This is a genomic window from Bradyrhizobium sp. BR13661 (genome assembly GCF_029892425.1).
Classification (GTDB): domain Bacteria; phylum Pseudomonadota; class Alphaproteobacteria; order Rhizobiales; family Xanthobacteraceae; genus Bradyrhizobium.
On record NZ_JARXWB010000002.1, the window covers coordinates 1 to 57,671 of the forward strand.

Consider the following 57,671-nt stretch of genomic DNA (forward strand, 5'->3'; position numbering starts at 1 on the left):
GCCCTGGGTTTGGGTTCGGGCGCCCGGTTTTTTGTTTTTTGCCCCCCCCCCCGGGGGGGGGGGGGGGCGGCGGGGGGGGGGGGGGGGGGGGGGGGCCATCTCTCCACTCGGGCACTGTTTGCGTGGAGAGATCACCCCACCCCGCTGCGCATTTCGCTTCGCTCAATGCCCAGCGACCTACGGGCGAGCTACGCTCGTCCCGGACCCCTCCAGGGGAGGGTAAGAACAAAAATGTCCCTCGACCTGCACTTCATCCTAATCCTCCTCTTGCGCATGGCGATCTCCGCGGCATTCGTCGTGTCGGCGTCGATCATTACCGAACGCTCCGGCCCGGTGATCGGCGCGCTGGTGGCGACGCTGCCGATCTCGGCGGGGCCTTCCTATGTCTTCCTCGCGATCGACCACGACGCGGACTTCATCGCGCAAGGCGCGCTGTCCAGTCTGCCGATCAACGCTGCGACGATCTTGATGGCTCTCACCTACGTCGTGCTGGCACAGCGGCGCAGCTTTGCCGTGAGTGTCGGAAGTGCGGTGGCGGTGTGGATCGTGCTGGCATCCATCATCCGTCTGTCCGACTGGACCCTGATGGCCGGGCTTGCCGTCAATCTGGTCGCCTTCGCTATCTGCATTCCGCTGCTCGCGAAGTATCGCCGTGTGAAGATGCCGCTGGTGACGCGCCGCTGGTACGATATTCCGTTCCGCGCTTCATTGGTGGCGACGCTCGTTGCAATCGTGGTCTCAACCTCCGGCTGGGTCGGCCCGCGCGTCTCCGGCGTGATCGCGCTCTATCCGATCGTCTTCACCAGCATGATGATCATCCTGCATCCGCGCATCGGCGGCCCGCCGACCGCGGCCGTGCTCGCGAACTCCGCCTGGGGCCTGCTCGGATTCGGAATGGCGATTGCGGTGATGCACGTTGCAGTCGTGGAATTTGGATCGGTGGTTGGCCTTTGTCTCGCGCTTGCAACCTGCGTGACGTGGAACTTGACGCTGTGGTGGAATGGACGCCGAAGACAGCGCATTGAAGCGTAAGCATTCCGCTCGGATTTTTTGCGGGCATCGGTCGGTAGTTCTGCGGTGTCCAGCCGCGCAATTCCGATAGCGTCGTTAATTTAATCTTTGCGCCTTGGCCGTAAATGTACTCGTCGGTTGTTGAGGCGGCCCACGTTGAATGCGGGCCCTGCAGTCCACCAAACCCGAGTGACGGGCGAGACGAATTGTTCGAGCGTGAGAGCTGCGCTGCCTGCGTCACCCGAAACCATTTCTCATCGAGGAGACATTAGGATGTTCGGTCGCAAGTCCCAGAGTGATGCACAGGCGCGGCTCGATGCCATTGGTCGCTCGCAGGCGATGATCGAATTCAACCTTGATGGAACCATCATCACGGCCAACAAGAATTTTCTCGATGCCCTCGGCTATCGGCTCGACGAGATCCAGGGCAAGCATCACTCCATGTTCGTGCCGGCCGACCAGCGCGACAGCGCCGAGTACAAGGCGTTCTGGGCCGCGTTGAACCGTGGCGAGTATCAGGCGCGCGAGTTCAAGCGAATCGCGAAGGACGGCCACGAGATCTGGATCGAAGCCTCCTACAATCCGGTGCTCGACGGCAACGGCAAGGCGGTGATGGTCGCCAAGATCGCGACCGACATCACCGAGAAGAAGATCCGGAGCATGGCGGAGGCTTCGAAGATCGCCGCCAGCAGCCGTGCCCAGGCCGTGATCGAGTTCAAGCTCGACGGCACCATCGTCTCCGCCAACGAGAATTTCTGCAAGGCGCTCGGCTATTCGCTCGCCGAGATCCAGGGCAAGCATCACAGCATGTTCGTCGCGCCCGCCGAGCGTGACGGCGCTGCCTATCGCGAGTTCTGGGCGAAGCTCAACCGCGGTGAGTACCAGGCCGGCGAGTTCAAGCGGATCGGCAAGGGCGGCCGCGAGGTCTGGATTCTCGCTTCCTACAATCCGATGCTCGACGAGAACGGCAAGCCGTTCGGCGTCGTCAAATTTGCAACGGACATTACCGCGGAAAAGCTGAAGAACGCCGACCTCGCCGGCCAACTTGCGGCGATCGACAAGGCCCAGGCCGTGATCGAGTTCAACATGGACGGCACGATCATCACCGCCAACGAGAATTTCTGCAAGACGCTCGGCTATTCGCTGGCCGAGATCAAGGGCAAGCATCACAGCATGTTCGTCGAGCCGAGCGAGCGCGACGGCGCGGGCTATCGCGAGTTCTGGGCTGCGCTCAATCGCGGTCAGTACCAGGCTGCGGAATACAAGCGCATCGGCAAGGGCGGCAAGGAAGTCTACATCCAGGCCTCCTACAACCCGATCCTCGATCTCAACGGCAAGCCGTTCAAGGTCGTGAAATACGCCACCGACACCACCAAGCAGGTGCTGGTCCGCATGGGCAACGAGCGTGTCCGCGGCATGATGGAATCGGTTGCCGCCGGCTCGGAGGAGCTCAATGCCTCGGTGCGGGAGATTTCGGAAGCCATGACCAAGTCGCGCGAGACCGCGATGAGCGCGGTGGATCAGGTTTCCTCCGCCGACGCGCAGGCCCAGCGCCTCACCGAAGCCGCGCAGGCCATGAGCGGCATCGTCGAGTTGATCAACAATATCACCGGGCAGATCAACCTGCTGGCGCTCAACGCCACGATCGAATCGGCGCGCGCGGGTGAAGCCGGTCGCGGTTTTGCCGTGGTGGCGTCCGAAGTGAAGAGCCTCGCCAACCAGGCCAAGCAGGCCACCGACAAGATCGGTGCGGAGATCGGCAGCCTCAACGGTATCTCCGGCGACGTCGTCACCGCCCTGGCTTCGATCAAGACGGCCATCAACAACGTCAGCGAATACGTGACGTCGACAGCCGCCGCGATCGAGGAGCAAAGCACGGTGACGAACGAGATGTCGACCAGCATGCAGCGCGCCGCCGCGGAAGCGGCGGCGATCGCAGCGAGGGCGTAAGCGGCGCCGTCACTGCTTCGGCAGCTTGGCCTTCAGCGCATAGAGTACATCGAGCGCTTCGCGCGGCGACATCTCGTCCGGATGGAGCGCCTTCACGGCCTCCATCAGCAGTTCGGCCTCGGTCGGCGGCGCGGCTTCGGCGGCGGCGCGTGAGGGGACGGCGAAAAGCGGGAGATCGTCGGCAAGCGCGCGGGCGGTCTGGCCGCGGTCCTGGGCTTCGAGTTTTGCAAGCACGGACTTCGCTCGGGTGATGACGGCCGGCGGAAGACCTGCGAGCTTGGCGACCTGGATGCCGTAGGAGCGGTCGGCCGAGCCGGGCAGCACCTCGTGCAGGAACACGACGTTGCCCTGCCATTCCTTGACGCGCACCGTCGCGTTGAACATGCGCGGCAGCTTGGCCGAGAGCGCGGTCAGCTCGTGATAATGCGTGGCGAACAGCGTGCGGCAGCGATTACTCTCGTGCAGATGCTCGATCGCGGCCCAGGCGATCGAGAGGCCGTCGAAGGTCGCGGTGCCGCGGCCGATTTCGTCAAGGATGACAAGCGCGCGCTCGCCGGCCTGATTGAGGATCGCCGCCGTCTCGACCATCTCCACCATGAAGGTGGAGCGGCCGCGGGCGAGATCGTCGGCGGCGCCGACGCGCGAGAACAGGCGGTCGATGATGCCGATCCGCGCGCGTGTCGCCGGCACGAAACTTCCGATTTGAGCAAGAAGGGCAATCAGCGCGTTCTGGCGCAGGAAGGTCGATTTACCGGCCATGTTGGGACCGGTGAGCAACCAGAGCTGGCCGGACTTCTGCGCCGGGCTCGGCGAAAGGTCGCAGGCGTTCGCAATGAACGGCTCGCCGTTGCGCTTCAAGGCCTGCTCGACCACGGGATGGCGACCGGCCTCGATCGCAAAGCCGAGCGAGGCGTCGACCTCGGGCCGCACGTAATTCTCGTCGACCGCAAGTTTGGCCAATGACGTTGCAACATCGAGCAGGGCAAAGCCCTGCGCAGCCGCGCGCAGATCGTCGCTGATCTCGAGTGCCTTGGCACAGAGCCGCTCGAAGATTTCGAGCTCGAGCCCAAGCGCGCGGTCGCCGGCATTGGCGATCTTGGCTTCGATCTCCCCCAACTCCGACGTCGTGAAGCGCACCTGGCCCGCCAGCGTCTGGCGATGAATGAAGGTCGCATTCAATGGCGCCGACATCAGCTTGTCGCCGTGCTGCGCGGTGACCTCGACGAAATAGCCGAGCACGTTGTTGTGCCGGATCTTCAGGCCCTTGACGGAGGTCGCGTCGGCGTAGCGCGCCTGCATCGAGGCGACGACGAGACGCGAGGCGTCGCGCAGGTTTCGCGCTTCGTCGAGCGCCGGCTCGTAGCCGGCGCGAACGAAGCCGCCGTCGCGCTTGATCAGCGGCAGCTGCTCGTCGAGCGCGCTGGCGAATTCGGCGGCCAGCTCGCGCGAAGGGCGCTGCAGGGCCGCCATCACCGCCGCGATCTCCTGCGGCGGCTGGTCGAGCTCGGACAACCGCGCCAGCACCTGATCCGCGGCAAGGATGCCGTCGCGCAAGCCGGCGAGGTCGCGCGGGCCGCCGCGCCCGACGGAAAGACGGGCGAGTGCGCGCGACATGTCCGGCGCACCGCGTAGGATGCTGCGGATGTCCTCGCGCGTGGCTGAATCCGCGACAAAGGCGCTGACGGCATCGAGCCGCCGCGCGATCGCGGGCGCATCGGTCAAGGGCGCGGCGAGCCGTTGTGCCAGCAGGCGCGAGCCGGCCGAGGTCACGGTGCAGTCGATGGCATCGAGCAGCGAGCCGCGGCGTTCGCCTGCGAGCGTCCGCGTCAGCTCGAGATTGGCGCGCGTGGCCGGATCGATCGCCATGGTCGCGCCGGAGGCTTCGCGCGCGGGCGGCGACAGCGGCGGATGCTTGCCGACCTGGGTGCGGTCGACATAGGTGACGGCGGCGGCCGCCGCTGTGGCCTCGAGACGCGAGAGCTGCGCCAGCCCGTCCATGGTCGCGACGGCGAAGTAGTCGCAGAGCCGCTTCTCGGCGGTGGCGCCGTCGAAGACGTCGCGGGTCACCGGCGTCACCGCCGGCAGCTCGCGCAAGGTCTGTCCGAGCTCGTTATCGCCATAGAGCGCGTCGGTGACGATCGCCTCGTTCGGGTTGATGCGCGCCAAGGTCGCGGCGAGCTCGCCGCCAGAGCATTCCGTCACGGTGAATTCGGCGGTCGAGATGTCGATCCAGGCAAGCCCGAAGCGATCGCCGCCCGCGGACGAGCGCGCCCGCGCAATCGCCAGCAGATAATTGTTGGCGCGGGCGTCCAACAGCGTGTCTTCGGTCAGTGTCCCCGGCGTCACCAGCCGCACCACGCCGCGGCGCACCACGCTCTTGTTGCCGCGCGCTTTCGCAGCTGCAGGATCCTCGGTCTGCTCGCACACCGCGACCCGGTGGCCGGCCGAGATCAGGCGATGCAGATAATCTTCGGAACGCTCCACCGGCACGCCGCACATCGGGATGTCGTTGCCCTGATGCTTGCCGCGCTTGGTCAGGACGATGCCGAGCGTCTTCGAGGCGATCTCGGCGTCCTCGAAGAACAGCTCGTAGAAATCGCCCATCCGGTAGAACAGCAGCAAGCCCTGATGCGCTGCCTTGATCTCCAGGTACTGTTCCATCATCGGCGTCACGCGCGCGGCGGCTTCCGCTTGCGGCGCGGGTGCTTCGTCGGGGGGCGGGACGGATATCGGCCGTTGCATCGTCATGGGCGGCGCAACCTACAAAATTTCGCCTCCCGCTCCTATCGCTTTGGCCGGTTTTCCACGCCGTCATTCCGGGGCGCCCGAAGGGCGAGCCCGGAATCCATCGGGCCGCAAATCGCGTGGATGAATGGATTCCGGGTTCGCGCCCAGTGGCGCGCCCCGGAATGACAGCCCCCGCGAAACCGTCAATTGACCTGCCGCGGGCGCCCTCCTAAAACTCCGCCGACATTGAAGAATTTTCGCCGGACCGCGGCATTCAGGGAGAACAACGATGCGTGACGTCTTTATCTGCGATGCCGTGCGGACCCCGATCGGGCGTTTCGGCGGCTCGCTCGCCAAGGTGCGCGCCGACGACCTCGCAGCCGCTCCCATCAAGGCGCTGATGGCCAAGCACCCCGGGCTCGACTGGGCGCAGGTGGATGAAGTCTTCTTCGGCTGCGCCAACCAGGCCGGCGAGGACAACCGTAACGTCGCGCGCATGGCACTGCTGCTGGCGGGCCTTCCGGATTCGGTTCCCGGCCAGACCCTGAACCGGCTCTGCGCTTCCGGCCTCGATGCGGTCGGCGCGGCCGGTCGTGCCATCCGCTCCGGCGAGATCGAGCTTGCGATCGCGGGCGGCGTCGAATCCATGACCCGCGCGCCCTTCGTGATGGGCAAGGCGGCGGAAGCCTTCTCTCGCTCGGCTGAAATCTTCGACACCACGATCGGCTGGCGCTTCATCAATCCGCTCTTGAAGGCGCAGTACGGCGTCGACGCGATGCCGGAGACTGGCGAGAACGTCGCCGAGGAATTCCAGGTCTCGCGCGCCGACCAGGACGCCTTCGCCATCCGCTCGCAGCAGCGCGCCGGTGCGGCGATCGTGTCCGGCTATTTCGCCGAGGAAATCACCCCGATCACCATCCCCGGCGGCAAGGCCGGCCCGATCACGATCGACAAGGACGAGCATCCGCGCCCCGAGACCACGCTGGAAGGCTTGGCAAAACTGAAGCCGATCGTGCGCAACCCCGGCACCGTCACTGCGGGCAACGCCTCGGGCGTCAATGACGGCGCCGCCGCGATGATCCTCGCGTCCGAAGCTGCCGTGAAGAAGCACGGCCTGACGCCGCGTGCCCGCATCCTTGGCCTGGCCTCGGCCGGCGTGCCGCCGCGCATCATGGGCATCGGCCCGGTGCCGGCGACCCGCAAGCTGATGGAGCGGCTGGGCAAGAAGATCACTGACTTTGACCTGATCGAGCTGAACGAAGCCTTCGCCTCGCAGGGCATCGCCTGCATGCGTCAGCTCGGCGTCGCCGACGATGCCGATTTCGTCAATCCGCATGGCGGCGCCATCGCGCTCGGCCATCCGCTCGGCATGAGCGGTGCCCGTCTCGCGCTCACCGCCGTCCACGGCATGGAGAAGCGCGGTGGCAAGCTCGCGCTCGCCACCATGTGCGTCGGCGTCGGCCAGGGCGTCGCCGTTGCGATCGAAAAGGTGAATTAAGCTCTCTCCTCTCCCTCTCCCCGCTTGCGGGGAGAGGCGAAGAGTCCGGTGGTTGGGAGACGCGCATGATCATCGAACGCGAGCAGGACGTCACGGCCGCCGCCCTGGCGGTGATGGAGCGGACGTCCGATCCGCGGATGCGGCAGATCATGGTCTCGCTGGTCAAGCACCTGCACGGCTTCGTCCGTGACGTCAGGCTGACCGAGAAGGAATTCCGCGACGCCACTTCTGTCATCGCCGAGCTCGGCAAGCTGACCACCGACACGCACAACGAAGTCGTGCTGATGGCCGGCTCGCTCGGCGTCTCGTCGCTGGTCTGCCTGCTCAACAACGGCGATCAGGGCAATACCGAGACCGATCAGTCGCTGCTCGGGCCGTTCTGGCGGCTGAATTCGCCGCGCGTGGAGAATGGCGGATCGATCGTCCGTTCCGAGACCCCGGGCGCACCGCTGTTCGTGAGCGGTCGCGTCGTCGACAAGGACGGCCGCCCTGTCGCCGGCGCAGAGGTCGATGTCTGGCACGCCTCGCCGGTTGGTCTCTACGAGAACCAGGATCCTGACCAGGCCGACATGAATTTGCGCGGCAAGTTCACGACCGATGCCGACGGGCGCTTCGCCTTCCGCTCGGTGATGATGGTGGGCTATCCCATTCCGACCAACGGCGTGGTCGGCCGCCTGCTGGAGGCGCAAAGCCGCCATCCCTATCGCCCCGCGCATCTGCACGCCCTGATCTTCAAGCCCGGTTTCAAGGTGCTGATCTCGCAGGTCTACGATCCCAACGACCCCCACATCGACAGCGACGTGCAGTTCGGCGTGACGCAGGCGCTGATCGGCAAGTTCGTGCGCCACGAGACGCCGCATCCGTCCGCGCGAGACGTCTCTGCGCCCTGGTATTCGCTCGACCACACCTACCGGCTCGAGGCGGGGGAAGCCGTGCTGCCGCGTGCCCCGATCAAATAGGACTGGCGGCCCAAATGGGGGTGCGGGAAGGGCGCTAAACCCGCTTCCCTAGATTAGTTATATTCTATAATGATTGGCGCAAATGTTGACCGGCCAGCCCGAAAATGGCCGGGGAGGAGTTCGCCAATGACTTTCATCTATCCCACCGGCAGCAACAAGGCGCACCCGCTGCCGTTGTCGCCCGAATACAAGAGCTCGATCAAGCGCGCGCCGAACAAGCCGTTGATCCCGATGCGCCACACGCTGTCGGAACTGACGGGCCCGGTCTATGGCCACGAGACCGTCCGCGACGGCGACAATGACCTCACCACCCAGCATAAGGGCGAGCCGCTCGGCGAACGCATCATCGTGCACGGCCATGTCCGTGACGAGGACGGCCGCGGCGTCGCCAACACGCTGGTCGAGATCTGGCAGGCCAATGCCTGCGGCCGCTACGTCCATGTCCGCGACCAGCATCCGGCGCCGCTCGATCCCAACTTCACCGGCGCGGGCCGCACCGTGAGCGATGCTGCCGGCTACTATCGTTTCGTCAGCATCAAGCCCGGCGCCTATCCGTGGGGCAATCACCACAATGCCTGGCGCCCCGCGCACATTCATCTGTCGGTGTTCGGCCATTCCTTCGTCAGCCGCCTGGTGACGCAGATGTATTTCCCGGGCGATCCGCTGTTCCCGTTCGATCCGATCTTCAACTCGGTGCCGGACGAAAAGGCGCGGATGCGCATGGTCTCGTCGTTCGACCTGGAGAACACCAAGCCCGAATGGGCGCTGTGCTACCGCTTCGACATCGTGCTGCGCGGCCAGAACGCCACCCCCATGGAGAACCACTAACGTGCAGGATTCTGTGAAGCCCGATGGGATCACGCCGTCGCAGACGGTCGGCCCGTTCTTCAAATACGGCCTGACACCGACAGGCGAATATGCCTGGAACGACGCCTTCACCAACTCGACGCTGACGCCAGACGTCTCCGGCGATCGCGTCCGCATCGAGGGCCGGGTGCTCGACGGCGACGGCGCCACCGTGCCCGACGCCATGCTGGAGATCTGGCAGGCCGATGCGCAGGGTCGCTACGCCGATCCGCAGGACAAGCGCGCGCTGCCGAACGCCAGCTTCCGCGGCTTCGCCCGCTGCGGCACCGACAAGGACGGCAATTATTCCTTCGACACCATCAAGCCGGGCGCAGTGCCGGATCCCGATGGCAAGCCGCAGGCGCCGCATATCGTGCTGGCGGTATTCGCGCGCGGCATGTTGCGGCATCTCTATACCCGCATCTATTTCAGCGACGAGGCCGGCAACGCCGCCGATCCCGTGCTGGCGCTGGTGCCCGCCGACCGCCGCGCCACGCTGACCGCGGTGCGCGAGGCCGGCAAGGCCGTCTACAAGCTCGACCTGCGCTTGCAGGGCGACAATGAGACGGTGTTCTTCGACGTGTGAAGCGACACCTCAATTTTTTCCGTTGCAATGCCCGGGGCTGCCCGGGCATTTCCTTTTGAAATGATGCAATGCGCGTGATGCGAATTATCGTTCCTCCTCCGGTCTCTTACGGAGGCTCTTGTTGCAGAATTTCGATAGCTCCATTTAGTGTCCGTTGACTTCATAGGACTATCCATGGGGATCGTACAGATTGCGGGCGTCCTCCATGAAAATGCGTTTGTCGATCTCTTCGGCCATCGTTGCGTTTGGCCTTCTCCTGGTGCTGGGTTTCTCGGCGGTGCTGGCGACCAGCGTCTACGCGTTGCGCGAGCTGAAGGTCGGCGGGCCGCTGTATTCCGACATCAAGCTGGGTAACGATCTCGTCGCCGACATTCTGCCGCCTCCGGCCTACGTGCTCGAAGCCTATCTGGTCGCAACCCTGGCAATGCGGGAGCCGGACCAACTGACCGCTCACGGCGAGCGCCTGGTGCAGCTCCGGAAGGACTATGAAGATCGCAAGGCATTCTGGAGCGCGTCCAGCCTGGCCGCAGATCTGAAGGCCGCGCTGGTTTCCAAATCGGATGTCGAGGTTCAGAAGTTCTGGAAGTTGGTATTCGATCAGCTCATGCCGGCCCTCTCGGGCAAGGACACGGCGTCGGCCGAGCGGGCTTACGCGCAGTTGAAGGACACTTACACGGCCCATCGCGGCATCATCGACGGCATCGTCGAGGGGGCCAACAAGCAGAACGCCGACATGGAAAAGCTCGCCGCCGAGCGCGACGCCTTCATTTCCTATGTCGTGTGGGGCGTTTCCGCCGTCGTGCTTGCCCTGATCGTCGGCGGTATCGGATTCGTCGCTTTCGGGGTGGTGCGCCCGATCGTTCGAATGACCGGCGCGATGCAGAAGCTCGCGACAGGAGATCTCTCTGCGGACGTACCTTATGCGACGCGCCGCGACGAAGTGGGCTCGATGGCCAGCGCGCTGGCCGTGTTCAAGCAGGGCGCGCTCGACAATGCGCGGCTGCGCGAGGAGCAGGTTCGCAACGAGGAACAGGCAAACGGGGCGAAGCGCAAGGCACTGCTGGACATGGCTGCCACCGTGGAGCGCGAAACCGGTGCATCGGTCGAGACGGCCACCGGCGCGACCGAGGGTGTGGAGCGTGCGGCCACCAATCTCTCGGATATCGCGCGTGATTTGTCGATGGAATCGCAAGGCGTCGCCGCGGCCTCCGAGCAGGCCCTTGCGAGCGCAGATACCGTCTCCGCCGCGGCAGAAGAGCTGACGGCATCGATTCGCGAGATTTCAGGACAATTGGCGCGCGCAAGCCAGGTCACTGCGTCGGCGGTTGCCGGTCGCGAGCAGGCGCGGACGACCATTCAGGCCCTGTCGGGGTCCGTGAAGAAGATCGCCGAAGTCTCCGATCTGATCGGAGGCATAGCCGGCCAGACCAATTTGCTTGCCTTGAACGCAACGATCGAGGCCGCCCGCGCGGGCGAGGCCGGTCGTGGCTTCGCGGTGGTGGCGGCCGAGGTCAAATCCTTGTCCAACCAGACGGCCAAATCGACCGAAGAGATTGCCCGGCTGATCGCGGAGATTCAGCAATCGACGCAGGCCGCTGTCGATGCGGTAGAGGAGATGGGCGGCCAAATCGCCGAGATTGACGGCGTCGCGACTTCGGTTGCCGCGGCCATGGAGCAGCAGGATGCTGCGACACGGGAGATCGCGCGGTCGATCCAGGAGTCGGCCTCCGCGGCCAAGCAAGTGTCCACCAAGATCGCCCGCGTCAGCCAGGACGCCGATTCCGTCAACGCGCGCGCGGCCGAGATGCGCGACGCGATCTCCGGCGTGTCCTCGAACCTGTCGTCGTTGCAATCGGTGCTCGTTCGCACCGTGCGCAGTTCGGCGGCGGAGGTCGATCGTCGTCTCGGCAAGCGCTATCCGACCGATCTGGAAGTGACTGTCACGGACAGCCGGCAAGCGATGCACGCGACAGCTTTGGTCGACCTTTCAGAAGGTGGTGCCTGGATCCGCTGCGCGCCCCAGCTCGGCCTCAACGAGACCGGCGTGCTGCGTATCAAGGGATTTGCATCGGCGCTCCCCTTCACCGTGCGGACTCTCGATGGTGAAGCCGCGCACGTCGCCTTTACCCTTGGAGACGCTCAAAGGGCAGAGCTCGGCCGCTACATCGCTCGGAATCTTGAAGAAGAAACGGCGGCGGCCTGAGGACTGCCGCAACAGGCGCATCTGTCGCTGGTGTCCGCGATTGTGATCGTGCAGTATTGTGCGACACGGGGGCATCGTGGTCATGACGAATCCGCAACTTCTGGCGGTCAGTGAGCCCAGCTATCTTACCGCCGCGTTGCGCAAGGCGGGTGCGCTGGACGCCGGCGCCGTGCGTGAGGTGAAGGTGCTGGATGAACGCGACACCTTGGTGTCGCACATCACCCGGCTCGGTCTGCGCTATGTCGGCGAGTCCACCGGTTCGCCGCAGACCCTGATCCTCAAGACGCCGCACGCCGATTTTGCCAAGACGCTCGCGCAGGGCGGTCGGCACGAGGTGACCTTCTATACGAAGCTTGCACCGAAAATGCCTCGGGGACTGGTGCCGCGCTGCTTCGACGGGCGTTCTGAGGACGAGAGCGGGGCGTGGCATCTCCTGCTCGAAGACCTCACCGATAGTCATGAGCTCGCGACCGTGCCGACGCTGCCGCCGTCGCGCGATCAGTCGATGGCTATCGTCACGACCCTGGCGCGCATGCATGCGGCGTGGTGGAATCATCCCGATCTCGGCGAGACCGTCGGCACCTGGGCCAGCCCCGAGGACAGCGCGGCGCGCATGGAGACCTTTGCCGGTCATTACGATCGCTTTGCCGATGAGCTCGGCGACCGCCTGAGTGAGGAGCGGCGTATCCTCTACCGCCGCCTGATCGAGCAGTCGGAGCGGTTATCCCAGCGCTACCATTCGCGCCGCCATGTCACCATCGTTCACGGCGATGCGCATACCTGGAATTTCCTGCTGCCGCGGGCCGGCGTCGCGGACACCGTGCGCATCTTCGATTTCGAGCTGTGGGGCATCAATGTCCCCACCAACGACCTCGCCTATATGATGGCGATCCAATGGTATCCCGAGCGCCGGCAGGCGCTCGAGCGGGCATTGCTCAACCGCTATTATGAAACGCTGCTTGCACACGGTGTCGCCGGCTACACACGCGGCGCGCTTGACCAGGATTATCGCTGGTCGGTGCTCTGGCACATCACCAAGCCGGTCTGGCAATGGGCCATCAACCTCCCGCCGGGGATTTGGTGGAACAATCTGGAGCGCGTGATGATGGCGGTCGAGGATCTCGGCTGCGAGGAGTTGTTGTAGCGGGTCTGGTGTCCCGGGCGCGGTGCAGCGTGTAACGCTGCGCCGCAGAACCGGGACCCAGTATGCCGCGGCATGGGCCCCGGCTCTGCAGCGCATCACTTGCGTGCTGCGCCGCGTCCGGGGCACGAGATCGCGCGGCTACTCCATCACCGCATGTTCCGGCCCGGCCGCCTGCTTGCGCAGCGTGGCCTTGGTCGAGCCGATCATCAGCGCCAGCGGAATGGTGCAGAGAATGAAGAACATCACCAGCTGGTAGTCGTGCGCGAAGGCGATGATCTGCGACTGCACGCTGACCATGCGGTCGGCCATGGCGCGGCCGGCATCGGTGGAGAGATTGATCATGCCGCGCACATCAGGCATCTGGAGCGCCTGATTGAACGGGTTGATGTGCTCCGAGAGGATCGCATAGGTCTTGCGCGTGCCCTGGGTCAGCTGGGCGATCACGATGGAGATGCCGACCGAGCTTGCGACGTTGCGCAGGAGCGTCAGCATCGAAGTGCCGTCGGTGCGCAGATGGTTCGGCAGCGTCAGGAACGACACCGTCGACAGCGGCACGAAGACGAGACCGAAGCCAAAACCCTGGATCACGCTGACGATGACGATCTCCGGCACCTGGGTCTGGTCGGTCCAGCCGGTCATCTGGAACAGCGAGGCCGCCGTCAGCGTCAGGCCGCAGATGATCAGCGTGCGCGCCTCGATGTACTTCATGATGCGGCCGACCATCATCATGGCGAAGAAGGTGCCAAAGCCTCGGCTGGCGAGCAGGCCGCCGGCGGTCATGATGGGATAGCCGATCACGTTCTGAAGGTAGGGCGAGGCCAGCGCCATGGTCGAATACAGCACGAGGCCCATCACCGTCATGAAGATGCAGCCGGTGAGGAAGTTGCGGTCGCGGAACAGCGCGAACTGGATGAACGGTTTTGAGGTCGTGAACGAGTGCGCAAAGAAGTAGTAGAACGCGATCCCTGAGATGATGAACTCGGTCACGATCTCGACCGATTCGAACCAGTCGAGCTGCTCGCCGCGGTCGAGCGCGAGCTGAAGCGCGCCGATCGCGATGGCCAGCGCGGCAAAGCCGAACCAGTCGAATTTGAGGCTGAGATTCTTGTCGGTCTCGTCCATGAAGACGGCGAGCCCGAGCACGGTGATCGCGCCGAACGGCAGGTTGACGAAGAACACCCAGTGCCAGGAATAGCTCTCGGTCAGCCAGGCGCCGAGCGAGGGGCCCATGATCGGGCCCATCATCACGCCCATGCCCCAGATCGACATCGCGGTGGCGCGTTCCTGCAGCGTGTAATAGTCGAGCATGACGGACTGCGACAGCGGCACCAGCGCCGCTCCGAACACGCCCTGCAGCAGGCGGAACAGCACCATCTGGTTGATGTCCTGCGCGAGGCCGCAGAGCACGGACGAGAAAGTGAAGCCGGCCGCGCAGATGATGAAGATGCGCTTGCGGCCGAAGCGATTCGATATCCAGCCCACCGGTGCCGTCATGATCGCGGCGGCGACGATGTAGGAGGTCAAGACCCAGTTGATCTGGTCCTGCGACGCCGACAGCGTGCCCTGCATGTAGGGCAGCGCGACGTTGGCGATGGTCGTGTCGAGCGCCTGCATGATGGTCGCCGTCATGGCGCAGATCGTCACCATGTTCCGGCGCAGGCCGGGGACCATCAGGGCGGGATTGGACTCCGCCATCGGATCAGTCCTTGTCCTGATCTTTGTCCTGGCTCGCGGTCGCCGACAGGCCGAGCAGGCCGGCGAGCGAGCGCTGGTGGCCGGTGTCGATGGTGGCATAAACGCTCATGCCGGCCTTCAGCTTCTTCACGTATTTGTCGCTCTCGTCGAAGTAGATCCTGACGGGCACGCGCTGCACGACCTTGACGAAGTTGCCGGTGGCGTTCTGCGGCGGCAGGATCGCGAATTGCGCGCCGGTGCCGGGCGAGAGCGAACCGATCTTGCCCTTGAAGACGTGGTTCGGGAACGCGTCGACCTCGAGGGTCACAGGTTGTCCTTCGGTGACGTAGGTGAGGTCGCTCTCCTTTGGATTGGCGTCGACCCAGGGATGGGTGACGTCGATGATGGAGAACACCGGCGTGCCGGCGGTGACGTAGCGGCCGAGCTGGATCTGCTCGACCTGGGTCGCGATGCCGCCCATTGAGGCCCGCACCACGGCGTGGTCGAGATTGCGTTCGGCGTTGTCGAGCTTGGACTTGGCAGAAACGTAAGGCGGGAATTTCTCCAGCGGCAGCTCGGTGTCGCCGAGCAGCTGCGTCTTGGCGGCGGAGATCTGCTGCTTGACGTATTGCGCAATCGAGCCCGACGTGACCAGCGCGTTCGAGGCGTTGTCGAGGTCGAGCTGCGAGCCAAAGCTGTTCTTGACCAGCGCCTGCTTGCGCTCGACGTCACGCTGCTTCAGGTCGACGCCCTTCTGGGCGAGATCGAGCATGTCGCCATAGATCTTGATGTTGGCGCGAAGGTTGTCATAGGTCGTCTGCGCCTGCATCAGCTGCGCCTTGGCCTCGTCCACCGCGAGGCGGAACGGCACGGGGTCGATCTCGAACAGTTCGTCGCCCTGCTTGACCAGCTGGCCTTCCCTTACCACGACCTTCTGGATCTTGCCGGAGATGTCGGGCGTCACCAGCACCTTCTGTGCGCCGACATAGGCATCGTCGGTGCCGACATAGCGGCCGCCATTGAGATAGAAGGTGACGCCGGCGATGACGGCAACGATCGGCAGCACCACCATCAGCAGGAAGCGGCGATAGCGGCGCAGGCCGGCGATGAAGCGGCGGCGCGGATCGGTGCCGGCCTTCTTGGTCGGCTTGCCGCCGTCGATCTTCTGCTCGGGCTGGAATTTGAGGACTTGTTCAGCCATAGCGCTGCTCCTTACGTGCTTGTTCCGCTCCGCTGTTCTGGATCGCGGTTCGCACGTTTTCCTTGATGGTTTCGAGTTGAGTGAGGAGACGGTGGGCGTCCGCCGGGCTGATGCCGTCGAGCGCGTTCGCCGTGAGTTCCGATTTCAGGCCGCTCATCTTGCCGAGCAGCGCGCGGCCGGCCTTCTTGAGATAGAGGCGCTTGACCCGGCGGTCGGTGGCATCGCTGCGGCGCTCGATCCAGTCGCTGTCGCAGAGCTTGTCGATCAGCCGCGTCAGCGTGATCGGCTGCATCTCCAGGAGTTCCGCGAGTTCCGACTGCTTCATGCCTTCGCTGCGCTCGACCTTGGCCAGCACCGCCCACTGCGCGCGGGTGATGCCGAAGCGCGAGGCCTCCTTGTCGGCATAGACGCGCAACAGGCGGTAGAGCTCGCCGAGCGTGAACAGGAAGTTCTGGTCGACAGACCCGCGGGTCATAAGCTTGGTCTCCAATGAGCTTGAATATAATAAGCAAGCTTATGATTATTTCACGGCGGGTTAACGCGACGCTGTCCCGCAGCAAAAGCATGGCTGACCGCCGCGGCGTCGGTCGTGCTTTGGGTTCCCCGGCCGAAATGCTAGAAGGCGGGCCGAATGACCCTCGCAACGCCGGCCTTTCCGACGCCCGACCATGATCACGGCCGCTGCACCGCGGACGCGCTGGCGCATGCGGAAGCGGTTTGCGAGGCTCGCGCGCAGAAATTCACGCCGATCCGGCGCCAGGTGCTCGGGGCCTTGCTCTCCAGCCATCGGCCGCTCGGCGCCTATGAGGTGATTGACGAACTCGCCAAATCGATGCCGCGGCCGGCACCGATCACAGTCTACCGTGCTCTCGATTTCTTGATGGCGAACGGCCTCGTGCACCGCATCGAAAGCCGCAACGCCTATCTCGCTTGCGCAGCCCATGACCACGATGCGACCTCGGCGGTCGCGTTCCTGATCTGCGAGCGCTGTGGTCTTGTCGGCGAGATCCCATCAGGATCGTTTGCCGGGGAACTCAACGCTGCGGCGCGCGCCTCAGGCTTCGCGCCAAAGCTGTCCGTGGTCGAGATCACGGGCATCTGCACCCATTGTCAGAAAACGTCTTGAAGCAACAACGGCGCAAAGCCGGGTCTCGGGAAGAAATGTCCTCACCTCAAGCCATTCCGTCCGCCGGTCGCCCCCTCAGTGCCGGCGCCATCGCACTGATGCTCATGCTGTGCCTGACCTGGGCCTTCAACCAGATCGCGGTGAAGCTGGTGCTGCCGGACATTCCGCCAATGCTGCAGGCGATGATCCGTTCAATGGGCGCGCTGCCGGTGTTGTTCCTGATCGGCACGTTTCGTGGTGTTAAGTTCTTCGAGAATGACGACACGTGGAAGCCGGGCCTGATCGCCGGGCTCATGTTCGGCATCGAATTCGTGCTGATCTTCCAGGGCCTGCGACTGACCTCGGCGTCCCGCGCCGTCGTGTTCCTCTACACGGCGCCGTTCTTCGTCGCGCTCGGCTCCTATCAGGTGCTCGGCGAGCGTCTTGGCAGCACGCAATGGCTGGGCCTCGCTGTGAGCTTTGCCGGCGTCGCTCTCGCGATCGGCGTGCCGCAGGCCAATGTCGATTCGCACGTTCTGCTCGGCGATCTCATGATCGTGCTCGGTGCATCGCTGTGGGCCGCGACCACGCTGGTGGCCAAGGGCACGCGACTGCGCTTTGCTGCGCCGGAGAAGGCACTCGGCTATCAGGTCGCGACCTCGATCCCTATCCTGGGCTGCGCCGCCTGGCTGTTCGGCGAATCCATCACCCACACCCCGTCGCCGCTGTCATTCGCCTTGATGGCCTTCCAGGCGATCTGGGTGGTCGGAACCACGTTCACGCTTTGGTTCGCGCTGGTGAAGGCCTATTCGGCCAGCAAATTGTCGGCTTTTACCTTCATCACCCCTTTGTTCGGCGTGGTGGGTAGCTATTTCATCATGCACGACACCCTAAGTCTGGCCTTCGGGGCGGCAGCCGTCCTTGTAATTGCTGGGCTTTTTCTGGTTAACCGTCCGAGCCGAGAGGCCGCGACGCCGGCGGATGCATTGCTGAACGTCACCAAAACCTGATATTTGGAGCCCATGAACAAGCTCGAAAACACCATCTATTCCGACATCGCAGGCCCGGCGCCGCGTCATCACACCACCCAGGTCAAGGTCGGCGACGTCGCCGTCGGCGGCGGTGCGCCGATCGTCGTGCAGTCGATGACCAACACCGACACTGCCGATATCGACGGCACCATCGCCCAGGTCGCAGCGCTCGCGCGCGCCGGCTCCGAGATGGTCCGCATCACCGTGGACCGCGAGGAAGCTGCTGCCGCCGTTCCGCACATTCGCGATGGCCTCGCCAAGCGTGGCATCACCACGCCGCTGATCGGCGATTTCCACTATATCGGTCACAAGCTGCTCGCGGCCTATCCGGCCTGCGCCGAGGCGCTTGCGAAGTACCGCATCAATCCCGGCAATGTCGGCTTCAAGGACAAGCGCGACACCCAGTTCGCCGACATCATCGAGATCGCGAACAAGAACAACAAGCCGGTCCGCATCGGCGCCAATTGGGGTTCGCTCGACCAGGAGCTGCTGACCAAGCTGATGGACGAGAACGCCGCGTCCGCCAATCCGCGTGACGTCCGCGCGGTGACGCGCGAGGCGATGGTGCAGTCGGCGCTGCTCTCGGCCGCGCGCGCCGAAGAGCTCGGCATGCCCAAGGATCGCATCATCCTCTCCGCAAAGGTTTCTGCGGTGCAGGATCTCATCGCGGTCTATCAGGATCTCGCCTCGCGCTCCGACTACGCCATCCATCTCGGCCTCACCGAGGCCGGCATGGGCACCAAGGGCATCGTCGCGTCCTCGGCCGCGCTCGGCATTCTCTTGCAGCAGGGCATCGGCGATACCATCCGCATCTCGCTGACGCCGGAGCCCGGCGGCGACCGCACCCGTGAAGTGCAGGTCGGCCAGGAACTGCTGCAGACCATGGGCTTCCGCACCTTCGTGCCGCTGGTCGCGGCGTGCCCCGGCTGCGGCCGCACCACCTCGACCACGTTCCAGGAGCTGGCAAGCTCGATCCAGGAATTCATCCGCGACGAGATGCCGAACTGGAAGAGCAAGTATCCCGGCGTCGAGGAGCTCAACGTCGCGGTGATGGGCTGCATCGTCAACGGCCCCGGCGAATCCAAGCACGCCAATATCGGCATCTCCTTGCCCGGCACCGGCGAAGCGCCGGCCGCGCCCGTCTTCGTCGACGGCAAGAAGTTCCGCACGCTGCGTGGTCCCACCATCTCCGCCGACTTCAAGGCGCTGGTGATCGACTACATCGACCAGCGCTACGGCCAGGGCGCCAAGGTGCCGGTGACGGCGGCGGAGTAGGTTTACTCCGCCAGCGCCCCACACTCTGCTGTCGTCCCGGCTGCGCTTACGCTTGTCCGGGACGACGATTGTGCTTGCGGTGCAGATTGCACATCCATCACCGCGCGCTACGATGCCTCCCAATCAGAACCATCGGGAGACATCGCCCATGAGCTCACTCGCCGGCAAGCAGGGCCCGCGCTATCGCCACACGGCTGAGGACGGCGCGCCGTACGAAACCATCGCTGTCGAGAAGCTCACGCCGATCATCGGTGCCGAAATCACCGGCGTCGACATCGGCCAACTCGTCTCCGACGCTGCGCGATCCAACCAGCAGATGGACGAGATCCACCGCGCGCTGGCCGAAAACCTCGTCATCTTCTTCCGTAACCAGACGATCACGCCAAAACAGCACCTCGCCTTCGGCCACAAGTTCGGCGAGCTGCATTTCCATCCCGCCGCGCCGCACGAGGATGAAGATCCGGCGCTGATGAAAATCTACGCCGACAAGAATTCGCCGCGCGCCAACGGCGAGGGCTGGCACTCCGACGTCTCCTGCGACCTCGAGCCGCCGATGGGGTCGATCCTCTACATCAAGCAATGCCCGCCGCGCGGCGGCGACACGCTGTTCGCCAACATGTACGCGGCCTACGAGGCGCTATCCGATCGCATGAAGGCCTATCTCGATGGCCTGACCGCCCTGCACGACGGCGAACCGATCTATCGCGGGCTCTATGCGAACTATGGTGTCGCCGACCGCCCGTCCTATCCGAGCGCGGAGCATCCGGTGGTGCGCACCCATCCCGTGACGGGCAAGAAGGCGCTCTACGTCAACAGGGGCTTCGTCAGGCACATCAACGGCATCCCGCGCGACGAGAGCGACGCGATGCTCGCCTATCTCTACCAGCACGCCGAGAACCCGCTGTTCCAGTGCCGGTTCCGCTGGACCGAGAACGCTATCGCCTTCTGGGACAACCGCTGCACCCAGCATCGCGCGATGTGGGATTACTGGCCGCACACGCGCTCCGGCACGCGCGTGACGGTGAAGGGGGAACGGCCGGTTTGAACACATCGTGGCGCATCACAGCCGCTATCGTTGCCGCGCTGATCCCGCTCCTGGTGTCGTCAGTTGGCGACGGCCAGGCGGCTACGGCCCGCAAGCCCGTGCGGGCCATCAAGTCACCTGCGCCGGCGCCGTGCGATCCGCGCAAGTTCAAGATCATCCTCGATGTCGGCCACACCTCCGAATCGCAAGGCGCGACCAGCGCGCGCAACGACGTGGAGTTCGGCTTCAACCTGCAACTGACGCGGCTGATCGGAGCGCGCCTGAAGTCGGCGGGCTTTGCCGCGACCCGCGTGCTGGTGACCGATGGCAAGGCGCGAGCAAGCCTGCTCAAGCGCGTCGGCACCGCCAACGACGCGCATGCGGATTTTTTCCTGTCGGTCCACCACGATTCCGTGCCCGACAAGATGCTCGAAGTGTGGGAATTCGACGGCGCCAAGAGCTATTTCAGCGATCGCTTCAGCGGCCATTCGCTGTTCGTGTCCGAGCGCAATCCGCACTTCACTGCCAGCCTCGGCTTCGCCAAACTGCTGGGCCGGGAGCTGAAGGACAAGGGCTTGCAATACGCCACCCAATACAGCCTGCCGGTCATGGGCCGCTACCGGCATGACCTGCTCGACAAGGATGTCGGCGTCTACCGCTATGACGGGCTCGTCGTGCTCTCGCAGACCCGAAGCGCCGCAGTGCTGCTGGAAGCCGGCTCCATCATCAACCGCGACGAGGAGATGGCGATGAACTCGCCGGAGCGGCGTGAGCTGATTGCAACGGCCGTGGTCACTGCGATGCGGACGTATTGCGAGAAGCGCTCGCCATGACGAGACGCTACAGCGGCGCCCCCTGATACTCGCGGTTCGCCAGGCTCGCCTCTTCCAGATCCAGATCGCGTTCGATCCTGCGCCGCGTCTCGTCGGTGATCTGGCCGTCGCGCAGCAGGTCGTGGATGAATTTGCGCTCGGCGGCGATCAGTTCGCGGGTCAGCGCGGTGCCGGCGGCGGAGACGTCGTGGTGGGCGGGATCGAGCGAGTCCGGAAGCTGGTTGACGCGGATCTCGTGGCGGGCGCGCAAGAGCCGCATCACTTCGTCCGAGACCTCTTTCTCCTCGGTCAACGCATCCAGCGATTTCAGCGCGGCGTCGAGCGCCTGGCGCCGTGCGGCGATCTCGGCCTCGTGTTCGGCGACATGCTCGCTGCGGCCGGCCTCGGCGATGCCGAGCCAGCGCACCACCGGCGGCAGCGTCAGGCCGACGCCGATCAGCGTGATGAAGATGACGCCGAAGGCAACGAACAGGATCAGGTCGCGATAGGGGAAGGCATCGCCATCAGGCAGCGTGAACGGCAGCGCCAGCGCGGCCGCCAGCGACACCGCGCCGCGAACGCCGGTGAAGGCGAGCGCGAACGGCCACTGCCAGGGCGGCGACGGATCGCGTGCGCGCAGCGACTTGCTCAGCATCCGCGGCAGATAGGTCGCAGGGTAGAGCCAGGTGAAGCGCGCGAGAACGATGATGACCACGACCACGGCGGTCGCGAGCATGATGTCGTCGAGCGGGAACGCCTTCGACTTCTCGTAGAGCGCCCGCATCTGGAAGCCGGTGAGCAGGAACAGCACGCCCTCGATCAAATAGATGATCAGGTCCCAGAAGAAGATGCCTTGAAGACGCGTCGACGCCGAGATCAGCAGCGGACCGTTCCAGCTCACATAGAGGCCGCAGGCGACGGTGGCGATCACGCCGGAGCCGCCGACATGCTCGGGCAGCCAGTAGGAGACGTAAGGTGTGATCAATGACAGCGTCAGCTCGACCCGCGGCTCACGGGACCATTTGCGGAAACGCAACGAGAGCCAGCCGACGCCGATACCGAAAGCGATCTCGCCGGCGACGATGAGGGCAAATTCGCCTGCCGCTAGCGGCATGGAGAAATGCCCGACCATGATCGCGGCCAGCGCGAAGCGGTAGAGGATCAGCGCGGTGGCGTCGTTGGCGAGCCCTTCACCCTCGAGAATGACCAGCAGCCGGCGCGGCATGTTCAGCCGGCGTGCGATCGCGAGCGGCGCCACGACGTCGGGCGGCGCGACGATCGCGCCCAGCAGAAAGCCGATGCTCCAGGGCAGGCCGATCACATAGTGGGTGGCCGTTGCGACCATCGCCGCGGTGAAGATCACCGCGCCGACCGCGAGCAGCACGATCGGGCGCAGATTGGTCCTGAACTCGCGCCAGCTCATGGCGACGCTCGCCGAGTAGATCAGCGGCGGCAGCACCATCAGCAGCACCAGTTCCGGCGGCAGCTCCACCGGCGGCATGCCCGGCACGAAAGCGAGGCCGACGCCGGAGAGCATCAGCAGAATGGCAGGCGCCATGTTGAAGCGCCGTGCGACCAGCGCGGTGCCGGCCAGCACCGCGAGCAGGATGAGAAAGGTCTGGAATTTCGCTGCGATCATGACCTGTCTTGGCCCGGAAGCGGCCGAGAGGTCAATGCAAGGCGGCTTACGCCAGCCGGTCGGCCACCATCCGCCCGACGCGGGCGAACACCGCCTCGAGTTGGGCCGCATTCGGCGTGCCGCCCTGAGTGTAAGTAGCGATCAGGATTGGCGCATCGGGTTTGGGCCAGGCGACTGCGATATCGCCCGATGCGTCCTTGCCGTTGTTGCCGGTCTTGTCGCCGATTGTCCAGGCTGCCGGCAGGCCGCCGCGCAGCCGGTTCGCGCCGGTCTTGCAGCCGACCATCCATTCGGTGAGCTGGGCGCGCGAGGCCGGCGACAGCGCTTCGCCCGTCACCAGCCGCTTGAGATTGCCGGCCATCGCTGCGGGCGTCGTGGTGTCATGAGGATCGCCGGGCGGCGAGCGGTTGAGCTCGGGCTCAATATGGTCGAGCCGCGAGGTCGAGTCGCCAAGCGATCGCCAGAACGCCGTGAGGGCGGCAGGGCCGCCGATCCGCGCGAGCAGCAGATTGGCGAAGGTGTTGTCGCTGAGCTCGACGATCGCCTTGCACATGTCGGAGACCGACATCGCGCCGGCCGCGAGATTCTGTTTCGCGACCGGCGCGTATTCCAGAAGATCGGCCTTGCCGTAGGGGATCATGGCGGTCAGCTTCTCCTCGCCGCGATCGACCCGCGCCAGCACGCAGGCCGCCAGCGAAGCCTTGAATGTCGAGCACATCACGAAGCGTTCGTCCGCCCGCCATGAGAGTTTTGCGCCGGTGGTGAGGTTCTCCGCATAGACCCCGATCTTTCCGCCGCTCTCGCGCTCATAGGATTCGAGCTCAGGTGGCGCCTCCGCAGCAAGGACGGGAGCAGCGGCCATCCAGCACAGCGAGGCGAGCAGGGAACGACGGTCGAGCAGCATGAGGACCTTTGGCTGAGACAGAGGTGGGAGATGCAACGAGCGGGCTGTCCCCGCCGTCATTGCGAGCGTAGCGAAGCAATCCAGTCTGTCCCCGCGGTGGGATTCTGGATTGCTTCGCTGCGCTCGCAATGACGGAGAATGGAGGACGAGTGTGCCCGATTTCAGGCAGTGGAGCCTTAATCCTTCAGATCATACCGATACGATTTCGACACGATCTGCCAGCCGTCGGCGAGCTTCATCGCCACCAGATAGTCCGTGAAAAAGCGCGGTGGCAGCTGGCACTTGACCTTGATGAAGGCGGTCTTCTCGTCCGAGCGGTCGATGGTGATGATGAAATCCTCGCGCGGCTTGCCTTCGGCCTTGGCCGAGGGACGCTTGCGGACCCAGGCGAGCCAGTCCGGCACGGTCAGGATCTTCAGCTCGCCCTTTTCAACCCAGCGCAGATCGGCTGAGGGGTGGAACACCTCGCCGAGCTTGTCGGCATCGCCCTCGTAAAGCGCGTCGAAATAGGACTGCACGACGGCTTCGACGCTCGACCGGTTTGGGCTCATGGGTCATCCCTTTGAATGATGGCTTGGCGGAAGCTTAGTCGTACAGATCAAATTGCGCTATCTCCGTCTTCTGCCATTTGCGCGAGGGCGTCATCGTGACGGTTTCACAACATCAGAACGGTCGTATTCTTGCCGGCGAATGCTATTGCCGCGCGGTCCGCTACGAGGTGGCAGATGCGTTCTCCTATGCGCTGAATTGTCACTGCTCAAACTGCCGCCGCACCACCGGTTCCGCCTTCAAGCCATTCGCCGGCATCGAATACGGCAAGCTCCGCCTCGTCAGGGGCGAGGACATCAGGATGATTTACGGGGACGACATCACCCATGATGCGCACTGTGCCCGCTGCGGCTCGCTGCTTTATTCCCGTGTCCGGGAAGGAAAATGGGTCCATGTCGCCATGGGAACCCTGGTCGATGCCCCCTCGATCCGCCCGACCGCCCATATTTTCGTGGGCTCCAAGGCGCCTTGGCACGAGATTACGGACAATCTGCCGCAGTATCGGGGGCACATTGGGGAACCCTAGGGCAAATCCGCCCGGTTGCATTTGGTGGCGAACCGCCAACGCGCTGGCGCGACTAACTAAAGGGATTCCTCGGCCTGTCGCTGGCGTAGTCTTCGTGACGTCCATCACAGGTGCGGGTGGCGGATCTTGCTAAGGTCGTCCCGAGGGTGCGAACTGCCCCGAATTTTTGGAAAGCGTGTCATGCGCAATTTGTTCAAGATTTACCCGCTTCTTCTTGCTGTCGCGCTGATATTTGGCGCCCAGCCTGCCTTCGCTGCAAAGCGCGTCGCGCTCGTGCTGGCCAACTCGGCCTATCAGAACGCGCCCTCGCTCGCCAACCCCGTCAACGACGGTGCGGTGATGGCAAAGACGCTGAGGGATGCCGGGTTCGACGTCGTCGATTCCCGCCACGATCTGACCGCGCTCGAGACGCGGCGCGTGCTGCGCGAGTTCGCCGATGCGACCCGCGATGCCGATATCGCCGTGGTCTATTATGCCGGCCACGGCATCGAGGTCGAAGGCTCCAACTATCTGGTCCCTGTTGACGCCAAGCTCGAGCGCGACACCGACGTCTATGACGAGGCGCTCTCGCTCGATCGCGTTCTGGTCGCGGTCGAGCCGGCCAAGCAGCTGCGCCTGGTGATCCTCGACGCCTGCCGCGACAATCCGTTTGGCAGGACAATGAAGCGAACGCTTGCGTCGCGTGGCATCGGCCGCGGTTTGGCCCAGGTCGAGCCGACCAGCACCAACACGCTGATCGCCTATTCGGCCAAGGCCGGCTTCACCGCTCAGGATGGCGACGGTGCCAACAGCCCCTTCACCGTCGCCTTGTCGAAGCATCTGACGACGCCTGGTCTCGATGTCCGCCGCGCCTTCGGCTTCGTGCGCGACGAGGTGCTCAAATCCACCGGCAACAAGCAGGAGCCGTTCGTCTACGGTTCGCTCGGCGGCGAAGACGTGCCGCTGGTGCCTGTGAAGGCCGTGGCCGCGGCGACGTCCGCGCCCGCGCCCGCAATCAATCCGCAGGCCGACATCCGCCGCGACTATGAGCTCGCGCTCCAGGTCGGCAACAAGCCGGCATGGGAAGCCTTCCTGGCCCAGCATTCAGACGGCTTCTATGCGAACCTTGCCAAGCTCCAGCTCGACAAGATCCTGGCCGAGCAGGTTCATGCGGCCGCGACCGAGAAGGCCAAGCAGGCGGAGGCCGAGCGCGATCGTCTCGCCGCGCTTGGCGCGCAGAAGGACGCGCAAGCCAAGGCTGCGGCCGATGCCAAGGCGGCCGAGCAGGCCCAGCTTGCCGCGCAGAAGGCCAAGGAGCAGGCGCAGCAGCAGGCTGCCGCCGGCGAGCAGCAGCGTGTCAATCTCGCGGCCGCGGTGCCGGGCGCTGCGCCGGCCAGCACGGCGAACCCTGCCGGGACCAATGTCGCTTCGCTGAGCCCGGCCACCACGCCGGCCGATCTCAGCCGCTCGATGCAGACCGAGCTCGGCCGCGTCGGCTGCTACTCCGGTCAGGCCGATGGCAACTGGAATACGTCTTCGCAACGGTCGCTGTCGCAGTTCAATCGCTACGCCGGCACCAAGCTCGACGTGAAGGTGGCGAGCACGGATGCGCTCGACACGGTCAAGTCAAAGCAGTCGCGCGTCTGCCCGCTGGTCTGCGATCACGGTTTCAAGGCCGACGGCAACACATGCACTAAGATCGTCTGCGGCGACGGCTATGTGCTGAACGATGACAATGAATGCGAGAAGCAGCGCGCCGCCAAGCCGACCAAGCCTGCAACTGACAAGCCTGCAACTGCCAAGCGCGACGACAGCGATGACCGTCCCGCACGGCAGCCTCGCCAGTCCGGTGGCGCTGGCGCCGGAGCGGCGGGCGGCGCTGCCGTTGCTGCTCGCGCTGGTCGCGCTACGGGCGGCGGCCAGATCTTTTGTAACGATCTGCTCTGCCGTCCCGTCAGGCCCGGTTGTCATCTCGAGTATCGTGGCGGCGGCGGCCCACACAATGATGCCAATTACGAAGTCTGCAACTGAGGGTGTTGCTTGCAATATTGTCCCGGCGAAGCCGGGACAATATTGCGGGGGATCATGTCGCGATCGCGCTCGCCGCGATGTTCACCGTCAGCGCCAGCAGGGCCGTGTTGTAGATGAACGACACGATGCCGTGCGCGGTGGCGGTACGGCGGATGGTCTTGTCGGTGATACCGACGTCCGAGACCTGGGCGGTCATGCCGATCACGAACGAGAAATAGACGAAGTCCCAATAGTCGGCGTGATCGTCCTTGTCGCCGCTCGGGAACTGCAAGCCGCCGGGCGGATAACGGTAATAATCATGGGCGTAATGCAGCGCGAATGTGGTGTGCACAGCCGCCCAGGAGAGTGCGATGGTGCTGATGGCGATCGTCAACTCCATGGCGCCGCGGTGCGGCGTGCCCAGCTCGTAGACGATCGCGGCAATGCTGGCGAATGCGCCGATCGCCGTCACCAGCAGGATCACGAAGCGGCCATCGTCCTGCATCGCGGCCGCGCGGCGGATGTGCTGATGGTCGTTGCACAGCATCATCGTGTAAACCAGCACGAGATAGGCCGCGATCAGCGCGTCCCAGCCCAACAGCAGCCGCGTCACCAGACGGTACGAACCGGGGATGAGCAGGCAGACGAGGATGCCGACGGCGAGCGAGATGAAGGTCCGCGGTCGTGCGTAGATCAGCCGCATCGGCCGCGACATCTGGTGGAAGCGGGCGAGGACGGGGTCTTCTTTGTCGATTGCCATAATCCCTACGACCTCTCGGTCAACTCGCGTTGTCGCCGCATCGTGGGTGCGCTCCCTCCCCCGCTTGCGGGGGAGGGGTGGGGAGAGGGTTTCTCCGCTCGCGAGAACCCCGAGAGGAGAGAACCCTCACCCGCGCCTTCGGCGCGACCTCTCCCGCAAGCGGGAGAGGTGATGACCCCGTGTCAATTCTTCCGCTCGGCCACGAAATGCGCGGCGGCCTGCAGCACGGCGGCGCGGTCGCCGAAGATCGAGATGGCGCCGTCGGCGCGCGCCAGCAGGTCGCGGACGCGCTGCTTGGCGCCGTCGATGCCGAGCTGGGTGACGAAAGTGGTCTTGCCGAGCGCGGCATCGGCGCCGGCGGGCTTGCCGAGGGCTGCCGCATCGCCTTCGACGTCGAGCAGATCGTCGGCGATCTGGAAGGCTTCGCCGAGCGCGCGGCCGTAATCGTCGAGCGCCTGATATTCTTGTCGAGAGGCCTGGCCGAGGATGGCGCCGGCGATGCAGCCGTAGCGCAGCAGCGCGCCGGTCTTCATCTGCTGAATGCGGGCGACGTCGATCGGCTCGTTGCCGCCAAAGCGGCCTTCGCCGGCGAGATCGAGGATCTGGCCGCCGACCATGCCGCCGATGCCGGCGCAGCGCGCCAATGCGCGCGTGAGCAGCAGCCGCACATTGGCGTCGCGATGGACCTCGTCGCGGGTGATGATGTCGAAAGCGATCGTCAGCAGGCCATCGCCGGCGAGGATCGCTGTGGCGTCATCGGTCTGCTTGTGCAGGGTCGGGCGGCCGCGGCGCAGATCCGAATTGTCCATCGCCGGCAGATCGTCATGGATCAGCGAGTAGCAATGAATGCACTCGAGTGCAGCACCCACGAGCAGGGCGGCTTCGCGGGGAACGCCAAACACGGCTGCGCTCTCGACCACCAGGAACGGCCGCAGGCGCTTGCCGCCATTGAGGCTCGAATAGCGCATGGCGTCCATCAGCCGCTTGGGGCGGGCGATCTCATCGTGCAGGATGTCGTCCGACAGCAGACGCCCGAGCAAGGCCTCGGTGTCATCAGCGGTCTTGTCCAGACGCTTGGCGAAATCGGACGGGGACGTGCCGGTCATCAAGAAGGGCTCCAGAACTAAAATTCGGCGGGACAATCCTTTATGCGCCCGCCCCAGTCAATCGTTTGGAAGGCCTAAAAAGTGCTGGAAAAGGCCCGAATTATCACAGACTTAATGCCGGGATCCGTGGCCGCGTTTCGTTTCGCGCCGGAAAGGTCGATTTGCGCATCGTCAAAATCCTGCTGGTAGCGCTCGCGATCGTGGCGCTCGCGCCCTATGTGATCGCGCCGTTCTACCGCACCGGCCATCCGGTTTCGACGCTGATGGCCTGGCGCTCGCTGACGGGCGCGCCGATGCATCGGGAATGGATTGATCTGGCCGAGATGTCGCCTTATCTGCCGCGCGCGGTGGTGGCCGCCGAGGACGCCCATTTCTGCAAGCATCACGGTATCGATTGGGGCGCGCTGCGCGAGGCAATCAACGACGCGCAGGAGGACGGCGGCGCCTTCCGCGGTGCCTCCACCATCACCCAGCAGGTGGCGAAAAACCTGTTCCTCTGGCAGGGGCGGGATTTCGTCCGCAAGGCGCTGGAATTCCCGCTGGCGCTGTGGATCGATCTCGTCCTGCCCAAGCAGAGGATCCTGGAAATTTACCTCAACATCGCCGAGCTCGGCCCCCAGGGGCAGTTCGGGGCGGAGGCGGGCAGCGCCTATGCGTTCGGCAAGTCGGCCGCAAACCTCTCCCCCCGCGAGGCGGCCCTGCTGGCCTCGATCCTGCCGAATCCGGTCAAACGCAGCGCCAGGGCCCCGGGGCCGGGCGTCAGGCGGCTGGCCGGGACCTATGTGGCCAGAGGGCAGGCCTCCACGCTCTTGACCTGCTGGCGGGAAAATCGCTGATTTCGGGCCCTTTTCCGGGCGTATTTTCCGCTCCAGAACCCTAGCTTTACGGCCAGCCTTCCTCTATAAGCCCGGCCTTGATCGGCATTCAGCTCGCCTCGTATTGCGGGTGCAGAGCCGTCCCCTCGCGGACGATGCCCGGATGAACACCAATCCCTAGAGGATATTGAAATGGCCGTTCCGAGACGTAAAACTTCGCCGTCGCGCCGTGGCATGCGCCGTTCGGCAGACGCCATCAAGAAGCCGACCTATGTGGAAGACAAGGACTCCGGCGAGCTCCGTCGTCCGCACCATCTCGACCTCAAGACCGGCATGTACAAGGGCCGTCAGGTCCTGAAGAAGAAAGAGTCCTAAAGACTCTTCTCAGGCAGGGTGATCCTCAATCAGGATCACGTGACCTGCCTGATTTCGGCCAATCCATGAGATATGACGGTGACGGCGGCGGAGCGGATGCTTCGCCGTCGCGTTGTCTTGCCCGGACATCTTGATCGAGAAGGCGCCTTGCCGATGGTCGGTTTCCCGCTGCTCCTGATTCCGCTCGCGGTCTACAACATCATCGCCTTCCTGATGCCCGGCGTGTCCTTCTCGGACGTGCTGTTCAAGGTGCCGATGATCACGGGCGAAGCCTGGCCGGTCACGCTCGCCGATCTGCTGCTCGCGCTCGGCGTGCTGCTGCTGCTGCTCGAAGTGGTCAAGGGCGCGCGGCCCGGTGCGAAATTCCTGATGGACCATCTGCTGTCGCTGATCATCTTCGGCGCTGCCGCGGCCGAATTTGTGATGTGGCCCAAATTCGGCAACTCCACTTATTTCCTGCTGGTGCTGCTTTCGATGGCCGATTTCCTCGGCGGCATCGCCCAGCGTACGCGCCGGCGCATCGCCTATGTCGCCGCAGAGACCGTCACAGTGCCGCGCAAGGCCAAGCGTCAGGCCGAGCCACGGGCGGATGAAATGGCACCCGAACCCAAGTTCGAACCGGCGCCCGTACCGCAGCCCGCGCCCGTCCCGCCCGCGCCCTCAGCGCAGTCGGTTGCGGAATCCATTTTGATGGACCACCCCGCGCCGAAGCCTGTTATCGCGCCGTCGCCGGAAATTGCCTCGCCGCATTTGCAGCCGGGCAATGGCACGCCGTCCTCGCCCGAAGAGCCGGGACAAGCCCGGGCATGACGATCTCTTGATCCACCGACCGTGGGCGACAATCGTTTTCTAAGCTGGCTACGCCACCTGCCGCGTGCGCGAGGTGACGCTGGGAAGCGGGCGCTTGCTGCCATAGGCCATCAGTGCGTCCTCGGAGGAGCCGCGGCGCAGTCGGCTTGCCTGGGGCAGATGCTCGGCATTGGCGATCAGCTGGGTGACGAAGCTCGGATCGGGACGGGTCACAGGCACCTTGCGGACCAGCTGTAAAACCGGCGTGAGCGGCACCAGCGCGGTACTCGCTTCCCGCGTTGTGTCTTCGAACTGATCCACATTCACCATCGCAACACCGCTGATCCGGTTGTACTGGCGCGTTTTGGGACGCTGGCGCCGGTGCATGTGATGGTCTCGCAAGGCCTATGCCGGCCGAGCCTATTCCGTTCCGAGGGGCCCGGGAACGTGGTTTCCAAATTGTTTATGAACTTTGCCTAGGGTCGGGGACGAATCTGGCCGTATCCTGTGCCGGCTCAGGACTCCCCGCTGTCCCGAAACGAGGCGCTTTTGACCCCAGCATTGCCGCAAGCCTCCGAGATCCTGGCCGCCCTCGGCCAGGCCGTTTTCGTCTGGGATATCGCCAGCGACGCCATCGTCTGGGGCGAGCAGGCCAGCGCCATCTTCCCCGGCATTCCCGCCGAGCGGCTCGCGACCGGTGCCGAGTTCGCCAAGCTGATCGAGCCCGCGCAGGGCTTGCGGACCGCAGCGCTGGCGCAGACGTCCGCGGTGCACGGTGCCGACGGCACGCCCTACCGGGTCGAATATGGCGTGCGCATGAGCGCGTCCGATCCGGTGGTCTGGATCGAGGAGACCGGCCGCTGGTTCGCCGGTGCCGACGGCCGCCCGGTCCGCGCGATCGGCTCCGTCCGCATCAACAACGAGCGGCACGCGCGCGACGAGGAGCTGACCAAGCTTGCCCGGCTCGATCCGCTCACCGGCGAGCTCAATCGCTCACACCTGATCGCGGCGCTGGCCGAGGCGATCGAGGAGACCACCCGTTTCCGCTCGACCGCCGCCTTCATGCTGGTCGGCATTGATCATCTTGCCCGCGTCAACGATGCCTTCGGCTTCGACGTTGCCGACGCCGTGATCCTCGACGTCGCCATGCGCATTCGCGCGCGCCTGCGCGGCGGTGATGTGCTCGGTCGTTTCTCCGGCAACAAGTTCGGCCTGATTCTGAAGAACTGCACCGTCGACGACATGAATGTCGCAGCCGAACGCTTCCTCGCCGGCATCCGTGACGAGGTGGTGCCGACCAAGTCCGGCCCGGTCTCGGTGACCGTCTCGATCGGCGCGGTCAGCCTGCCGCGCTATGCCCGCAATGCCGACGAGGCGATCAACCGCGCCCAGGAGACGCTGGATGCCGCCAAGCGCCGCCGTGTCGGCTCGTTCGCCGCATGGCGTCCGGATCCTGCGCGCGACGCCCAGCGCCGCGTCAATATTCGCGTCACCGACGAGATCGTCACCGCGCTGAACGAGCGTCGTATCAGGCTCGCCTACGAGCCGGTGGTGTCGGCGGCCTCGCGCGAACGCGCATTCCACGAATGCCTGGTGCGGATGGACCAGGGCGACGGCCAGGTGCTGCTCGCACCCGACATCGTGCCGGTCGCCGAGCGGCTTGGCCTGATCAGGCTGGTCGATCATCGCGTGCTCGAGCTCGTCGTCGCCGAGCTCGCGGCCGCGCCGGACGTCAGCCTCAGCCTCAATATCTCGCCTGACACAACGATGGATCCCGACTGGTGGGCGGGCATCGAATCGCTGATGCGTGCTCACCCCGGCGTCGCCGAGCGGCTGATCGTGGAGATCACCGAGACCGTTGCGATCCAGGACATCGACGACGTCCGCGCCTTCGTCGGCCGGCTCAAGAATTTCGGCAGCCGCATCGCCATCGACGATTTCGGCGCCGGCTACACGTCGTTCCGCAATTTGCGCAAGCTCGGCGTTGATATCGTCAAGATCGATGGCGCCTTCGTGCAGAACATCACCCATTCCGCCGACGACCGCGCCTTCGTGCAGACCCTGATCGACCTCGCCCGCCGCCTCGACATCAAGACGGTCGCCGAATGGGTGCAGGACGAGGACGCCGCCACCATGCTGCGCGATTGGGGTTGCGACTACATCCAGGGCCGGTTGATCGGATTGGCGTCAGCCGAGCGCCCGTGGGGCGCGCCGCCGGACAGCGTGCTGCCCGCCGCAAGCTGAGATATCGTGCGGAGTGACCTACTATGATACCTTAATGGCGTAGAGCTTCGCCGTCACGGGTCAACCGCAACTCCAAGAAATTCTCCTTTGAAATCAATGCCATTTCTACTGTGCATGGGGTTGTTTTCGTGACAGCTCGCGAAGGCGAGGGCTTACGCCACGCGGCGGACCGCGTTCAGCGTCTCGATGGTGCGGCCGACCTCGGCCGCCGGACACGGCTTGCCGAAGTAATATCCCTGCACGGCGGTGCAGCCGCACTCGCGGACGAAGTCGAGCTGCTCCACCGTCTCGACGCCTTCCGCCGTGGTCTCGACGCCGAGCACGGAGCCGAGGCTCGCGATGGTGCGGACGATGGCGACGCTTTCAGGGCTTTCACCGAGCGTGCCGACGAAGGAGCGGTCGATCTTGATGCGGTCGAACGGGAATTTGCGCAAGTAACTGAGCGATGAATAGCCGACGCCGAAATCGTCGAGGCTGACGCGCACGCCGAGTGCGCGAAGCTGATGCAGGGTCTCGATCGTGGCTTCGCTGTCGTCGAGCAGCGCCGTTTCGGTCACCTCGAGCTCGAGCCGCTGCGGCGGCAGCCTGGCTTCCGCAAGCGCGCTCGTGACCATGGCCACGAGTCCGCGCGAGTGGAATTGCACGGGCGACAGGTTCACCGCGACCGTGAGGCCGGGCCATGAGGCCGCTGTCGCGCAGGCCGTGCGCAGCACCCATTCGCCGATCGGAACGATCAGCCCGTTCTCTTCGGCAATCGGAATGAACTCGGCCGGCGAAACTAAACCACGCGTCGGATGTTTCCAGCGCAGCAGGGCCTCGAAGCCGGTGAGCTCTGTGGTGTCGAGCCGCACCTGCGGCTGGAACACCAGATGGAATTGGCTCGCTTCCAGCGCGCCGCGCAGATCGTGCTCGAGCGCGTGCCGGCTGCGCGCCTGCTCTTCCATCGCGGGCTCGAACAGCTGATAGGCGCCGCGCCCCTTCGCCTTGGCCTGATACAGCGCAAGGTCGGCGCATTTCATCAGCTCGTCGGCGTCAAGGCCGTGATCGGGCGCGATCGCGATACCGACGGAGACGCCGACATGGATCGACTGGCTTTCCAGCGGCGGCGGATGGCCGATGATCTCGACCAGGCGACGCGCGAGTTGTTCGGCCGATTGCGGCTGCGGTCCGCGCTGCAGCACGGCGAATTCGTCGCCGCCGAGGCGGGCGACGGTATCGTCCTCGCCGACATTCTCCCTCAGCCGCGCCGCGACCCAGCGCAGCAGCCGGTCGCCGGCGGCGTGGCCGAGACGGTCGTTGACGGTCTTGAAATTGTCGAGGTCGAAGCACAGCACGGCCATGGCGCCGCCGGCGATCGCGACCTGGTTCAACCCCTCGCCCATCTTCTCGCGGAACAGCGTGCGATTGGGCAGGTCAGTCAGAGAGTCGTGCCGCGCCATGTGCGCGACCCGGGCCTGGGCCTTGTGACGCTCGGTGACGTCCTCATAGGTGACGACCCAGCCGCCATGCTCCATCCGCTTGTGGTTGAGCTTGATGATGCGGCCGTCGCTCAAATGGCGGTGCAGCGTGTGCTCGCCCTCGCGCAGCCGTTCGACATAGTCGGCATAGAGTTTTGCGGCGGTCGTGTTCGGATGGATGCCGAGATCGCAGCTGTGCTCCATGATCTCGCGCATCGAGACGCCGGGCTTCACGACGTCTGGCGACAGGCCGTACATCTCGATGTAGCGGCGGTTGCAGACGATCACGTGCAGGCTAGGGTCGAGCATGCACAGGCCCTGGCTCATATTGTTCAGCGCCGCGTCGAAGCGACGATATTGCTCGCTGAGCTCCTCGACCGCGCGCTCGCGTTCGGTAATGTCCTCATAGGTGGCGACGAAGCCGCCCTCGGGCAGGGCGCAATAGCGCACCGAGATCACCGTATTGTTGATCATGCGGCGGCGCATCGGCGAGGAATCGTTGTTCTCGATCCGGGCGCGGGCGGTTTCCGTAATCTGCTGCGGGCTGTACTCGGACGCGAAGGCGCCGTTGGCCATCGACCGTTCGATCAGCTCGGAGAGATGCGTGCCCGGTTTGCTCTCCTCTGGCGACAGCCGGTAGATCTTCTGGTAGGTGGAATTGCAGACGCGCAGGCGCATGTCGCTGTCGTAGAAGGCGAGCCCGTGCGCCATGTTCTCCAGCGCGGCATCCAACATGAAATTCTTTTGCTTCAGCGTTTCTTCGTGCTGGAGCTGCTCGGTGACGTCCTCGTGCACCGTGACCCAGCCGCCGTCAGGCATGAAGCGGGAGACCGCCTGGATCTTCCGACCGTCGAAGCGAGTCACCAGGATTGGTCGCGGGTTCCTCGTGTTGACGTCGTTGACCCGGAGAGTCCGAAATTCGCCGCCGGACATACCGGCGAGGTTGCCGCGTGAGAGCCAGTGCGCGATCGCCTCGTCGTGCGTCGCACCGGGTTTCACGATTGCCGGGTCGAGATCGTAGAGATCCAGGAACCGCTCGTTGCAGACGACGACGCGGCTGTCGGCGTCATACATGATGAGGCCGTGGGACATGTGCGCCAGCGCATGCTGGCTGCGTTCGGTCTGAAGCTGCAGCTCGGTCTCAAGGCGCGCGAGCCGGCTGACGTCGTCGCAGATCGTCATCCAGCCGCCGTCGGGAAGCGGCTTCAGTTCGAGCGTGATGACAAGGCCGCTGGCAAGCGTCTGCCGGGTTCGAAACGGCCTGCCGGCTCTGATCAATGCGATCCGCGCCGCGTAGAGTTCGTCGAGCTCGCTCTCAGGGATGTTGCCGCGCGCCACGCTGTGGGCGAGCACATCGCGGTAGCTCGTCCCGAGCCGGACGATATCGGCCGACATGTCGAACAGCTCGATATACCGGCGGTTGACCAGCACGATCCGATTGTCGGCGTCGTAAACGCATACGCCTTGTTCCATACCGTCAAGCGCGAGCTGGCTCAGCGAAAGCAGCGCCTGCCGGCCTTGCTCGCGGTGTGCATCGAACTCGTTCTCGCGGGTCGACGTCATTGGGTCAGCAGGATCCCGGCGGCAATAGACTCAACGCAACGTAAGTCAGCCGCCGAGGGTAGCGAAGAGGCGGGAAAATTCCCTTAAGCGCCGTAGTTTACGGAGGGTGACTGGCGGTGAAGAGATTGTGCGCGCACCGCTTCTACGGCCCGTACAGCACGAGCTCCGTATCGGTGAGATCGCCAAGCCGCGGCCGATGCGGGCCCTTGAAATACTTTCGCCCGCGCCGCTCGGTATAAATACCGACAAGGCCGGCGATGGGCTCGTTGGAATCGACGATCACCGAGATCTTGCCGAGGCGCAGCAGCAGGCGGCCGATGCGACCGGCGCAGGCGGCATATTCGGCGGCGCTGCGGCAGTAGATCAGCTGCATCGCCGGCGGCGCGATGAAACCGCGGCGGATGCGTACCGGTTGCAGGATGAAAGGGAAGACGCCCTTCGGCGTGCGGCAGACGAGGCTGAGGCAATTGTAGCGCGCATGCCGCGTCAGCAACTCGGTCTCGGCCTCGGACAGGCCCTCGATCTGCCTGGTGTGCTGGGAGATGACCTCGATCTTGCTCCAGCGCGGCGCGCGCGACAGCGCCGGCACCGAGAAGAACAGGCCACGGCAATAGGCACGAAAGCCCTGCGTCTCGATGATCGGCCAGGTCCACACTGCCGGGCTGATGTTGAGATAGGTCACATGCTTGTGGCGCTGCGCGATCTTGGTCAGCAGCGGTGCGTAATTGCGGTAGGCCGGTTCGACATACCAGCTCGAGAGGTTGCACTGGACGGCGATCTCCTCGCCATCCTTGCGCGTGGTGTAGATCAGCAGCAGTACACCGACCGGTTCGCCGTCATTGTCGAGCATGTAGCCGAAGCGCGGATAGCCGTCCGGCACCGGCCGGAAGGCCTGCCGGCGCAGGCCCTGGATCCAATAGTTGCGCGAGCGGCCGACGAAGCCGCGCGTCAGCAAGTCCGCGATGGCTTCAACATCGGACTCGGTGATCTCGCGACATCGGACCTTGGTGTGAATCACGCTCGTCTTACCCGTGGAAATGGTCGGCCCCTTCGCTTAACGCCAGCCTTCGCCGTGGGCGTCAGCCGCGATTGGCTGCATGCCCAGGAGGTCCCTCACCTTGGCGGGCCAGGCGGAAACATCCGTGCCGTGAGTGTGGAACATCGCGACGGCCAGACGATCCATGCCGAAGGCGACGCAGCCGGTGTGGGCGGGCTCGCCATTGGCGTCCTGGATGCCCCAGGTCGTGCCGAAATGTTCGCGGTGATAGTTGAAGCTCATGCAGGCGGTCGGCTGCTCTTCCGAGCGCAGCGGAATCAGGAGCTCGAACTTGAGCTGCTGCTGCTTCTGGCTCACCGCCTTCATCTGACCGACGCGGCCGAAGAAGGGATCGCTGGCATAGTCGACGCGGAAAGTCAGGCCGAGATCGGTCGCGATCGCCTGGGCGCGCACCATCCAGCGCTCGCGGAAATCGGCGACGTCGTCGGGCGTGCCGATGCAGACATACTCGCGCATCCGGAACGATTGCAGTCGGTCGAGATGCTTCGAGGGCTCGCGGCGGAAGCAGTCGGCTGCAACGTCGAAGCGCAGGCCGCCTTTCGGCAATTGACCGCGGCTCGCGGCGATCGGATAGACCGGGTAGCAAGCGGCGGGTGACAGCACGAGGTCGGCCGGCGAGAGTGACGTCGTCCAGTCGCCGCCGGCATCGAAGCGGCTCACCGCGGCGTTGATCTCGCGTTCGGTGCCGTGCAAGCCGCAGACGCAGCCGAGTAGGTTCGGAAAGCTCTTGAGGTAGCCGGACTTTTCCAGCTGGGCGCGGCTCATCACCGGCGGGAAACGCATCGCCTCGGTGCCGGCTTCGCGGTGGCTCGTGATCAGCGCGGCAAGCTTGTCGACGACGCCCTCGTAGAGCGCGGTGCGCGCATAGACGCCGTCGGCGCCCATGCGATGGAACAACTTGTCGGCGAGATGATCGAGCGGATCCGCGATCTGCGGCGCGGTCTCGGGTGAATCCGGGAGGACGGCAATGTTCATGGTTCGATGTCCTGCTATTCCAAAATTGTTCTTGTTGGTTTAGTCACGAAGGCTCAATGGCACGCCGCTCATCAGCGTCGAGGTGGCGGCGTTGGCGAGGATGCGGTCGTTGTTGATCATGATGGGCGACGACAACACGTCGCGCAGGTGGCGACCCATGGTGAACTCACCGTCGTTGCGGTAGCCCGCCAGGCCGTTGGTGCGCATCGCATGCATCACGGTCTCGACGGCGAGCTCGGAGGCCTGCACCTTCAGCAGCGTGATCGAGGACTGGAAGTCGAGCGAACCGAGCGCGCGCTCGTCATGCTCGGCTCGGGCAAAAGCGTCGAGATTGGCTGATATCAACGCACGCAGCTTTGCCAGCGACATCTTTGCGGCGGTGAAGTGAGCGGCGGCCGGCGGCATCTGGCCGCCAGAGTTGCGGGCCGCCTTGCGGACGAAAGCCTGTGCACGCGTGACTGAGGCCGCGGCGATGCCGGCCCATACCGACGACCAGCACAGATGTGCGAAAGGCGTCATGGTTTGAGCGTGGATCTTGTCGTAGGCTTCCGGGAAGACGCGGTCGGCAGCGCAATCGACCTTCAGCTCGAAACCGGTCGAGCAGGTGCCGCGCATGCCGAGCGTTTCCCAGCCCTGCGTCTGCTTCAGCGAATAATCGTCCTTGGCGAGTGCCAGCAGCACCTGGTCGGAGGCGGCAGCCTCCGTGGCGCGGCGAGCGATGGTGACGAGACCATCAGCCTCGGCGCCGTAGGAGATCACGGTGGCGTCGCGCACCAGCGAGACGGTGTCACCGGCGTGGTCGACAGCGGCCGCGCTGGCGCGAATGTTGCCGCCGTTCTGGCCTTCGGTGGTGGAGGAGGCGAGCAGCCACTGGTCGCGGGCGACCCGGCGCATCATGGTTTCCATCCAGGGAATGCCATGGCCATGCCTGACGATGCAGGCGACCTTGGTCTGGTGCATCGCGTAGATCATCGCGGTTGAAGCGCAGGCGCGCCCGAGCGTGTAGCAGATGTCGGCGACGTCGTGGATGGAGGCACCAAAGCCGCCGAACTCGACCGGGATCATGACACCGAGCAGCTTCTGCTCACGCGCTATGTCGAAAGCCTTGTGGGGAAAGCGGGCGTCGCGATCGACGCCATCGGCGTCGGCCGCGGCCACGGCGGCCGTGCGAGCCGCACGCTCGATGAGGGAGGGGCCCTGCTCGAGGAGGCTCGTCTGCGTTTCGTCGACAGTGATGACTGCTTCACGCACGTTCATGCTCGTCCGCCTCCGCTTTGTCGTTTGGGATCGCCGGCATCATTCGCGATGCCGTGCAAGCGATCCTCCGACCATCTTTGCTTGTGAGATGAGGCTAGGGATTTAATTCAAATTCGTCGATGAAATAGAGGGTAAACAGACTCCAATTCCGAACGAACAGTTAAGGTCGGGTTGTTTGCATGGCGCGTATTTCGATCATCACGTTAGGGTTTTGGAGAAAACCGGAATTCCAGACAATCTGAGTCATCGTTTACTAAGAAACGGGAAGTAATGGTGACGCCCATTGCAGGATCGGCCCGCGGTGCCCATCGTACCCGGCAACTGGTCGTACCTTTTGTAGACAGATGGGAAGTTAACCATGCAGGGCTTCGACACCGATGTGCGCGTACGCATCATCAAGCTGGTGAAGGGCATTCTCGAGCAGAACTCGCTCACCGCTGATGTCACGCCGCAGACCAAACTCGTCGATGCAGGCCTGACCTCGATGGACATGGTCAATTTGATGCTGGGTGTCGAAGCGGAGTTCGACTTCACGATTCCGCAAGCCGAAATCACGCCCGAGAATTTCCAGTCGGTCGAGACACTGGAACGCATGGTCGCGACCCAGTTGAATCTGGCGACTGCGGCTTAGTCCCAACTGCTTCCCCGGAGTCGTCCTGGCGAAAGCCAGGACCCATTATCCCAGGGCGGCGTTTGGCGAAGGTTAGACGTTCGGGACCAGCAGCTCCTCCCATCGAAAGATTGCGCGGTATGGGTCCTGGCCTTCGCCAGGACGACACCCAATCTGTGGTGAGCGCATGCGCTCCTCACGATAGAATCACAGGCTCCATCCACCCCCGTTTCAAAACCGCCGCAAAACTGGCATAGCTTAACCATGTCGCACGTGGCGGACAGGGGTAAGCAGGCATGACACAGGCGGTACTCGGCATCATCGGCGGCTCCGGCATCTACGATCTGCCGGGCCTCGAGGGCGCGCACGAAGAGGTGATCAAGAGCCCCTGGGGTGAGCCCTCGGCACCCGTGCGGCGCGGCACCATTGCAGGCCTGCCGATCGTATTCCTGCCGCGACACGACAAGGGTCACCGGCTGTCGCCGTCCGACATCAACTATCGCGCCAATATCGACGTGCTCAAGCGCGCCGGCGTCACCGATCTGATCTCGCTCTCGGCCTGCGGTTCCTTCAAGGAGGAGATGCCGCCCGGCACTTTCGTCCTGGTCGATCAGTTCGTCGACCGTACCCATAAGCGCGAGAGCTCGTTCTTCGGCAAGGGTTGCGTTGCGCATGTCTCGATGGCGCATCCGGTCTCGCCACGACTGCGCGTCAATCTGGCTGCGGCGGCCGAAGCCGAGGGGATCGCGATCGCGCGCGGCGGCACCTATGTTTGCATGGAGGGACCGCAATTCTCCACCTATGCCGAAAGCATGACTTACAAGACGCAGGGATACTCCGTGATCGGCATGACCAATATGCCGGAGGCAAAGCTCGCCCGCGAGGCCGAGATCTGCTACGCGACAGTCGCAATGGTGACGGATTTCGATTGCTGGCACCCCGATCACGACGCAGTCACCGTGCAGGATATCATCCGCGTGCTGACCTCCAACGCCGACAAGGCAAAGTCACTGGTGGCGCGGCTCGCCAGGGATTTTCCGCGCGAGCATGAGCCGTGCCCGATCGGCTCGGACCGTGCGCTCGACACCGCGCTGATCACAGCGCCCGAGGCGCGCGATCCCGAGCTTCTGAAGAAGCTGGATGCGGTGGCCGGGCGCATCCTGCGCGGTTGAGACGCAAGAAGAACGAAAAGGCATGAGGCCATGAAGGTCGACGGCAGGCATTTCCGCAGCATCTGGCGCGAGCGCGACGGCTGGTCGGTCGGCGCGATCGACCAGCGCCGGCTCCCGCATGAGTTCATCATTGCGAAGCTGACCACGTGCGAGGGCGCGGCAGTCGCAATCCGCGACATGCTGGTGCGCGGCGCGCCTCTGATTGGCGCCACGGCCGCCTATGGCATGGCGCTTGCGATGCGCGAGGACCCGTCTGATGCCGGCCTGAAGCGCGCCTATGACGTGCTGGTCGTGACGCGGCCGACTGCGATCAATCTGAAGTGGGCGCTCGATGAGATGCGCGCGGCACTCGTGCCGATCGATCCGGTCGAACGTGCTGAGGCGGCCTATGCCCGCGCCGATGAGATCGTCGAGCAGGATGTCGAGATCAACCGCGGCATCGCCGCCAACGGCCTTGCTTTGATCGAGGCGATCGTCGCGGCAAAGAAGCCGGGCGAGACGGTCAATGTGCTGACCCATTGCAACGCCGGTTGGCTCGCCACCGTCGACTGGGGCACAGCGACCGCGCCGATCTATCTCGCGCATGAGCGCGGCATCAAAATCCATGTCTGGGTCGACGAGACCCGTCCGCGCAATCAGGGCGCTTCGCTCACAGCCTGGGAGCTCGGCCATCACGGCGTGCCGCACACCGTGATTCCCGACAACACCGGCGGGCATCTGATGCAGCACGGCATGGTTGATCTCGCCATCGTCGGGACTGACCGCGTCGCCGCCAATGGCGATGTCTGCAACAAGATCGGCACCTATCTGAAGGCGCTGGCCGCGCATGATAATAACGTGCCGTTCTATGTCGCGCTGCCGTCGCCGACGATCGATTTCGCGGTGAATGACGGTATCCGCGATATCCCGATCGAGCAGCGCAGCGGCACGGAAGTTACCGATATGACCGGCCGTACCGCCGATGGCCGGCTGGAAACAGTGCGCATCGTGCCCGAAGGCTCGCCGGTCGCGAATTACGCCTTCGACGTGACACCGGCACGCCTCGTCACCGGTTTCATCACCGAGCGCGGTGTGCTGAAGCCGGATCGTGCTTCGTTGGCGGCTGCCTTCCCCGAGCGGATCGCGACTGCAGCGGAGTAGTTCCGGCTAATAGAGCTTCAACCCTGTCGCCGCCTCGAGCTCGGCGATGGCCTGCGCGCCGCTCGCGACCTTGATCGTGGTCATACCCATCTCGCGCGCGGGCTTCAAATTGACGCCGAGGTCATCGAGATAAACGCATTTGCCGGGGTCGACCTTCAGCGTCTCGACCATCAGCTGGTAAATGCGCGGGTCCGGCTTGCGCAAGCCGATCTTGGCGGATTCGATGACGTGATCGAACAGCACCATCACCTCGGCGACGTAGAGCGAGCGGCCGGTCATGCTGCCGATCGCGTTGGCCGGGAGATTGTTGGTGATGCAGCCGGTCTTGAACTTGGCTTTGATGCGCTTCAGCGCATCGACCATCTCGGGGCGCAAATCTCCCTGGAGCAGCGGCAGCACGTCGCGTCCGCGCACCTCGGCGCCGAGCGCGAGTGATTCCGCCGCGAACAGCTTATCGAATGTGTCGATATCGACTTCGGCGCGCTCGAACTTCGCCCAGGCATTTTCGAGGTGATTGGCGGCATTGGTGCGCCGGATGATGTCCGTGGGCAGGCCGCGCTCGGTCTCGTATCGCGCGAATGCCTCGAACGGCGAACTCGTCAACACGCCGCCAAAATCAAAGATCACAGCCTCGATCGTCACTCGCCTGCCCTCGTCAATTGCTTTCCAAGACGGCTAGCATGCGCTATCGGCGAGGGCCAGTCCCGCCGACGCAAGAGCGTGTTCCCATGAAGAAGCTCGCAACTCTCATCACCGCCGCGCTGCTGCTCACCGCGCCCGCTCGCGCCATCGTCGGCGGCGGCACGCCGCAGACGGAAGGCGTTGCGCGTGCGGTTGTCACCATCGTCGGCTCGCGCGGCAATTTCTGCACCGGCAGCCTGATTGCGCCGAAGCTGGTGCTGACGGTCGCGCACTGCGTGCAGCCCGGCGTCGACTACAAGATCGTCGATCGTGGCGCTGACGGCGCGCCGCAATTGCTGAACGTGCGCACCGTCGCGATTCATCCGGGTTTCAACATGCAGGCGATGGAAGCGCATCGCGCCACCGCCGACGTGGCATTGCTGCAACTGGAAATTCCACTCAAGGGAAAATCGACGGTGCCGGTGGGCGCGCCCAATATTCCCATTCGGGTCGGCAGTCGTTTCACCATCGCCGGTATCGGCGTCACCGTGCGTGGCGATGGCAAGAGCGGCGGTGCAATTCGCGTTGCCGGTCTCGTTGCGACAGGTCAGCCCGGCACGTTCCAGATTCGCCTGGTCGATCCCGTAACCAACGGTGTTCGTGACGGAATCGGCGCCTGCACCGGCGATTCCGGCGGTCCGGTGTTCGAGGACAAGCCTGATGGTGCCGTTCTCGTCGGCGTCATCAGCTGGTCGACGGGGCCAAACGGCGCTGTCGGCTGTGGCGGATTGACCGGGGTCACGCCGCTGACGCTCTATCGCGACTGGATCCTGCAGACGGCGCGGAGCTGGGGCGCGGCGCTTTGACTTGATCGCGACTTGATCTATGTCATTTTGCAAGGGAAGCGCGATGGGCGACTATGTCCGTCGCGGAGGAAACGCGCTGCCAGTGAAAGGCGGCCTGAAAAAGACAAGGCAAAGAAACAACAATGAATGTCGCTGTTCGCAGTCAAGCCACCACCAAACAGGCCTCAGAACATTTCGACGTGCTCATCGTCGGCGCCGGCATCTCCGGCATTGGCAGCGCTTATCACCTCGAAAAGCAACTGCCGGGTACGAGCTACGTCATTCTGGAAACGCAGGCGACGTTCGGCGGTACCTGGAGCACGCATCGTTATCCGGGCATCCGCTCCGACAGCGATCTTCACACCTTCGGCTACAGCTTCAAGCCCTGGGTCGGGCCGCCCATCGCGACCGCCGAGGAAATCCTCGCCTATATGAACGAGGTGATCGACGACAACGATATCGCCCGCCACATCCGCTACAAGCACAAGATCGTCTCGGCGAGCTGGTCGAGCGAGCAGAATCTCTGGACCATCGAGGCGGTGACGACGGACACCGGTGAGGCCAAGACCTTCTCCGCAAACTTCCTCTGGATGTGCCAGGGCTATTACCGCCATTCGGAAGGCTACACGCCGGAATGGAAGGGCATGGATCGTTTCAAGGGCCGCATCGTCCATCCGCAGACCTGGCCTGACGATATCGACCTCAAGGACAAGAAGGTCGTGGTGATCGGTTCAGGCGCGACGGCGGCGACGCTGGTGCCGAACATCGCCGACGACTGCGCGCATGTGACCATGCTGCAGCGCTCGCCGACCTACTTCCGGCTGGGCCGCAACGCCATCGAGATCGCGGAGGAATTGCGCCGGCTTCAGATCGATGAGACCTGGATCCACGAGATCGTTCGCCGCAAGATCCTGTTCGAGCAGGATGCGTTCACAAAGCTCTGCCTCGCCAAGCCGGAACAGGTGAAGAAGGAGCTGATCGGCCAGATCAGCGCCGTGCTCGGTCCGGACTACGACGTCGAGACGCATTTCACGCCGAGCTATCGTCCGTGGCGGCAGCGCATCGCCTTCGTGCCCGATGCCGATTTGTTCAAGGGGATCGCCAGCGGCAAGGCCTCGGTCGTCACCGACGAGATCGAAAGCTTCGTCGAGAACGGCATCCAGCTCAAATCCGGCAAGCTGCTGGAGGCCGATGTCATCGTCACCGCGACCGGCTTCAATCTCTCGGCGCTGGGCGACATCGCCTTCGCGATCGACGGCAAGCCGCTCGCCTTCGGCGACACCGTCACCTATCGCGGCATGATGTTCACGGGGGTGCCGAACATGGTCTGGGTGTTCGGCTATTTCCGAGCGAGCTGGACGCTCCGGGTCGATCTGGTCGCCGACTTCGTCTGCCGCCTGCTCGGCCATATGAAGGCAAAGGGCAAGAAGAAGGTCGAGGTGGCCCTGCGCCCCGAAGATCACAACATGCCGATCCTGCCCTGGATCGATCCGGAGAACTTCAATCCCGGCTACATCATGCGCAACATGAACCTGCTGCCCAAGCGCGGCGACAAGCCGGAATGGCAGCACAGCCAGGACTACTGGACCGAGAAGGACGAGATCCCGAAGACGGATCTGGATGATAAGGCGTTTGTGTACGGGTGAGGGGGCTCGACGCTAACACCATATTTCAGTGTCGTCCTGGCGAAAGCCAGGACCCATTACCCCAGCGAGTAGTTGTGTTGCGAGCTGGTCACCACGGGTCTTCGGCAAACTACTCCCTGTGGTAATGGGTCCTGGATCTGCGCTTCGCTTGTCCAGGACGACGCCGGTTTGTTGGGTAAGCGGCGTGCCGACTCGTCCGCAGTGCGCTTACGAATTCCGCCTCGTCGCGTTCGTCGCAATCGCAGCCGCCGCCGTCCGATTCTCCACGCCAAGCTTCGCGTAGATCTGCTCCAGATGCTTGTCGACGGTGCGCGGGCTGAGGCCCAAGATCTGCGCGATGTCGCGGTTGGTCTTGCCCTTGCTCAGCCAGGCCAGCACTTCGCCCTCGCGCGTGGTGAGGCCGAGCTCGCTGGTGAATTCGGGCGGCAGGGCGGTGCCGGACTCCTTTGACAGCCGCAGCAAAAATTCGTTCGGCGCGGTCTCGCCCATGTAGTAGAACCGCAGCTGCGGATTGTCGGGCAAGGACGCAGCTTGGGACTTCGCACTGCCTTTGGCCTTTGCCTGCTCCAGCCATTGCAGCAATGACGGCGGCAGGACGAAGTCGTCGGCCTGAGCGCTGTGATGATCGGCCAGCAGCTTCTGCGCCTGCGGCGTTGCCCAGAGGATGTGGCCCTGGCGGTTGACCGAAAACAGGAAGCGGCCTGAAACGTCGAGCGCAGCGCGCGCGCTCTGGGTCAACCGCGCATTACCAAGATGGACCCGAATGCGCGCGAGCATTTCCTCGATGACGATCGGCTTCGTCACATAGTCGACGCCGCCGGCTTCCAGTCCGCGCACGATGTGCTCGGTCTCTGCCAGGCCCGTCATGAAGATCACGGGGACATTCGCAAGGCCCGCGTCGCGCTTGAGCCGTCGGCAGGTCTCGAAGCCGTCAAGACCGGGCATCACGGCATCGAGCAGCACGATGTCGGGGGTGATCTGGTCGACGATGCGCATCGCGCTGGCGCCGTCGAGCGCCACCATCACGGTCATCCCGGCACCGTCAAGCGCGTCGGTCAGCAGCCTCAGCGTCTCCGGCGAGTCGTCGACAACGAGCGCGACGTCGCGCTTTTTCGGCTCAATGCTCATAAGCATGCAGTGTTTTCAATGTTGTCATGTATTGGTCGAGGTCGAAGCGATCGACCAGCGATCGCATTTCGGCGACGAAATCGGCATGCTCCGGGTGCTCGCTGTCGATCTCGTCCAGCTTCAGCCGGATGGCTTTGACGTAACCGATCTGACCGAGCCCGATCAGCGCCTCGATGTGCCTGACCGGCGGCCGCGAACCGCTCTCCGGGTCCCACAGCGGTCCGACGATCTCGTCGGAGCTGTACTGCCACTCGATCTTAAGCAATTGGCGAATGGATTCCAGCAGCCGCGGTATATCGATCGGCTTCATCAGATAGCCGTCGTGGAAAGGCTGTGCGAGGGGGGCGCCATGCGCTTCCAGCGCACTGGCCGACACCATCAGGATGCGGGCCTGATGATGGCCGTTTGCACGCAGCTGTTCCGCCACGGTCCAGCCGTCCATGCCCGGCATCGAGATGTCGAGCAAGAATAGATCAGGCCGGCAATGCTGCGCCAGCGCGAGACAACCGGGGCCGTCCGCGGCGCTCAGCAGGATGAAGCCGAGCGGCGTCAGCACCTCGCGCAGGAGGTCGCGATGCACGGGATCGTCGTCGGTGATCAGAATGGTCTTGCGCGCGCCTTGATAGCCGGAGACCGGCGCCTCTACAGGCGCGGTACGCCTCGGATTCGTGACTTCCGACAACAGCATCTTGACCTTGAACGTGCTGCCGTGGCCGACCGTGCTGGCGACCTTGATATCGCCGCCCATGACGCCGGCGAGCAGCCGGCTGATGGTCAGCCCCAGTCCCGTGCCGGTCTGCGGCTGCGAGACCCCGAGCGCGCCGCGTTCGAACGGCGCAAAGATGCGTTCGAGGTCGTCGCCCTGGATGCCAGGCCCGGTGTCGATGATCTCGAACTCCGCGACCGGGCTACGGTAATGGACCACGAACTGGACGCTGCCGGTCTGGGTGAACTTGATGGCGTTGGAGAGCAGGTTGATCAGCACTTGGCGCAGCCGTTTTTCGTCGGCATAGACCACCGTCGGCAGTGTGGCCGGCCGCCTGAACACGAAGTCGATCCCCTTGGCGCCGGCCTGGAGGCGGAACATGCCGACCAGCTGATCGAGAAATTCGCTCAATCGGACTTCGTCGCGGGACAGATAAAGCCTGCCGGCCTCGATCTTGGAAATGTCCAGAATGCCGTCGATCAGGCCGGAGAGGTGATCGGCGCTACGACGGACGACGCGAACCTGATCGCGCGGCTTGGTGTTGAGTGTCGCGTCCTGCTCCAGCAATTGGGCGTAGCCGCTGATCGCGTTCAGCGGCGAGCGCAGCTCGTGGCTCAGACCCACCACATAGCGGCTCTTGGCGAGGTTGGCGGACTCGGCAACCTCCTTGGCGCGCTGCAGCTCGGCGTCAGTACGCTTGTGCGCGTCGATTTCCTGGATCAGGAGCGTGGTCTGCCGCCGTGTCTCGGCTTCCGCCGCGCGGCGGCTCTGCTGCGCCAGCACGAACAGCCACGCGACCACGCCGATGATAATGCTGAGCGAGAAGAACACCTTCCACAGCACGTTGGAGACGAGCGAGGTCTCGCCATGCACGCTCGCCGAGGTCTGCAGATAGATCAGCCCGAGCACCAGCGCGACGAGCCCGGCTGACACAACGAACACGCCGATGTAGTGGCCGAATTGCGAGTTGATGCGCTGATAGATCGGCTGCGGCAGGATCTTGCCGAGTGCTTCGGAGAATTGCACCTGCGCGCGCCCGTGCGGCTTGCAGAGATCGTGGCAGCGCGCGTCGAGCGAGCAGCACAGCGAGCAGATCGGGCCGGCATAGGCAGGGCAGGAGGTGGTGTCCTCCGGCTCGAAACTGTGCTCGCAGATACAGCACTGGATCGACTCGATATTGGCCCAGCTCCGCTTCGGCTTGCGTGCGATGTAGAATTTTCCATCCGTGAGCCAGGCGATCACAGGCGCGGTGACGAAAGCCACCGTCAGCGCAACGAACGCCGCCAGTGCCTTCATGGTCGGGCCGAACAGGCCATAGAAAGCTGCGATCGAGATGATAATCGCAAGCGTCATCGCGCCGACGCCGACCGGGTTGATGTCGTAGAGATGCGCCCGCTTGAACTCCATCTGCGGTGGACGCAAGCCGAGTGGCTTGTTGATCACGAGATCGGACACCAGCGCGCCGACCCAGGCAATCGCGACGTTGGAGTAGAGTGCGAGCGTCTGCTCCAGCGCCTTGTAGACGCCAATCTCCATCAAGAGCAGCGCGACCATCACGTTGAAAACCAGCCAGACCACGCGTCCGGGGTGGCTGTGCGTCAGGCGCGAGAAGAAGTTCGACCAGGCGATCGAGCCGGCATAGGCGTTGGTGACGTTGATCTTGATCTGCGACAGCACCACGAAGAAACCGGTCAGCGCCAGCGCGAGGTCCGGATCCGACAGCACGTAGCGAAACGCCACGAGATACATATGCGCGGGCTCGGCCGCTTCCTCCGGCGGCACGCCATGGCTCAGCGCGAAGAAGGCGAGGAACGAGCCGGCCAGAAGCTTCAGCGCGCCGAGCACGATCCAGCCCGGACCCGCACTCATCAGCGCGATCCACCATGAGGCCTTGGAGGTGCGACGGTCGCGCGGCAGAAATCGCAGGAAGTCGACTTGCTCTCCGATCTGCGCGATCAGCGAGAACACGACGGAGGAGGCGACACCGAACAGCAGCAGATCGAAATGCCCGCCGAGGTCGCCATGCTCGCCGGCGAATTTGTGCCACTCCGTGAAGGAGTGCGGATTGGCCCACGCGATCGCGCCGAAGGGCAGGATGTGCAGAATGACCCAGAGCGGCTGCGTCCAGAGCTGGAAGCGGCTGATCAGCGTGATGCCGTATGTCACCAGCGGGATGATTGCGACCGCGCTGATGAGATACCCGATCGGGCGCGGGATGCCCAAGCACATCTCGAGCGCGGTCGCCAGGATCACGGCCTCGATCGCAAAAAAGATGAACGTGAAGGAGGCGTAGATCAGCGATGTAACGGTCGAGCCGATATAGCCGAAGCCGGCACCTCGGGTGAGCAGGTCAATGTCGATGCCGCATTTGGCTGCATAATAGGCAATCGGAACGCCGCAGAAAAAGATGATGGTGGAGACGACGAGGATGGCGGCCGCAGCGTTGGTGACGCCGTAATTGAGGGTGATGGTGCCCCCGATCGCCTCCAGCACCAGGAACGAAATTGCGCCGATGGCGGTGTTGGCGACGCGAGCGGCGGACCAGCGCCGCGCGCTTTTGGCGGTGAAGCGCAGCGCGTAGTCTTCCAGCGTCTGGTTGGCGACCCATTGATTATACTGGCGCCTGACGCGGTCTATCCGCTGCCGCCCTGCCACTTAAACCCCACTCCCGAACTCGTCTGAACCTCTCGCGACCTCGCAAATCCCGTACCAAAAGCCTACGTCGGTATTTTGCGGTGCAGTATACGCGATCTTGCGTATGCTTGCGGTGCACAAATTCGAGCCATCCTCACGACACCAATCGCGTGTCCTCGAACAAACAGTGGGGTGCTCATGTCAGACGAAACCAACAAAGGCCTGTTGTCGCCGCTTCGGCGCAAACTATTGATGGGAATGGCGGCCATCCCGGCCGTCACGATGCTGCCGCGGACGTCTTTTGCGCAGGCCCCCGCGACCTCGGCGGTCAACACCACTGGTCTCGCGGTCACCGATACCGAGGTGACGGTCGGCATCCTGCACTCGGCGACCGGCACCATGGCGATCTCCGAAACCGGCTCGATCGAGGCCGAAAAGCTCGCCATCGAGCAGATCAACGCCGCCGGCGGCGTACTCGGGCGCAAGATCAAGTTCATCCAGGAAGACGGCGCCAGCGATTGGCCGACTTTCGCGGAGAAGGCGAAGAAGCTGCTCGTGAACGACAAGGTTGCAGCGATCATGGGCTGCTGGACCTCGGCCTCACGCAAGGCGGTGCTGCCTGTGGTCGAGCAGTACAACGGCATGCTCTACTACCCGACCTTCTATGAAGGCCTCGAGCAGTCCAAGAACGTGATCTACACCGGCCAGGAGGCGACCCAGCAGATCCTCGCCGGCCTGAACTGGATCGCCAAGGAGAAGGGCGCGAAGACCTTCTTCTTCATCGGCTCCGACTACATCTGGCCGCGCACCTCCAACAAGATCGCGCGCAAGCACGTCGAGAACGTGCTGAAGGGCAAGGTCGTCGGCGAGGAATACTATCCGCTCGGCAATACCCAGTTCAACTCGGTCATCAACAAGATCAAGCTGACCAAGCCCGACGTGATCTTCACCGACGTCGTCGGCGGCTCCAACGTCGCCTTCTACAAGCAGCTCAAGGCTGCCGGCATCGACCTTTCCAAGCAGGCGCTGCTCACCATCTCGGTGACCGAAGACGAGATCGACGGCATCGGCGGCGAGAACATTGCGGGTGCCTATGCCTGCATGAAGTACTTCCAGTCGCTCGACAATCCGAACAACAAGGCCTTCGTGCCCGCGTTCAAGAAGATGTGGGGCGAAAAGACTGTGATCGGAGACGTCACCCAGGCTGCCTATCTCGGCCCGTGGCTGTGGAAGTTGACGGTCGAGAAGGCCGGCTCCTTCGACGTCGACAAGATCGCGGCGGCGTCGCCCGGTGTCGAGTTCAAGGGCGCACCCGAAGGCTACGTGCGTATCCACGAGAACCATCACCTCTGGTCGAAGACCCGCGTGGGTCGCGCCAAGCTCGATGGCCAGTTCGAGCTGATCTACGAGACCGCCGATCTCGTCGAGCCGGATCCGTTCCCCAAGGGTTACCAGTAAGGGACGCGGCGTCCGCCGCGGTTTCTTCCAAGCTCAAGCAGCTCCCTGGCGTGGATTGCAACTCCACGCCCAAGACCCCCGCGTCGCGAATTTGCTCGCGACGCGGGACCCTATTCCCCGACGGAGGACATCGATGTTCGGCGACTATTCGCTTGGTGATCTTGGCTCCATCTTCGTCATGCAGGGCTTTGCGGGTCTGATCCTGTTCTCGGTCTACGTGCTGATGGCACTCGGTCTTGCGATCATCTTCGGTCAGATGGGCGTCATCAACATGGCCCATGGCGAGTTCATGATCCTCGGGGCCTACGTCACCTGGATGACCTCGAATTTCTTCCAGTCCTATTTGCCGAGCCTGTTCAGCGGCTACTTCTTCCTCGCGATGATCCTGGCCTTCATCGCATCAGGTGCGCTGGGAATGCTGGTCGAATGGGCGTTGATACGTCATCTCTACAAGCGCCCGCTCGACACGCTGCTCGCCACCTGGGGCCTCAGCCTGATGCTGCAGCAGGCCTACCGCTCCGTGTTCGGCGCGCGTGAGGTCGGCGTCGAGCTGCCGCAATGGATGCTCGGCTCGCTGCAGGTGACCAGCAGCATCGAAGTGCCGATCAACGGCGTCTTCGTGATGTGCCTGACGGTGCTGATCACCGTCGGCGTCGCCTATGTCATGTACAAATCGCGCTGGGGCCGCCAGGTCCGGGCCGTCGTGCAGAACCGCATCATGGCCGGCGCGGTTGGCATCAACACCGAGAAAGTCGACCGCTACACGTTTGGCCTCGGCTGCGGCATTGCCGGTGTCGCCGGCAGCGCCTTTACGATGATCGGCTCGACCGGGCCGACCTCCGGACAGCTCTATATCGTCGACACATTCCTCGTGGTCGTGTTCGGCGGCGCCGCGAGCCTCGTCGGCACCATCGCCTCGGCCTTCTCGATCTCGCAGACGCAATCCACCCTCGAGTTCTTCATGTCGGGCTCGATGGCCAAGGTGCTGACGCTGCTCGCCGTTGTCGGAATCCTGATGCTGCGGCCGCAGGGGCTGTTCGCCCTCAAAGTCCGCAAGTGAGAATGTGAGGCTGATGCAATGACCGATAACAGGTTCTTCAATCGATCGGAGCTCATCGGAATTCTGGTGCTCGCGGTCTTCCTGGTGGTGGTGCTGCCGCTCACGCTCGACGTCTTCAGGCTCAATCTGGTCGCCAAATATCTGACCTACGCCTTCGTCGCGCTGGGGCTGGTGATCTGCTGGGGCTATGGCGGCATTCTCAGCCTCGGCCAGGGCGTGTTCTTCGGGCTCGGTGGCTACTGCATGGCGATGTTCCTCAAGCTCGAAGCGTCGAGCGTGGAGAACACCAAGATCCAGTCGACCCCTGGCATCCCTGATTTCATGGACTGGAATCAGATCACGGCGTTGCCGCTGTTCTGGAAGCCGTTTCACAGCCTCACCTTGACCATCGCGGCCATCATCCTGGTGCCCGGTATCTTCGCGCTGATCATCGGCACGGCGATGTTCAAGCGCCGCGTCGGCGGCACTTACTTCGCGATCATCACACAGGCGGTCGCGGCGATCCTCACCATCCTGATCGTGGGCCAACAGGGTTACACCGGCGGTATCAACGGCATGACCGACCTGCGGACCCTGAAGGGTTGGGACATCAGGCCCGACCACGCCAAGATCGTGCTGTACTTCTTCGAGGTCGGCTGCCTGTTCGTCTGCATCATGATCGCGCAGTTCGTCCGGCACTCCAAGCTCGGGCGCATCCTGGTTGCGATGCGCGAGAAGGAGGACCGGGTCCGCTTCTCCGGCTACAGCGTCGCCAACTTCAAGATCTTCGCCTTCTGCATCGCCGCCGTGTTCGCCGCGATCGGCGGCGCCATGTTCGCGCTCAATGTCGGCTTCATGTCGCCGTCCTTCGTCGGCATCGTGCCGTCGATCGAAATGGTGATCTACACCGCGGTCGGCGGCCGGCTGTCGATCCTGGGGGCGATCTACGGCACGCTGCTGGTGAACTTCGCCAAGACCAGCCTGTCGGAGACTTTCCCCGAATTGTGGCTGTTTGGCCTCGGCGGTCTCTTCATCGCCGTGGTGCTCGCATTCCCGAACGGTCTTGCGGGGATCTGGGGCGACTATGTGCAGCCGCGCATCGATCGCCTGATCGCGTCGCGCAAACCCAAGCCTGAAGGCTGGACCGACAGCTCGGTCGCCGACGGCGCCCCGGCGGAGTGAGGAGATCATCATGCTAATAGGACACCAGCCCAAGGAATTCCTGCTCGCAGTCGAAGCTCTCACCGTGTCGTTCGACGGCTTCAAGGCGGTCAACGATCTCTCCTTCTACGTCGATGAAAACGAGATCCGCGTGATCATCGGCCCGAACGGTGCCGGCAAGACCACCGTGCTTGACCTGATCTGCGGCAAGACCAAAGCGACCTCGGGCTCGATCCAGTTCCGCGGCAAGGAGCTGACACGGATGAAGGAGAACGAGATCGTCAAGACCGGTGTCGGTCGCAAATTCCAGAACCCGTCGATCTACGACGACCTCACGGTGTTCGAGAATCTCGAGATCTCCTATCCGCGCGGACGCTCGGTGTTCGGCGCGCTGACCTTCACCCGCGACGCCGCCGTGCGCGACCGGGTGCATGAGGTCGCGGAAATGATTTTCCTGAAGGACAAGCTGAACATGAGCGCCGATCTGCTCAGCCATGGCCAGAAGCAATGGCTCGAGATCGGCATGCTGCTGATCCAGGACCCGGACCTTCTGATGCTGGACGAGCCCGTCGCCGGGATGAGTGTGTCCGAGCGCGCCAAGACCGCCGAGCTGCTCAATCGCATCATCAAGAACCGGTCGGTGCTGGTGATCGAGCACGACATGAAGTTCGTCGAGGACATCGCGCACAAGGTCACCGTGCTGCATCAGGGCCAGATCCTCTCCGAGGGGACCATGGAGAAGGTGCAGAACGATCCCAAGGTCATCGAAGTGTATTTGGGGCATTAAGGAGGCGTGACGATGCTGGCAATTTCCGATCTTCACGTCGCCTACGGCCAGAGCGAGGTGCTTCACGGGCTCAACGTCAAGGTCGCGCCCAACGAGATCGTCGCGATCATGGGCCGCAACGGCATGGGCAAGACCACGCTGATGAAATCGCTGATGGGCATCCTGCCGACGAAGAGCGGCTCGGTGAACATGGACGGTGCGGAACTGGTCGGCCTGCCGAGCTATGAGCGCGTCGCCAAGGGCCTCGCCTACGTTCCACAGGGCCGCATGATCTTCTCCACCATGACGGTGAAGGAGAACATCGAGACCGGTCTCGTGGTCTCCGGCGGTTCCGAGGTGCCCAGCGACATCTATGAGCTGTTTCCGGTGCTGCTGGAGATGAAGGGCCGTCGTGGCGGCAATCTTTCCGGCGGGCAACAACAGCAGCTGGCGATCGCCCGCGCGCTCGCGACCAAACCGAAAGTGCTGCTGCTCGACGAGCCGACCGAAGGCATCCAGCCGTCGATCATCAAGGACATGGCGCGGACGCTCAAGCGCATCCGCGACGAGAAGGGCCTGTCGATCGTCGTGTCCGAGCAGGTCCTGAGCTTCGCGCTCGATATCGCCGACCGCGTGCTGGTCATCGAGAACGGCGCAATCGTGCGCGATGACCCGCGCGACAGCGTCGATGCCGCGCAGGTCTCGAAATATCTGTCCGTCTAACCAACCGCAGTAAAAGGGGAGCATCTCGATGCCAGAGACACTGATCAAGGTCGATCTCACCAAGTCGGCTTACGAAAATGACATGGTGCACAATCGCTGGCACCCCGACATTCCGATCGTGGCCTGGGTCAATCCCGGCGACGATTTCATCATTGAGACTTATGACTGGACCGGCGGCTTCATCAAGAACAACGATTCCGCCGACGACGTGCGCGACATCGATCTCTCGATCGTGCACTTCCTCTCTGGTCCGATCGGCGTCAAGGGCGCCGAACCCGGCGACCTTCTGGTGGTTGACCTGCTCGACGTCGGCCCGATGAAGGAGAGCCTCTGGGGCTTCAACGGCTTCTTCTCCAAGCAGAATGGCGGCGGCTTCCTCACCGACCATTTCCCGCTGGCGCAGAAGTCGATCTGGGACATCAAGGGCCTTTACACCTCGTCGCGTCACGTGCCCGGCGTGAATTTCGCAGGGCTCATCCACCCCGGCCTGATCGGCTGTCTGCCCGATCCGAAGATGCTGGAGACCTGGAACAAGCGCGAGGCCGAACTGATCTCGACCAACCCGACTCGCGTGCCTGGTCTGGCCAATCCGCCATTCGCGGCGACCGCCCATGGCGGCCGTGCCAAGGGCGACGTCAAGGCCAAGATCGGCGCGGAAGGCGCCCGCACCGTGCCGCCGCGCGAGCATGGCGGCAATTGCGACATCAAGGATCTTTCGCGCGGCTCGAAGATCTACTTCCCGGTCTACGTGCCCGGTGCCGGTCTTTCGATGGGCGACCTGCATTTCAGCCAGGGCGATGGCGAGATCACCTTCTGCGGCGCGATCGAAATGGCCGGCTGGCTGCATCTGAAGGTCGAGGTGATCAAGGACGGCATGTCGAAATACGGGATCAAGAACCCGATCTTCAAGCCGTCGCCGATCACGCCGAACTACAAGGACTATCTGATCTTCGAGGGCATCTCGGTCGACGAGGCCGGCAAGCAGCACTATCTCGACGTCCACATCGCCTATCGTCAGGCGTGCTTGAACGCGATCGAGTACCTGAAGAAGTTCGGCTATTCCGGTGCCCAGGCCTATTCGATCCTCGGCACCGCGCCGTGTCAGGGCCACATCTCAGGCGTTGTCGACGTGCCCAATGCCTGCGCTACGCTGTGGCTGCCGACGGAGATCTTCGACTTCGACGTGATGCCGTCGGCGGCGGGGCCGATCAAGCACATCACCGGCGACATCCAGATGCCGATCTCACCGGACAAATAGTCCCTGCGCGACGGGATGCGGGACGGCGCCTCTTGCCGCCCCGCATCCGCCGCGAGGCGTGTTGAACAGGCAATAGCGTAGGGATGATGCGATGCCGGTCTATGAATATCTCTGTGACGACTGCGGACCCTTCAAGGATCTGCGCCCGATGGCGGAGTGCGACGATCCGCAAAACTGCCCGCATTGCGAGGCATCGGCGCCGCGCGTGATCCTGACCGCACCGAATTTCTTCTGCATGCCGGCGGACAAGCGCAAGGCGCACGCCGTCAACGAGCGCAGCTCGCATGCGCCGCAGACATCAGCGCAATACAAGGCCTCGCATGGCCCCGGTTGCGGCTGCTGCTCGTCGGGAAAGACAGTGAAGGACAAGAGCTCCACGGACAAGAAGAAGCCCGCGCGGCTGGTGACCAAGACCAAGAGCGGCGCCAAGGGCTTTCCGACCGCGCGGCCCTGGATGATCAGCCACTAACGCACGCCTGATCGGCGGCAACCTCGAACAAAGAAAAGACAGGAGCGTCCAACATGCTTCACGGCGATATTTCCTCGAGCAACGACACCGTCGGCGTTGCAGTCGTCAATTACAAGATGCCCCGCCTGCACACCAAGGCGGAGGTGCTCGACAACGCCCGCAAGATCGCCGACATGCTGGTGGGCATGAAGGCCGGCCTGCCCGGCATGGACCTGGTGATTTTCCCGGAATATTCCACGCAAGGCATCATGTACGACTCCAAGGAGATGTACGAGACGGCCTCTGCCGTGCCCGGAGAAGAGACCGCGATCTTTGCGGAAGCCTGCCGCAAGGCCAAAGTTTGGGGCGTGTTCTCGCTCACCGGCGAGCGCCACGAGGAGCATCCGCACAAGGCGCCCTACAACACGCTGATCCTGATGAACGACAAGGGCGAGATCGTTCAGAAATATCGCAAGATCATGCCCTGGGTACCGATCGAGGGCTGGTATCCCGGCAATTGCACCTACGTCTCCGAAGGCCCGAAGGGGATGAAGGTCAGCCTGATCATCTGCGACGACGGCAATTTCCCCGAGATCTGGCGCGACTGCGCCATGAAGGGCGCCGAGCTGATCGTGCGCTGCCAGGGCTACATGTATCCGGCCAAGGAGCAGCAGATCCTGATCTCCAAGGCGATGGCGTGGGCCAACAATGTCTATGTCGCGGTCGCCAATGCCGCCGGCTTCGACGGCGTCTACTCGTATTTCGGCCACTCCGCGATCATCGGTTTCGACGGGCGCACGCTCGGCGAGTGCGGCGAGGAGGACTACGGCATCCAGTACGCCCAGCTCTCGAAACATCTGATCCGCGATGCGCGCCGCAACGGCCAGTCACAGAACCATCTCTACAAGCTGGTCCACCGCGGCTATACCGGCATGATCAATTCCGGTGAAAGCCCGCGTGGCGTCGCGGCCTGCCCCTATGATTTCTACAAGAACTGGATCGCCGATCCCGAAGGCACGCGCGACATGGTCGAGGCGATGACGCGCTCGACCGCTGGTACGGCCGAATGCCCGATCGACGGCATCCCGAACGAGGCCGCGCCAAGCAATTACTAGGTCATGGCGGGTGCCGCGGGGCAGGCAACCGGCCCTCAAAAGGTTGGTCATCGAGGTAGATGATCCGACATTTTATCGCAGTTTTGCTTGCGCGGATTGGGAGTTGAGCGTGTCAAAACGTGGCCCGGTTGCAACAGAATGTATCAAATC

The 57,671-nt window shown here is 63.9% G+C and carries 49 protein-coding genes; 32 read left to right on the forward strand and 17 right to left on the reverse strand.

Translation table 11 applies throughout. The annotated features are described in order from the left end of the window. Positions 1-231: 231 nt before the first annotated feature. Positions 232-1,032: a hypothetical protein gene (locus M2427_RS03245; protein WP_280704711.1), complete on the forward strand. Its 801-nt coding sequence runs from the start codon at positions 232-234 to the stop codon at positions 1,030-1,032. 252 nt (positions 1,033-1,284) lie between these two features. Continuing rightward, positions 1,285-2,961, forward strand: a complete 1,677-nt coding sequence (locus M2427_RS03250; protein ID WP_280704712.1) for a PAS domain-containing methyl-accepting chemotaxis protein — start codon at positions 1,285-1,287, stop codon at positions 2,959-2,961. Between the two features lie 9 nt (positions 2,962-2,970). Here the strand turns inward: M2427_RS03250 and mutS are convergent, their stop codons facing one another. Then, positions 2,971-5,709 (reverse strand): DNA mismatch repair protein MutS, encoded by a 2,739-nt coding sequence (gene mutS / locus M2427_RS03255; protein ID WP_280704713.1) that lies wholly within the window; start codon positions 5,707-5,709, stop codon positions 2,971-2,973. 268 nt (positions 5,710-5,977) lie between these two features. Between mutS and pcaF the strand changes: the two genes are divergently transcribed. The 6 genes from pcaF to M2427_RS03285 all read left to right on the forward strand — a co-directional run bounded on the left by pcaF (position 5,978) and on the right by M2427_RS03285 (position 12,924). Beyond that, complete coding sequence (gene pcaF / locus M2427_RS03260; RefSeq protein ID WP_280704714.1) at positions 5,978-7,186, forward strand: 3-oxoadipyl-CoA thiolase; 1,209 nt, start codon at positions 5,978-5,980, stop codon at positions 7,184-7,186. 65 nt (positions 7,187-7,251) lie between these two features. Further along, the gene (locus M2427_RS03265; RefSeq protein WP_280704715.1) at positions 7,252-8,145 is read left to right on the forward strand and encodes a dioxygenase; all 894 of its coding nucleotides are present in this window, start codon (positions 7,252-7,254) and stop codon (positions 8,143-8,145) included. A gap of 126 nt (positions 8,146-8,271) precedes the next feature. Then, complete coding sequence (pcaH, locus tag M2427_RS03270; protein WP_280704717.1) at positions 8,272-8,973, forward strand: protocatechuate 3,4-dioxygenase subunit beta; 702 nt, start codon at positions 8,272-8,274, stop codon at positions 8,971-8,973. A gap of 1 nt (position 8,974) precedes the next feature. Continuing rightward, positions 8,975-9,577, forward strand: coding sequence for a protocatechuate 3,4-dioxygenase subunit alpha (gene pcaG, locus M2427_RS03275; RefSeq protein WP_280704719.1), 603 nt, complete (start codon positions 8,975-8,977; stop codon positions 9,575-9,577). Between the two features lie 205 nt (positions 9,578-9,782). Beyond that, positions 9,783-11,780 carry a methyl-accepting chemotaxis protein gene (locus tag M2427_RS03280; protein ID WP_280704720.1) on the forward strand — a complete coding sequence of 666 codons (1,998 nt, stop codon included), beginning with the start codon at positions 9,783-9,785 and terminating at the stop codon, positions 11,778-11,780. A gap of 55 nt (positions 11,781-11,835) precedes the next feature. Then, positions 11,836-12,924: a phosphotransferase gene (locus M2427_RS03285; RefSeq protein ID WP_280705203.1), complete on the forward strand. Its 1,089-nt coding sequence runs from the start codon at positions 11,836-11,838 to the stop codon at positions 12,922-12,924. Between the two features lie 138 nt (positions 12,925-13,062). Here the strand turns inward: M2427_RS03285 and M2427_RS03290 are convergent, their stop codons facing one another. From M2427_RS03290 to M2427_RS03300, 3 genes are read right to left on the reverse strand one after another with little or no spacing between them, the layout of a single operon-like run. Next, complete coding sequence (locus tag M2427_RS03290; protein ID WP_280704721.1) at positions 13,063-14,619, reverse strand: MDR family MFS transporter; 1,557 nt, start codon at positions 14,617-14,619, stop codon at positions 13,063-13,065. A 4-nt stretch (positions 14,620-14,623) separates the two neighbouring features. Then, complete coding sequence (locus tag M2427_RS03295; RefSeq protein WP_280704722.1) at positions 14,624-15,799, reverse strand: HlyD family secretion protein; 1,176 nt, start codon at positions 15,797-15,799, stop codon at positions 14,624-14,626. Further along, complete coding sequence (locus M2427_RS03300; protein WP_280704723.1) at positions 15,792-16,274, reverse strand: MarR family transcriptional regulator; 483 nt, start codon at positions 16,272-16,274, stop codon at positions 15,792-15,794. Before M2427_RS03300 ends, M2427_RS03295 begins: the two co-directional genes overlap by 8 nt. 156 nt (positions 16,275-16,430) lie before the next feature. On the opposite strand from M2427_RS03300, the gene M2427_RS03305 reads away from it, so the two are divergent. The 5 genes from M2427_RS03305 (at position 16,431) to M2427_RS03325 (ending at position 21,067) form a co-directional block, all read left to right on the forward strand. Next, positions 16,431-16,925 (forward strand): transcriptional repressor, encoded by a 495-nt coding sequence (locus M2427_RS03305; protein WP_280704724.1) that lies wholly within the window; start codon positions 16,431-16,433, stop codon positions 16,923-16,925. Positions 16,926-16,960: 35 nt separating this feature from the next. Then, a complete protein-coding gene (locus M2427_RS03310; RefSeq protein ID WP_280704725.1) occupies positions 16,961-17,914 on the forward strand; it encodes a DMT family transporter in 954 nt (317 codons plus the stop codon). A gap of 12 nt (positions 17,915-17,926) precedes the next feature. After that, positions 17,927-19,210 (forward strand): flavodoxin-dependent (E)-4-hydroxy-3-methylbut-2-enyl-diphosphate synthase, encoded by a 1,284-nt coding sequence (gene ispG / locus M2427_RS03315; RefSeq protein WP_280704726.1) that lies wholly within the window; start codon positions 17,927-17,929, stop codon positions 19,208-19,210. Between the two features lie 148 nt (positions 19,211-19,358). Beyond that, positions 19,359-20,255: a TauD/TfdA family dioxygenase gene (locus tag M2427_RS03320; RefSeq protein WP_280704727.1), complete on the forward strand. Its 897-nt coding sequence runs from the start codon at positions 19,359-19,361 to the stop codon at positions 20,253-20,255. Next, entirely contained in the window at positions 20,252-21,067 is an 816-nt protein-coding gene (locus M2427_RS03325; protein WP_280704728.1) for an N-acetylmuramoyl-L-alanine amidase, read from the forward strand. Before M2427_RS03320 ends, M2427_RS03325 begins: the two co-directional genes overlap by 4 nt. Positions 21,068-21,074: 7 nt before the next feature. On the opposite strand, the gene M2427_RS03330 is transcribed toward M2427_RS03325, so the two are convergent. From M2427_RS03330 to M2427_RS03340, 3 genes are all read right to left on the reverse strand, one after another. Next, positions 21,075-22,685 (reverse strand): Na+/H+ antiporter, encoded by a 1,611-nt coding sequence (locus M2427_RS03330; RefSeq protein WP_280704729.1) that lies wholly within the window; start codon positions 22,683-22,685, stop codon positions 21,075-21,077. 46 nt (positions 22,686-22,731) lie between these two features. Continuing rightward, entirely contained in the window at positions 22,732-23,589 is an 858-nt protein-coding gene (bla, locus tag M2427_RS03335; protein WP_280704730.1) for a class A beta-lactamase, read from the reverse strand. Positions 23,590-23,765: 176 nt separating this feature from the next. After that, positions 23,766-24,140, reverse strand: coding sequence for a nuclear transport factor 2 family protein (locus tag M2427_RS03340; RefSeq protein ID WP_280704731.1), 375 nt, complete (start codon positions 24,138-24,140; stop codon positions 23,766-23,768). A 95-nt stretch (positions 24,141-24,235) separates the two neighbouring features. Here M2427_RS03340 and M2427_RS03345 point away from each other — a divergent pair, with 95 nt between their 5' ends. Together M2427_RS03345 and M2427_RS03350 are read left to right on the forward strand one after the other, a co-directional pair. Further along, complete coding sequence (locus tag M2427_RS03345) at positions 24,236-24,664, forward strand: GFA family protein (RefSeq protein ID WP_280704733.1); 429 nt, start codon at positions 24,236-24,238, stop codon at positions 24,662-24,664. A gap of 180 nt (positions 24,665-24,844) precedes the next feature. After that, complete coding sequence (locus M2427_RS03350) at positions 24,845-26,674, forward strand: caspase family protein (RefSeq protein WP_280704734.1); 1,830 nt, start codon at positions 24,845-24,847, stop codon at positions 26,672-26,674. Between the two features lie 52 nt (positions 26,675-26,726). Here M2427_RS03350 and M2427_RS03355 read toward each other — a convergent pair whose 3' ends face one another. Next, positions 26,727-27,413: a DUF1345 domain-containing protein gene (locus tag M2427_RS03355; protein ID WP_280704736.1), complete on the reverse strand. Its 687-nt coding sequence runs from the start codon at positions 27,411-27,413 to the stop codon at positions 26,727-26,729. Positions 27,414-27,595: 182 nt separating this feature from the next. Next, the gene (locus M2427_RS03360; RefSeq protein WP_280704738.1) at positions 27,596-28,519 is read right to left on the reverse strand and encodes a farnesyl diphosphate synthase; all 924 of its coding nucleotides are present in this window, start codon (positions 28,517-28,519) and stop codon (positions 27,596-27,598) included. 161 nt (positions 28,520-28,680) lie between these two features. Between M2427_RS03360 and mtgA the strand changes: the two genes are divergently transcribed. The 3 genes from mtgA (at position 28,681) to M2427_RS03375 (ending at position 30,519) form a co-directional block, all read left to right on the forward strand. Continuing rightward, complete coding sequence (mtgA, locus tag M2427_RS03365; RefSeq protein WP_280704739.1) at positions 28,681-29,355, forward strand: monofunctional biosynthetic peptidoglycan transglycosylase; 675 nt, start codon at positions 28,681-28,683, stop codon at positions 29,353-29,355. Between the two features lie 171 nt (positions 29,356-29,526). Further along, positions 29,527-29,709 (forward strand): 50S ribosomal protein L32, encoded by a 183-nt coding sequence (gene rpmF, locus M2427_RS03370; RefSeq protein ID WP_007598106.1) that lies wholly within the window; start codon positions 29,527-29,529, stop codon positions 29,707-29,709. 153 nt (positions 29,710-29,862) lie between these two features. Next, a complete protein-coding gene (locus M2427_RS03375; RefSeq protein ID WP_280704740.1) occupies positions 29,863-30,519 on the forward strand; it encodes a hypothetical protein in 657 nt (218 codons plus the stop codon). A 48-nt stretch (positions 30,520-30,567) separates the two neighbouring features. On the opposite strand, the gene M2427_RS03380 is transcribed toward M2427_RS03375, so the two are convergent. Then, positions 30,568-30,828, reverse strand: coding sequence for a hypothetical protein (locus M2427_RS03380; protein ID WP_280705204.1), 261 nt, complete (start codon positions 30,826-30,828; stop codon positions 30,568-30,570). A 219-nt stretch (positions 30,829-31,047) separates the two neighbouring features. Between M2427_RS03380 and M2427_RS03385 the strand changes: the two genes are divergently transcribed. Continuing rightward, complete coding sequence (locus M2427_RS03385; protein ID WP_280704741.1) at positions 31,048-32,742, forward strand: bifunctional diguanylate cyclase/phosphodiesterase; 1,695 nt, start codon at positions 31,048-31,050, stop codon at positions 32,740-32,742. A gap of 152 nt (positions 32,743-32,894) precedes the next feature. Here the strand turns inward: M2427_RS03385 and M2427_RS03390 are convergent, their stop codons facing one another. The 4 genes from M2427_RS03390 to M2427_RS03405 form a co-directional block, all read right to left on the reverse strand. Then, the gene (locus tag M2427_RS03390; RefSeq protein WP_280704742.1) at positions 32,895-35,762 is read right to left on the reverse strand and encodes a PAS-domain containing protein; all 2,868 of its coding nucleotides are present in this window, start codon (positions 35,760-35,762) and stop codon (positions 32,895-32,897) included. A gap of 142 nt (positions 35,763-35,904) precedes the next feature. Further along, the gene (locus tag M2427_RS03395) at positions 35,905-36,780 is read right to left on the reverse strand and encodes an acyl-CoA acyltransferase (protein WP_280704743.1); all 876 of its coding nucleotides are present in this window, start codon (positions 36,778-36,780) and stop codon (positions 35,905-35,907) included. Positions 36,781-36,816: 36 nt separating this feature from the next. Continuing rightward, positions 36,817-37,794, reverse strand: coding sequence for an amino acid--[acyl-carrier-protein] ligase (locus M2427_RS03400; protein ID WP_280704744.1), 978 nt, complete (start codon positions 37,792-37,794; stop codon positions 36,817-36,819). Positions 37,795-37,833: 39 nt separating this feature from the next. Next, the gene (locus M2427_RS03405; protein WP_280704745.1) at positions 37,834-39,051 is read right to left on the reverse strand and encodes an acyl-CoA dehydrogenase family protein; all 1,218 of its coding nucleotides are present in this window, start codon (positions 39,049-39,051) and stop codon (positions 37,834-37,836) included. Between the two features lie 358 nt (positions 39,052-39,409). Here M2427_RS03405 and M2427_RS03410 point away from each other — a divergent pair, with 358 nt between their 5' ends. The 3 genes from M2427_RS03410 to mtnA all read left to right on the forward strand — a co-directional run bounded on the left by M2427_RS03410 (position 39,410) and on the right by mtnA (position 41,973). After that, a complete protein-coding gene (locus tag M2427_RS03410) occupies positions 39,410-39,682 on the forward strand; it encodes a phosphopantetheine-binding protein (RefSeq protein ID WP_280704746.1) in 273 nt (90 codons plus the stop codon). 275 nt (positions 39,683-39,957) lie between these two features. Beyond that, entirely contained in the window at positions 39,958-40,833 is an 876-nt protein-coding gene (locus tag M2427_RS03415; protein ID WP_280704748.1) for an S-methyl-5'-thioadenosine phosphorylase, read from the forward strand. Positions 40,834-40,863: 30 nt separating this feature from the next. Next, positions 40,864-41,973: an S-methyl-5-thioribose-1-phosphate isomerase gene (mtnA, locus tag M2427_RS03420; protein WP_280704749.1), complete on the forward strand. Its 1,110-nt coding sequence runs from the start codon at positions 40,864-40,866 to the stop codon at positions 41,971-41,973. Positions 41,974-41,979: 6 nt separating this feature from the next. On the opposite strand, the gene M2427_RS03425 is transcribed toward mtnA, so the two are convergent. Next, entirely contained in the window at positions 41,980-42,615 is a 636-nt protein-coding gene (locus tag M2427_RS03425) for an HAD-IA family hydrolase (protein ID WP_280704750.1), read from the reverse strand. Positions 42,616-42,701: 86 nt separating this feature from the next. Here M2427_RS03425 and M2427_RS03430 point away from each other — a divergent pair, with 86 nt between their 5' ends. After that, the gene (locus M2427_RS03430) at positions 42,702-43,460 is read left to right on the forward strand and encodes a trypsin-like serine protease (RefSeq protein WP_280704751.1); all 759 of its coding nucleotides are present in this window, start codon (positions 42,702-42,704) and stop codon (positions 43,458-43,460) included. 122 nt (positions 43,461-43,582) lie between these two features. Further along, a complete protein-coding gene (locus M2427_RS03435; RefSeq protein WP_280704752.1) occupies positions 43,583-45,085 on the forward strand; it encodes an NAD(P)/FAD-dependent oxidoreductase in 1,503 nt (500 codons plus the stop codon). A gap of 207 nt (positions 45,086-45,292) precedes the next feature. On the opposite strand, the gene M2427_RS03440 is transcribed toward M2427_RS03435, so the two are convergent. Both M2427_RS03440 and M2427_RS03445 read right to left on the reverse strand, forming a co-directional pair. Next, positions 45,293-46,219, reverse strand: coding sequence for a response regulator (locus tag M2427_RS03440; RefSeq protein WP_280704754.1), 927 nt, complete (start codon positions 46,217-46,219; stop codon positions 45,293-45,295). After that, positions 46,203-49,574: an ATP-binding protein gene (locus M2427_RS03445; RefSeq protein ID WP_280704755.1), complete on the reverse strand. Its 3,372-nt coding sequence runs from the start codon at positions 49,572-49,574 to the stop codon at positions 46,203-46,205. The genes M2427_RS03440 and M2427_RS03445 overlap by 17 nt, the downstream gene beginning before the upstream one ends. 177 nt (positions 49,575-49,751) lie before the next feature. On the opposite strand from M2427_RS03445, the gene urtA reads away from it, so the two are divergent. From urtA to M2427_RS03485, 8 genes are all read left to right on the forward strand, one after another. After that, positions 49,752-51,011, forward strand: a complete 1,260-nt coding sequence (gene urtA / locus M2427_RS03450; RefSeq protein ID WP_280704757.1) for an urea ABC transporter substrate-binding protein — start codon at positions 49,752-49,754, stop codon at positions 51,009-51,011. Between the two features lie 133 nt (positions 51,012-51,144). Continuing rightward, positions 51,145-52,071, forward strand: coding sequence for an urea ABC transporter permease subunit UrtB (gene urtB, locus M2427_RS03455; RefSeq protein WP_280704759.1), 927 nt, complete (start codon positions 51,145-51,147; stop codon positions 52,069-52,071). A gap of 18 nt (positions 52,072-52,089) precedes the next feature. Then, on the forward strand, positions 52,090-53,232 hold the full coding sequence (urtC, locus tag M2427_RS03460) for an urea ABC transporter permease subunit UrtC (RefSeq protein WP_280704760.1): 1,143 nt from the start codon (positions 52,090-52,092) through the stop codon (positions 53,230-53,232). 10 nt (positions 53,233-53,242) lie between these two features. Continuing rightward, positions 53,243-53,998 carry an urea ABC transporter ATP-binding protein UrtD gene (gene urtD, locus M2427_RS03465; protein WP_212241142.1) on the forward strand — a complete coding sequence of 252 codons (756 nt, stop codon included), beginning with the start codon at positions 53,243-53,245 and terminating at the stop codon, positions 53,996-53,998. 12 nt (positions 53,999-54,010) lie between these two features. Then, the gene (urtE, locus tag M2427_RS03470) at positions 54,011-54,700 is read left to right on the forward strand and encodes an urea ABC transporter ATP-binding subunit UrtE (RefSeq protein WP_280704762.1); all 690 of its coding nucleotides are present in this window, start codon (positions 54,011-54,013) and stop codon (positions 54,698-54,700) included. 28 nt (positions 54,701-54,728) lie between these two features. Then, a complete protein-coding gene (fmdA, locus tag M2427_RS03475; RefSeq protein ID WP_018316778.1) occupies positions 54,729-55,958 on the forward strand; it encodes a formamidase in 1,230 nt (409 codons plus the stop codon). Between the two features lie 91 nt (positions 55,959-56,049). After that, complete coding sequence (locus M2427_RS03480; protein WP_280704763.1) at positions 56,050-56,427, forward strand: zinc ribbon domain-containing protein; 378 nt, start codon at positions 56,050-56,052, stop codon at positions 56,425-56,427. Positions 56,428-56,480: 53 nt separating this feature from the next. Next, entirely contained in the window at positions 56,481-57,521 is a 1,041-nt protein-coding gene (locus M2427_RS03485; protein WP_280704764.1) for an aliphatic amidase, read from the forward strand. Positions 57,522-57,671 lie beyond the last annotated feature (150 nt).

Excerpts from the sequence above, each read along its gene's own strand:
- M2427_RS03245 (WP_280704711.1), top strand. The coding sequence starts at position 232 with ATGTCCCTCGACCTGCACTTCATCCTAATCCTCCTCTTGCGCATGGCG.
- M2427_RS03250 (WP_280704712.1), top strand. The coding sequence starts at position 1,285 with ATGTTCGGTCGCAAGTCCCAGAGTGATGCACAGGCGCGGCTCGATGCC.
- mutS (WP_280704713.1), bottom strand. The coding sequence starts at position 5,709 with ATGACGATGCAACGGCCGATATCCGTCCCGCCCCCCGACGAAGCACCC.
- pcaF (WP_280704714.1), top strand. The coding sequence starts at position 5,978 with ATGCGTGACGTCTTTATCTGCGATGCCGTGCGGACCCCGATCGGGCGT.
- M2427_RS03265 (WP_280704715.1), top strand. The coding sequence starts at position 7,252 with ATGATCATCGAACGCGAGCAGGACGTCACGGCCGCCGCCCTGGCGGTG.
- pcaH (WP_280704717.1), top strand. The coding sequence starts at position 8,272 with ATGACTTTCATCTATCCCACCGGCAGCAACAAGGCGCACCCGCTGCCG.
- M2427_RS03280 (WP_280704720.1), top strand. The coding sequence starts at position 9,783 with ATGAAAATGCGTTTGTCGATCTCTTCGGCCATCGTTGCGTTTGGCCTT.
- M2427_RS03290 (WP_280704721.1), bottom strand. The coding sequence starts at position 14,619 with ATGGCGGAGTCCAATCCCGCCCTGATGGTCCCCGGCCTGCGCCGGAAC.
- M2427_RS03295 (WP_280704722.1), bottom strand. The coding sequence starts at position 15,799 with ATGGCTGAACAAGTCCTCAAATTCCAGCCCGAGCAGAAGATCGACGGC.
- M2427_RS03300 (WP_280704723.1), bottom strand. The coding sequence starts at position 16,274 with ATGACCCGCGGGTCTGTCGACCAGAACTTCCTGTTCACGCTCGGCGAG.
- M2427_RS03305 (WP_280704724.1), top strand. The coding sequence starts at position 16,431 with ATGACCCTCGCAACGCCGGCCTTTCCGACGCCCGACCATGATCACGGC.
- M2427_RS03310 (WP_280704725.1), top strand. The coding sequence starts at position 16,961 with ATGTCCTCACCTCAAGCCATTCCGTCCGCCGGTCGCCCCCTCAGTGCC.
- ispG (WP_280704726.1), top strand. The coding sequence starts at position 17,927 with ATGAACAAGCTCGAAAACACCATCTATTCCGACATCGCAGGCCCGGCG.
- M2427_RS03320 (WP_280704727.1), top strand. The coding sequence starts at position 19,359 with ATGAGCTCACTCGCCGGCAAGCAGGGCCCGCGCTATCGCCACACGGCT.
- M2427_RS03330 (WP_280704729.1), bottom strand. The coding sequence starts at position 22,685 with ATGATCGCAGCGAAATTCCAGACCTTTCTCATCCTGCTCGCGGTGCTG.
- bla (WP_280704730.1), bottom strand. The coding sequence starts at position 23,589 with ATGCTGCTCGACCGTCGTTCCCTGCTCGCCTCGCTGTGCTGGATGGCC.
- M2427_RS03340 (WP_280704731.1), bottom strand. The coding sequence starts at position 24,140 with ATGAGCCCAAACCGGTCGAGCGTCGAAGCCGTCGTGCAGTCCTATTTC.
- M2427_RS03350 (WP_280704734.1), top strand. The coding sequence starts at position 24,845 with ATGCGCAATTTGTTCAAGATTTACCCGCTTCTTCTTGCTGTCGCGCTG.
- M2427_RS03355 (WP_280704736.1), bottom strand. The coding sequence starts at position 27,413 with ATGGCAATCGACAAAGAAGACCCCGTCCTCGCCCGCTTCCACCAGATG.
- M2427_RS03360 (WP_280704738.1), bottom strand. The coding sequence starts at position 28,519 with ATGACCGGCACGTCCCCGTCCGATTTCGCCAAGCGTCTGGACAAGACC.
- rpmF (WP_007598106.1), top strand. The coding sequence starts at position 29,527 with ATGGCCGTTCCGAGACGTAAAACTTCGCCGTCGCGCCGTGGCATGCGC.
- M2427_RS03375 (WP_280704740.1), top strand. The coding sequence starts at position 29,863 with ATGGTCGGTTTCCCGCTGCTCCTGATTCCGCTCGCGGTCTACAACATC.
- M2427_RS03380 (WP_280705204.1), bottom strand. The coding sequence starts at position 30,828 with ATGGTGAATGTGGATCAGTTCGAAGACACAACGCGGGAAGCGAGTACC.
- M2427_RS03390 (WP_280704742.1), bottom strand. The coding sequence starts at position 35,762 with ATGACGTCGACCCGCGAGAACGAGTTCGATGCACACCGCGAGCAAGGC.
- M2427_RS03400 (WP_280704744.1), bottom strand. The coding sequence starts at position 37,794 with ATGAACATTGCCGTCCTCCCGGATTCACCCGAGACCGCGCCGCAGATC.
- M2427_RS03405 (WP_280704745.1), bottom strand. The coding sequence starts at position 39,051 with ATGAACGTGCGTGAAGCAGTCATCACTGTCGACGAAACGCAGACGAGC.
- M2427_RS03410 (WP_280704746.1), top strand. The coding sequence starts at position 39,410 with ATGCAGGGCTTCGACACCGATGTGCGCGTACGCATCATCAAGCTGGTG.
- M2427_RS03415 (WP_280704748.1), top strand. The coding sequence starts at position 39,958 with ATGACACAGGCGGTACTCGGCATCATCGGCGGCTCCGGCATCTACGAT.
- mtnA (WP_280704749.1), top strand. The coding sequence starts at position 40,864 with ATGAAGGTCGACGGCAGGCATTTCCGCAGCATCTGGCGCGAGCGCGAC.
- M2427_RS03430 (WP_280704751.1), top strand. The coding sequence starts at position 42,702 with ATGAAGAAGCTCGCAACTCTCATCACCGCCGCGCTGCTGCTCACCGCG.
- M2427_RS03435 (WP_280704752.1), top strand. The coding sequence starts at position 43,583 with ATGAATGTCGCTGTTCGCAGTCAAGCCACCACCAAACAGGCCTCAGAA.
- M2427_RS03440 (WP_280704754.1), bottom strand. The coding sequence starts at position 46,219 with ATGCTTATGAGCATTGAGCCGAAAAAGCGCGACGTCGCGCTCGTTGTC.
- urtA (WP_280704757.1), top strand. The coding sequence starts at position 49,752 with ATGTCAGACGAAACCAACAAAGGCCTGTTGTCGCCGCTTCGGCGCAAA.
- urtB (WP_280704759.1), top strand. The coding sequence starts at position 51,145 with ATGTTCGGCGACTATTCGCTTGGTGATCTTGGCTCCATCTTCGTCATG.
- urtC (WP_280704760.1), top strand. The coding sequence starts at position 52,090 with ATGACCGATAACAGGTTCTTCAATCGATCGGAGCTCATCGGAATTCTG.
- urtD (WP_212241142.1), top strand. The coding sequence starts at position 53,243 with ATGCTAATAGGACACCAGCCCAAGGAATTCCTGCTCGCAGTCGAAGCT.
- urtE (WP_280704762.1), top strand. The coding sequence starts at position 54,011 with ATGCTGGCAATTTCCGATCTTCACGTCGCCTACGGCCAGAGCGAGGTG.
- fmdA (WP_018316778.1), top strand. The coding sequence starts at position 54,729 with ATGCCAGAGACACTGATCAAGGTCGATCTCACCAAGTCGGCTTACGAA.
- M2427_RS03480 (WP_280704763.1), top strand. The coding sequence starts at position 56,050 with ATGCCGGTCTATGAATATCTCTGTGACGACTGCGGACCCTTCAAGGAT.
- M2427_RS03485 (WP_280704764.1), top strand. The coding sequence starts at position 56,481 with ATGCTTCACGGCGATATTTCCTCGAGCAACGACACCGTCGGCGTTGCA.